The sequence below is a fragment of the Sulfuriferula sp. genome, assembly GCF_054605375.1.
The window spans coordinates 57,672-112,598 of sequence record NZ_JBTSEG010000004.1 but is presented as its reverse complement, the minus strand read 5'-3'; the positions used below and the strand labels follow the sequence as shown (position 1 = coordinate 112,598).

The 54,927-nt window shown below is 55.5% G+C and carries 63 protein-coding genes (2 of these 63 running past the window's edge); 37 read left to right on the top strand and 26 right to left on the bottom strand.

The genetic code is table 11. The annotated features are described in order from the left end of the window. The 5 genes from ACYCZJ_RS04365 to ubiA form a co-directional block, all read left to right on the top strand. Positions 1-346, top strand: the 3' portion of a protein-coding gene (locus tag ACYCZJ_RS04365; protein ID WP_461552995.1) for a RidA family protein. 35 nt of this gene lie to the left of the window's left edge; the window shows 346 of its 381 coding nt (coding positions 36-381); its start codon lies off the left edge, out of view; it ends in the stop codon at positions 344-346. Next, positions 347-2,404, top strand: coding sequence for an ATP-dependent DNA helicase RecG (gene recG, locus ACYCZJ_RS04360; RefSeq protein ID WP_461552994.1), 2,058 nt, complete (start codon positions 347-349; stop codon positions 2,402-2,404). It begins immediately after the preceding gene. A 96-nt stretch (positions 2,405-2,500) separates the two neighbouring features. Beyond that, a complete protein-coding gene (locus ACYCZJ_RS04355) occupies positions 2,501-3,316 on the top strand; it encodes a phosphate/phosphite/phosphonate ABC transporter substrate-binding protein (RefSeq protein ID WP_461552993.1) in 816 nt (271 codons plus the stop codon). Between the two features lie 117 nt (positions 3,317-3,433). After that, a complete protein-coding gene (locus ACYCZJ_RS04350; RefSeq protein WP_461552992.1) occupies positions 3,434-3,976 on the top strand; it encodes a chorismate--pyruvate lyase family protein in 543 nt (180 codons plus the stop codon). Further along, positions 3,973-4,836: a 4-hydroxybenzoate octaprenyltransferase gene (gene ubiA, locus ACYCZJ_RS04345; RefSeq protein ID WP_461552991.1), complete on the top strand. Its 864-nt coding sequence runs from the start codon at positions 3,973-3,975 to the stop codon at positions 4,834-4,836. The genes ACYCZJ_RS04350 and ubiA overlap by 4 nt, the downstream gene beginning before the upstream one ends. On the opposite strand, the gene ACYCZJ_RS04340 is transcribed toward ubiA, so the two are convergent. The 6 genes from ACYCZJ_RS04340 to ACYCZJ_RS04315 are packed head-to-tail and all read right to left on the bottom strand — an operon-like array spanning position 4,837 to position 9,201. Further along, positions 4,837-5,541: a hypothetical protein gene (locus ACYCZJ_RS04340; protein ID WP_461552990.1), complete on the bottom strand. Its 705-nt coding sequence runs from the start codon at positions 5,539-5,541 to the stop codon at positions 4,837-4,839. Continuing rightward, positions 5,538-6,266, bottom strand: coding sequence for a type III pantothenate kinase (locus ACYCZJ_RS04335; protein WP_461552989.1), 729 nt, complete (start codon positions 6,264-6,266; stop codon positions 5,538-5,540). Before ACYCZJ_RS04335 ends, ACYCZJ_RS04340 begins: the two co-directional genes overlap by 4 nt. After that, a complete protein-coding gene (locus ACYCZJ_RS04330) occupies positions 6,263-7,246 on the bottom strand; it encodes a biotin--[acetyl-CoA-carboxylase] ligase (RefSeq protein WP_461552988.1) in 984 nt (327 codons plus the stop codon). Before ACYCZJ_RS04330 ends, ACYCZJ_RS04335 begins: the two co-directional genes overlap by 4 nt. 44 nt (positions 7,247-7,290) lie before the next feature. Next, entirely contained in the window at positions 7,291-7,836 is a 546-nt protein-coding gene (locus ACYCZJ_RS04325) for a pyridoxamine 5'-phosphate oxidase family protein (RefSeq protein ID WP_461552987.1), read from the bottom strand. Positions 7,837-7,876: 40 nt separating this feature from the next. Then, positions 7,877-8,659 (bottom strand): anti-sigma factor family protein, encoded by a 783-nt coding sequence (locus ACYCZJ_RS04320; protein WP_461552986.1) that lies wholly within the window; start codon positions 8,657-8,659, stop codon positions 7,877-7,879. A gap of 11 nt (positions 8,660-8,670) precedes the next feature. Then, positions 8,671-9,201: a sigma-70 family RNA polymerase sigma factor gene (locus ACYCZJ_RS04315; protein WP_461552985.1), complete on the bottom strand. Its 531-nt coding sequence runs from the start codon at positions 9,199-9,201 to the stop codon at positions 8,671-8,673. 200 nt (positions 9,202-9,401) lie between these two features. Here ACYCZJ_RS04315 and ACYCZJ_RS04310 point away from each other — a divergent pair, with 200 nt between their 5' ends. Next, positions 9,402-10,298, top strand: a complete 897-nt coding sequence (locus tag ACYCZJ_RS04310; protein WP_461552984.1) for a metallophosphoesterase family protein — start codon at positions 9,402-9,404, stop codon at positions 10,296-10,298. Between the two features lie 3 nt (positions 10,299-10,301). After that, entirely contained in the window at positions 10,302-10,676 is a 375-nt protein-coding gene (locus tag ACYCZJ_RS04305; protein ID WP_461552983.1) for a cupredoxin domain-containing protein, read from the top strand. Between the two features lie 80 nt (positions 10,677-10,756). Here the strand turns inward: ACYCZJ_RS04305 and ACYCZJ_RS04300 are convergent, their stop codons facing one another. Next, a complete protein-coding gene (locus ACYCZJ_RS04300) occupies positions 10,757-11,254 on the bottom strand; it encodes a DsrE family protein (RefSeq protein WP_461552982.1) in 498 nt (165 codons plus the stop codon). A gap of 248 nt (positions 11,255-11,502) precedes the next feature. On the opposite strand from ACYCZJ_RS04300, the gene ACYCZJ_RS04295 reads away from it, so the two are divergent. Together ACYCZJ_RS04295 and ACYCZJ_RS04290 are read left to right on the top strand one after the other, a co-directional pair. After that, a complete protein-coding gene (locus ACYCZJ_RS04295; protein WP_461552981.1) occupies positions 11,503-11,898 on the top strand; it encodes a hypothetical protein in 396 nt (131 codons plus the stop codon). A 37-nt stretch (positions 11,899-11,935) separates the two neighbouring features. Then, the gene (locus ACYCZJ_RS04290) at positions 11,936-12,460 is read left to right on the top strand and encodes a Crp/Fnr family transcriptional regulator (RefSeq protein ID WP_461552980.1); all 525 of its coding nucleotides are present in this window, start codon (positions 11,936-11,938) and stop codon (positions 12,458-12,460) included. A 129-nt stretch (positions 12,461-12,589) separates the two neighbouring features. Here the strand turns inward: ACYCZJ_RS04290 and ACYCZJ_RS04285 are convergent, their stop codons facing one another. Both ACYCZJ_RS04285 and trmL read right to left on the bottom strand, forming a co-directional pair. Next, on the bottom strand, positions 12,590-13,303 hold the full coding sequence (locus ACYCZJ_RS04285) for a hypothetical protein (RefSeq protein WP_461552979.1): 714 nt from the start codon (positions 13,301-13,303) through the stop codon (positions 12,590-12,592). Positions 13,304-13,509: 206 nt separating this feature from the next. Continuing rightward, positions 13,510-13,974: a tRNA (uridine(34)/cytosine(34)/5-carboxymethylaminomethyluridine(34)-2'-O)-methyltransferase TrmL gene (trmL, locus tag ACYCZJ_RS04280; RefSeq protein WP_461553052.1), complete on the bottom strand. Its 465-nt coding sequence runs from the start codon at positions 13,972-13,974 to the stop codon at positions 13,510-13,512. A 61-nt stretch (positions 13,975-14,035) separates the two neighbouring features. Here trmL and gshA point away from each other — a divergent pair, with 61 nt between their 5' ends. From gshA to ACYCZJ_RS04250, 6 genes are all read left to right on the top strand, one after another. Next, positions 14,036-15,316 (top strand): glutamate--cysteine ligase, encoded by a 1,281-nt coding sequence (gene gshA, locus ACYCZJ_RS04275; protein WP_461552978.1) that lies wholly within the window; start codon positions 14,036-14,038, stop codon positions 15,314-15,316. Then, positions 15,313-16,254 (top strand): glutathione synthase, encoded by a 942-nt coding sequence (gshB, locus tag ACYCZJ_RS04270; protein WP_461552977.1) that lies wholly within the window; start codon positions 15,313-15,315, stop codon positions 16,252-16,254. Before gshA ends, gshB begins: the two co-directional genes overlap by 4 nt. Next, complete coding sequence (locus ACYCZJ_RS04265; protein ID WP_461552976.1) at positions 16,245-17,258, top strand: FAD:protein FMN transferase; 1,014 nt, start codon at positions 16,245-16,247, stop codon at positions 17,256-17,258. Before gshB ends, ACYCZJ_RS04265 begins: the two co-directional genes overlap by 10 nt. A 159-nt stretch (positions 17,259-17,417) precedes the next feature. Then, on the top strand, positions 17,418-18,140 hold the full coding sequence (locus ACYCZJ_RS04260; RefSeq protein WP_461552975.1) for an RNA polymerase sigma factor: 723 nt from the start codon (positions 17,418-17,420) through the stop codon (positions 18,138-18,140). Positions 18,141-18,154: 14 nt separating this feature from the next. After that, on the top strand, positions 18,155-18,727 hold the full coding sequence (locus ACYCZJ_RS04255; protein WP_461552974.1) for a ferritin-like domain-containing protein: 573 nt from the start codon (positions 18,155-18,157) through the stop codon (positions 18,725-18,727). Next, complete coding sequence (locus tag ACYCZJ_RS04250; RefSeq protein WP_461552973.1) at positions 18,724-19,110, top strand: c-type cytochrome; 387 nt, start codon at positions 18,724-18,726, stop codon at positions 19,108-19,110. Before ACYCZJ_RS04255 ends, ACYCZJ_RS04250 begins: the two co-directional genes overlap by 4 nt. Here the strand turns inward: ACYCZJ_RS04250 and ACYCZJ_RS04245 are convergent. Beyond that, positions 19,107-19,232 (bottom strand): hypothetical protein, encoded by a 126-nt coding sequence (locus tag ACYCZJ_RS04245; protein WP_461552972.1) that lies wholly within the window; start codon positions 19,230-19,232, stop codon positions 19,107-19,109. The genes ACYCZJ_RS04250 and ACYCZJ_RS04245 overlap by 4 nt on opposite strands. A gap of 49 nt (positions 19,233-19,281) precedes the next feature. Here ACYCZJ_RS04245 and ACYCZJ_RS04240 point away from each other — a divergent pair, with 49 nt between their 5' ends. Genes ACYCZJ_RS04240 through ACYCZJ_RS04225 form a run of 4 tightly spaced genes read left to right on the top strand, consistent with a single transcriptional unit; the run spans position 19,282 to position 22,280 of the window. Continuing rightward, a complete protein-coding gene (locus ACYCZJ_RS04240; protein WP_124706085.1) occupies positions 19,282-19,695 on the top strand; it encodes a PTS sugar transporter subunit IIA in 414 nt (137 codons plus the stop codon). Further along, a complete protein-coding gene (locus ACYCZJ_RS04235; protein ID WP_461552971.1) occupies positions 19,676-19,945 on the top strand; it encodes an HPr family phosphocarrier protein in 270 nt (89 codons plus the stop codon). Before ACYCZJ_RS04240 ends, ACYCZJ_RS04235 begins: the two co-directional genes overlap by 20 nt. Continuing rightward, entirely contained in the window at positions 19,942-21,666 is a 1,725-nt protein-coding gene (gene ptsP, locus ACYCZJ_RS04230; protein WP_461552970.1) for a phosphoenolpyruvate--protein phosphotransferase, read from the top strand. The genes ACYCZJ_RS04235 and ptsP overlap by 4 nt, the downstream gene beginning before the upstream one ends. After that, positions 21,666-22,280, top strand: coding sequence for a DNA-3-methyladenine glycosylase family protein (locus tag ACYCZJ_RS04225; protein WP_461552969.1), 615 nt, complete (start codon positions 21,666-21,668; stop codon positions 22,278-22,280). Before ptsP ends, ACYCZJ_RS04225 begins: the two co-directional genes overlap by 1 nt. Before the next feature lie 14 nt (positions 22,281-22,294). Here the strand turns inward: ACYCZJ_RS04225 and trxC are convergent, their stop codons facing one another. The 8 genes from trxC to ACYCZJ_RS04185 all read right to left on the bottom strand — a co-directional run bounded on the left by trxC (position 22,295) and on the right by ACYCZJ_RS04185 (position 30,108). Further along, positions 22,295-22,717 carry a thioredoxin TrxC gene (gene trxC, locus ACYCZJ_RS04220; protein ID WP_461552968.1) on the bottom strand — a complete coding sequence of 141 codons (423 nt, stop codon included), beginning with the start codon at positions 22,715-22,717 and terminating at the stop codon, positions 22,295-22,297. A gap of 65 nt (positions 22,718-22,782) precedes the next feature. Beyond that, the gene (gene grxC, locus ACYCZJ_RS04215) at positions 22,783-23,037 is read right to left on the bottom strand and encodes a glutaredoxin 3 (protein ID WP_461552967.1); all 255 of its coding nucleotides are present in this window, start codon (positions 23,035-23,037) and stop codon (positions 22,783-22,785) included. A gap of 1 nt (position 23,038) precedes the next feature. Then, positions 23,039-23,449, bottom strand: a complete 411-nt coding sequence (locus ACYCZJ_RS04210; protein ID WP_461552966.1) for a rhodanese-like domain-containing protein — start codon at positions 23,447-23,449, stop codon at positions 23,039-23,041. Positions 23,450-23,464: 15 nt separating this feature from the next. Next, positions 23,465-23,683 carry a YgaP family membrane protein gene (locus tag ACYCZJ_RS04205; protein WP_461552965.1) on the bottom strand — a complete coding sequence of 73 codons (219 nt, stop codon included), beginning with the start codon at positions 23,681-23,683 and terminating at the stop codon, positions 23,465-23,467. Between the two features lie 20 nt (positions 23,684-23,703). Further along, positions 23,704-26,997: an efflux RND transporter permease subunit gene (locus tag ACYCZJ_RS04200; RefSeq protein ID WP_461552964.1), complete on the bottom strand. Its 3,294-nt coding sequence runs from the start codon at positions 26,995-26,997 to the stop codon at positions 23,704-23,706. Further along, complete coding sequence (locus ACYCZJ_RS04195) at positions 26,990-28,090, bottom strand: efflux RND transporter periplasmic adaptor subunit (protein WP_461552963.1); 1,101 nt, start codon at positions 28,088-28,090, stop codon at positions 26,990-26,992. Before ACYCZJ_RS04195 ends, ACYCZJ_RS04200 begins: the two co-directional genes overlap by 8 nt. Positions 28,091-28,107: 17 nt before the next feature. Next, positions 28,108-29,508, bottom strand: a complete 1,401-nt coding sequence (locus tag ACYCZJ_RS04190; protein ID WP_461552962.1) for a TolC family protein — start codon at positions 29,506-29,508, stop codon at positions 28,108-28,110. A gap of 249 nt (positions 29,509-29,757) precedes the next feature. Next, entirely contained in the window at positions 29,758-30,108 is a 351-nt protein-coding gene (locus ACYCZJ_RS04185) for an ArsR/SmtB family transcription factor (protein ID WP_461552961.1), read from the bottom strand. Between the two features lie 145 nt (positions 30,109-30,253). Here ACYCZJ_RS04185 and gpmI point away from each other — a divergent pair, with 145 nt between their 5' ends. The 5 genes from gpmI (at position 30,254) to ACYCZJ_RS04160 (ending at position 35,742) form a co-directional block, all read left to right on the top strand. Next, on the top strand, positions 30,254-31,795 hold the full coding sequence (gene gpmI / locus ACYCZJ_RS04180) for a 2,3-bisphosphoglycerate-independent phosphoglycerate mutase (protein WP_461552960.1): 1,542 nt from the start codon (positions 30,254-30,256) through the stop codon (positions 31,793-31,795). Continuing rightward, positions 31,792-33,051 carry a murein hydrolase activator EnvC family protein gene (locus ACYCZJ_RS04175; protein WP_461552959.1) on the top strand — a complete coding sequence of 420 codons (1,260 nt, stop codon included), beginning with the start codon at positions 31,792-31,794 and terminating at the stop codon, positions 33,049-33,051. Before gpmI ends, ACYCZJ_RS04175 begins: the two co-directional genes overlap by 4 nt. 11 nt (positions 33,052-33,062) lie before the next feature. After that, positions 33,063-34,484 (top strand): S41 family peptidase, encoded by a 1,422-nt coding sequence (locus ACYCZJ_RS04170; protein ID WP_461553051.1) that lies wholly within the window; start codon positions 33,063-33,065, stop codon positions 34,482-34,484. Between the two features lie 89 nt (positions 34,485-34,573). Continuing rightward, a complete protein-coding gene (locus ACYCZJ_RS04165; RefSeq protein WP_461552958.1) occupies positions 34,574-34,969 on the top strand; it encodes a hypothetical protein in 396 nt (131 codons plus the stop codon). Between the two features lie 20 nt (positions 34,970-34,989). Then, complete coding sequence (locus ACYCZJ_RS04160; RefSeq protein WP_461552957.1) at positions 34,990-35,742, top strand: HesA/MoeB/ThiF family protein; 753 nt, start codon at positions 34,990-34,992, stop codon at positions 35,740-35,742. On the opposite strand, the gene slmA is transcribed toward ACYCZJ_RS04160, so the two are convergent. Further along, positions 35,739-36,329, bottom strand: coding sequence for a nucleoid occlusion factor SlmA (slmA, locus tag ACYCZJ_RS04155; RefSeq protein WP_461552956.1), 591 nt, complete (start codon positions 36,327-36,329; stop codon positions 35,739-35,741). The genes ACYCZJ_RS04160 and slmA overlap by 4 nt on opposite strands. 159 nt (positions 36,330-36,488) lie before the next feature. After that, positions 36,489-36,959: an Rrf2 family transcriptional regulator gene (locus ACYCZJ_RS04150; protein ID WP_461552955.1), complete on the bottom strand. Its 471-nt coding sequence runs from the start codon at positions 36,957-36,959 to the stop codon at positions 36,489-36,491. Positions 36,960-37,389: 430 nt separating this feature from the next. Between ACYCZJ_RS04150 and ACYCZJ_RS04145 the strand changes: the two genes are divergently transcribed. Genes ACYCZJ_RS04145 through ACYCZJ_RS04130 form a run of 4 tightly spaced genes read left to right on the top strand, consistent with a single transcriptional unit; the run spans position 37,390 to position 40,515 of the window. Next, positions 37,390-38,451, top strand: coding sequence for a multicopper oxidase domain-containing protein (locus tag ACYCZJ_RS04145; protein ID WP_461552954.1), 1,062 nt, complete (start codon positions 37,390-37,392; stop codon positions 38,449-38,451). A 13-nt stretch (positions 38,452-38,464) separates the two neighbouring features. Continuing rightward, positions 38,465-39,160: a cytochrome C gene (locus ACYCZJ_RS04140; RefSeq protein WP_461552953.1), complete on the top strand. Its 696-nt coding sequence runs from the start codon at positions 38,465-38,467 to the stop codon at positions 39,158-39,160. A gap of 2 nt (positions 39,161-39,162) precedes the next feature. Continuing rightward, positions 39,163-39,552, top strand: coding sequence for a c-type cytochrome (locus ACYCZJ_RS04135; RefSeq protein WP_461552952.1), 390 nt, complete (start codon positions 39,163-39,165; stop codon positions 39,550-39,552). A gap of 21 nt (positions 39,553-39,573) precedes the next feature. After that, on the top strand, positions 39,574-40,515 hold the full coding sequence (locus ACYCZJ_RS04130; protein ID WP_461552951.1) for a multicopper oxidase domain-containing protein: 942 nt from the start codon (positions 39,574-39,576) through the stop codon (positions 40,513-40,515). A 19-nt stretch (positions 40,516-40,534) separates the two neighbouring features. Here the strand turns inward: ACYCZJ_RS04130 and ACYCZJ_RS04125 are convergent, their stop codons facing one another. Beyond that, positions 40,535-40,933: a hypothetical protein gene (locus ACYCZJ_RS04125; RefSeq protein WP_461552950.1), complete on the bottom strand. Its 399-nt coding sequence runs from the start codon at positions 40,931-40,933 to the stop codon at positions 40,535-40,537. A gap of 87 nt (positions 40,934-41,020) precedes the next feature. On the opposite strand from ACYCZJ_RS04125, the gene ACYCZJ_RS04120 reads away from it, so the two are divergent. Genes ACYCZJ_RS04120 through ACYCZJ_RS04110 form a run of 3 tightly spaced genes read left to right on the top strand, consistent with a single transcriptional unit; the run spans position 41,021 to position 46,471 of the window. Continuing rightward, a complete protein-coding gene (locus tag ACYCZJ_RS04120) occupies positions 41,021-42,007 on the top strand; it encodes a transporter (protein ID WP_461552949.1) in 987 nt (328 codons plus the stop codon). Positions 42,008-42,029: 22 nt separating this feature from the next. Then, positions 42,030-43,343 (top strand): efflux RND transporter periplasmic adaptor subunit, encoded by a 1,314-nt coding sequence (locus ACYCZJ_RS04115; protein WP_461552948.1) that lies wholly within the window; start codon positions 42,030-42,032, stop codon positions 43,341-43,343. A gap of 2 nt (positions 43,344-43,345) precedes the next feature. Further along, positions 43,346-46,471 (top strand): efflux RND transporter permease subunit, encoded by a 3,126-nt coding sequence (locus ACYCZJ_RS04110; RefSeq protein ID WP_461552947.1) that lies wholly within the window; start codon positions 43,346-43,348, stop codon positions 46,469-46,471. A 70-nt stretch (positions 46,472-46,541) separates the two neighbouring features. On the opposite strand, the gene ACYCZJ_RS04105 is transcribed toward ACYCZJ_RS04110, so the two are convergent. Then, positions 46,542-48,278: a putative bifunctional diguanylate cyclase/phosphodiesterase gene (locus ACYCZJ_RS04105; protein WP_461552946.1), complete on the bottom strand. Its 1,737-nt coding sequence runs from the start codon at positions 48,276-48,278 to the stop codon at positions 46,542-46,544. A gap of 33 nt (positions 48,279-48,311) precedes the next feature. Then, complete coding sequence (locus ACYCZJ_RS04100) at positions 48,312-48,701, bottom strand: hypothetical protein (RefSeq protein ID WP_461552945.1); 390 nt, start codon at positions 48,699-48,701, stop codon at positions 48,312-48,314. Between the two features lie 862 nt (positions 48,702-49,563). On the opposite strand from ACYCZJ_RS04100, the gene ACYCZJ_RS04095 reads away from it, so the two are divergent. Further along, a complete protein-coding gene (locus tag ACYCZJ_RS04095; protein ID WP_461552944.1) occupies positions 49,564-50,925 on the top strand; it encodes a heterodisulfide reductase-related iron-sulfur binding cluster in 1,362 nt (453 codons plus the stop codon). 8 nt (positions 50,926-50,933) lie between these two features. Next, entirely contained in the window at positions 50,934-51,350 is a 417-nt protein-coding gene (locus tag ACYCZJ_RS04090) for a group III truncated hemoglobin (RefSeq protein WP_461552943.1), read from the top strand. Here ACYCZJ_RS04090 and ACYCZJ_RS04085 read toward each other — a convergent pair. Next, a complete protein-coding gene (locus ACYCZJ_RS04085; protein ID WP_461552942.1) occupies positions 51,341-51,496 on the bottom strand; it encodes a hypothetical protein in 156 nt (51 codons plus the stop codon). The genes ACYCZJ_RS04090 and ACYCZJ_RS04085 overlap by 10 nt on opposite strands. On the opposite strand from ACYCZJ_RS04085, the gene ACYCZJ_RS04080 reads away from it, so the two are divergent. After that, positions 51,495-51,671 (top strand): DUF2249 domain-containing protein, encoded by a 177-nt coding sequence (locus tag ACYCZJ_RS04080; protein WP_461552941.1) that lies wholly within the window; start codon positions 51,495-51,497, stop codon positions 51,669-51,671. The genes ACYCZJ_RS04085 and ACYCZJ_RS04080 overlap by 2 nt on opposite strands. A gap of 318 nt (positions 51,672-51,989) precedes the next feature. Here the strand turns inward: ACYCZJ_RS04080 and ACYCZJ_RS04075 are convergent, their stop codons facing one another. Both ACYCZJ_RS04075 and ACYCZJ_RS04070 read right to left on the bottom strand, forming a co-directional pair. Then, positions 51,990-52,688, bottom strand: a complete 699-nt coding sequence (locus tag ACYCZJ_RS04075) for a UPF0149 family protein (RefSeq protein ID WP_461552940.1) — start codon at positions 52,686-52,688, stop codon at positions 51,990-51,992. Positions 52,689-52,794: 106 nt separating this feature from the next. Next, entirely contained in the window at positions 52,795-53,697 is a 903-nt protein-coding gene (locus ACYCZJ_RS04070; RefSeq protein ID WP_461552939.1) for a recombination-associated protein RdgC, read from the bottom strand. 6 nt (positions 53,698-53,703) lie between these two features. On the opposite strand from ACYCZJ_RS04070, the gene ACYCZJ_RS04065 reads away from it, so the two are divergent. The 3 genes from ACYCZJ_RS04065 to ACYCZJ_RS04055 all read left to right on the top strand — a co-directional run. Then, the gene (locus tag ACYCZJ_RS04065) at positions 53,704-54,072 is read left to right on the top strand and encodes a replication endonuclease (protein WP_461552938.1); all 369 of its coding nucleotides are present in this window, start codon (positions 53,704-53,706) and stop codon (positions 54,070-54,072) included. 69 nt (positions 54,073-54,141) lie between these two features. Next, positions 54,142-54,639 carry a chemotaxis protein CheW gene (locus tag ACYCZJ_RS04060; protein WP_461552937.1) on the top strand — a complete coding sequence of 166 codons (498 nt, stop codon included), beginning with the start codon at positions 54,142-54,144 and terminating at the stop codon, positions 54,637-54,639. A gap of 36 nt (positions 54,640-54,675) precedes the next feature. Beyond that, a protein-coding gene (locus tag ACYCZJ_RS04055) for a CheR family methyltransferase (RefSeq protein WP_461552936.1) crosses the window boundary here: on the top strand, positions 54,676-54,927 show its start. Its footprint extends 1,170 nt past the window's final position; only the first 252 of its 1,422 coding nucleotides appear in the window; the start codon lies at positions 54,676-54,678; its stop codon lies off the right edge, out of view.

Here is a 54,927-nt window from a genome sequence, read left to right as displayed (position 1 = left end):
CGCCGCAATTGGCACCTATTCGCAAGCTGTGAAAGCAGGCAACACTGTTTATCTATCCGGTCAGATCGGGCTTGATCCAGCCACCATGCAGATGGTTGCGGGTACGGAGGCGCAGATTCACCGCGTCTTTCAGAACCTCAAGGCAGTTGCCGAAGCTGCCGGCGGCAGTCTGGCGGATGTGGTCAAGCTCAACGTGTTTCTGACTGACCTGAGCCATTTTTCCAGGGTCAACCAGATCATGGCGGAATATTTCAGCGAACCCTATCCGGCGCGCGCCGCCGTGGGCGTGGCTGCGTTGCCTCGCGATGCCGAGGTCGAGGCCGACGGGGTAATGGTGCTGGACTGATTGGCTGAATCCGCCAAACCGGCGCGCCGTGTCAAGCCTGGTTTGGCAGCAGGCGGGTTACCCGCGACGTTCGTCAAACTGGGATTGCATACTGCTGCGGATCTGATCCTGCATTTGCCGTTACGCTACGAAGATGAAACCCGGCTAACCGCCATCGCCGATGCGCTGCCGGGCCGAGCGGTCCAGGTACAGGGCACGGTGACCCATTGCGAGACCCAGTACAAACCGCGGCGAGCGCTGATTGCCCGCATTTGCGACGCGAGCGGTAGCGAGATCAACCTGCGCTTCATCAATTTTTACGGTAGCCAGGTGAAGCAGTTTTCAGAGGGTAATTTGATCCGCGCATTGGGTGAGGTGCGTGGCGGTTTTTTTGGGCTGGAGATGGTGCACCCCCGTTACCGCGCAGTCAGTGTAGAAGCACCGTTGCCGGACAGCCTCACGCCGATTTACCCGACGACTGCAGGGGTGGCGCAAACGTTGCTCCGCAAACACATCGGTGCCGCGCTGGCGCAGTCGGATTTGACTGACACGTTGCCGGATAGCCTGCGCAGTCGTTTTGATTTGCCGGATTTCGCCAGCAGTGTGCACACCCTGCATAATCCGCTTCCCGATATCCCGCCTGTTCAACTCGAATACCGTACCCATCCGGCGTGGCGGCGCATCAAGTTCGACGAACTGCTGGCGCAGCAATTGTCGCTGCGCCTGGCGCGCAATGCCCGGCGTGCGCAGGACGCGCCCAAATTGGCGGGAGCGGTGGCGCTGGTGGAACAGCTTCAGCATGCCTTGCCGTTTCGGCTCACCGCTGCGCAGTTGCGCGTATGGGCGGAAATCCGAACCGACCTGGCCGCCTGTCACCCGATGCAGCGCCTGCTGCAAGGCGATGTGGGCAGCGGCAAGACGGTGGTTGCAGCGCTCGCTGCTACGCAAGCCATCGGACATGGGTATCAGGCCGTATTCATGGCGCCGACGGAAATTCTGGCCGAGCAGCATTATCACAAGCTCAGGCAGTGGTTTGCGCCCTTGGGTATCGAGGTGGCGTGGCTGGCAGGAAGCTTGTCCAAAAAAGACAAACAGGCCGCGGTGGCGCGGCTGGTATCGGGCGAGGCACAGCTTGCAGCGGGAACGCATGCGCTGTTTCAGGAACAGGTGGAGTTTGCCAATCTCGGGCTTGCCATCATCGACGAGCAGCATCGTTTCGGCGTCGCTCAGCGTCTGGCGTTGCGCCAGAAGGGTCGCCAGCCCCATCAGCTGATGATGAGCGCCACGCCGATTCCGCGTACGCTGTCGATGAGTTATTACGCCGATCTCGATGTGTCGGTGATTGATGAATTGCCTCCCGGACGCAGCCCGGTAGTGACCAAGTTGCTTGCCGATAGTCGGCGCGAGCAAGTGATCGAGCTGGTGCGCGAACGCTGCTGTGCGGGCGAGCAAGCCTACTGGGTGTGCCCGTTGATCGAAGAATCGGAGAAGTTGCAGTTGCAGACCGCGCTGGATACTCACGCGGTGCTCGCGGCTGCGCTGCCCGAGCTCAATATCGGCCTGGTGCACGGACGTATGAGCGGGCGCGACAAGGCAAAGGTCATGGCCGATTTCAAATGCGGCGCTCTGCATTTGCTGGTCGCGACGACGGTAATCGAGGTCGGAGTGGATGTGCCGCGCGCGTCGCTGATGGTGATTGAGCACGCCGAACGCATGGGGCTGGCGCAACTGCACCAGCTACGCGGCCGGGTTGGACGCGGTAGTACGCAAAGTGCATGTATCCTGCTTTATCAGCAGCCTTTGTCGGAAACTGCGCGCGCTCGACTCAAGGTCATTTTCGAAAATACCGATGGTTTTGTCATCGCGCGCGAAGACTTGCGCCTGCGCGGGCCGGGCGAATTTCTTGGCGCGCGTCAGTCGGGTGCACCGATGCTGCGCTTTGCCGATATCGAAGCGGATGCCGACATACTCGAACAGGCCCGCGCCGCCGCCGAATGGCTGCTGGTTCATGATGGGCAGGCGGCGCAGCATCATGTCTCGCGCTGGCTGGGCGGACGCCAGGATTATATTAAAACCTGACATGGTATTAATGTACCAGATATATTTTTGGGTAAATGTCGTTAATCCTTCATACGGCGCAACCATAAGCTCCGCCAATAAAACAGGAGATTGCAGATGAACATGCGGCTATGGCAGGGGTTGATATTGCTGGGTATGCTGGTTGCACAACCAGTCCGGGCGGTGGAAACGCTGTTTCTGGGGATACAGGACTACAATCGCAGCCCCATCATCGTGGCGGAAGAATTCCATGGGCTGACCAGCTACCTCTCCCGGGTACTGAAACGCCCGGTCAAAGTCGAGACGGTGCGCGATACCGACAAATATCTGGCGGAAGCCAAGCAAAAAAAATTCGCCTTCATGTTTGCGCCGCCTTCGATGATCATGCAAGCCAACAAGCTCGCGGGTTATGAGCCGGTCGCCAAGATTCCGGGGCAGATCTCTGCCGGTTTCATGGCGCTGTCGTCCAGCGGCATTGCCTTTCCGGAAGACATGAAAGGCAAGCGTATCGGTTTTACCGACGAAGATTCCATGGTCACTCAGTTGGCTCTGGCGGACCTGCGCAGCAAGCATATTGATCCGGCCAAATATTTCAAGAGTGTGGCTTATTACCATGACGTCGATGGAATTGCGACCGCCTTCAAGTACAAGCTGATCGACGTTGGCGTGGCCAATACCGGGGTATTGACCTTGTGGAACAACAACGGCATGGATCTTAACCTCATCATGCAGAGCAAGGGGGTACCGCACCTCACTTTCGCCGTGCGCGGAGACCTGCCGGGCGATATCAAGAAAGCAGTTGCGCAGGCGCTGATAGGTGCTGACAAGGACAAGGAGGCACAAAGTTACTTCAGGAATACCGGCTTCTCCAGTTTCGAGCCGGCCAGCCTGGCTGATTACAAGGGCATGGTGAAGCTGTTGAACATCCGCTGAATTGCGCTGGACGCGCCAGGCAATAGCCCCACGTTACTTGTTGTTCACCGTTTTCAAGGTTCAATCGGGTGTATGCAGCGTGGCATAATGACAGGGTTTGCTTAACTCCTGCCGATCATGTCCAACTTGTGCAATTCTTCTTCCTGGCGTGCCCAACTGATCGGCGTTCACGGCGCCGCGCGCGACTGGCTTACCGATCAGGGGTCGCTTACGCGACGCATCATCGGGCATTGCCCGCAGTTCAGTGTGCGTCATGTCAGTCAGCGATCCGGCCGGGCGGCTCTGGACGAAGCTGTAATGTCCGGTCTGAGTGCGAAACCCACCGCATTGCTGCGCGAAGTCTTTCTGTATTGTCACGAAACTCCGGTGGTATTCGCCCATAGCGTACTGCCACACAGCAGCCTGCGCGGCGCATGGACGAAACTCGGCAAGCTGGGCAACCGGCCGCTGGGTGCAGCACTGTTCGCTAACCCCTGCGTGCGTCGTGTAGCGCTTGAATTCAAACGGCTTGACCCGCGACATCCATTGTATCGACGGGCCTGCGCACGGTTCGATCGGCGGCCGCCGTATCTATGGGCGCGGCGCTCATTGTTCAAGTTGCAGGGTCGACGCATTCTGGTCACCGAGGTTTTTTTACCCACGCTTCTGGAGCTGGCATGACGCTCGCACAACGCTTGAGTCTGTATGAAAAATTGATGCGCCTGGATAAGCCGATCGGCATTCTGCTGCTGCTGTGGCCGACCCTGTGGGGACTGTGGTTTGCTTCTGCGGGGCATCCGCAATGGATGGTAGTGTGGATTTTCGTGCTGGGTACGGTACTGATGCGCTCAGCGGGTTGCGTCATCAATGACTATGCAGACCGCGATTTCGACGCCCATGTGGCGCGCACCAAGGATCGCCCGCTGGCGGCTGGGAGAGTGAGCGGCAAGGAAGCCCTGCTGCTGGCTGCGGCCCTGTCCGCACTGGCTTTTTTACTGATCCTGCCGCTCAACCGGCTGGTGATGATGTTGTCCGTGCCGGCGCTGTTTCTGGCCGCCAGCTATCCCTACACCAAGCGTTTTCTTGCCATTCCGCAAGCCTATCTTGGCGTCGCTTTCGGCTTTGGCATTCCCATGGCCTATGCGGCGCAGCTCGGCAGCGTGCCGACGGATGCCTGGCTGTTGCTGATAGCGAATATCTTCTGGGCGATTGCCTACGACACCGAGTACGCCATGGTGGATCGTGATGACGACATAAAAATCGGTATCAGGACTTCTGCGCTGACGTTTGGGCGTTTCGATGTGGCGGCGGTGATGCTGTGCTATGCCGCGACTTTGCTATTGCTTGCCTATGTGGGCTGGCGCCAGGGCAGGGGACTCTGGTTCGATGCGGGATTAGGTGTGGCGGCATCAATTGCCGTTTACCATTACACCCTGATCCGGGGCCGCGACCGCGCACGCTGCTTCAAGGCTTTTTTGCACAACAACTGGCTGGGTGCAGCGGTGTTCGCCGGGCTGGTGCTGGACTACTGGTTACGTTAATCAGTGAGAGCTGGGCGCGCAATCCACCCGCTTGAGTTGGGTGTCTGCATAAGTCTGCTGAAGTTGTGTCAACTTTGCCTGTTCGGCAGCATCCAGGTCACGCAAGGTAAATAGGCTGGGAGTTTTACCACGTGTCTCGATGCTCACCGTCTGTACGCCTTTCTTGTGCAGTTCGGCCACGCGCGCTTCGGCAATTGACTGCTTGGCATATAACCCGAGTGAAATTGCGTTTTGCCACGGACCGGCCGGACGCACCACAGCAAGGTCGCGCACCCCCAGATTAGTCAGCTCCGTGAGCTTGTTATCCGCTGCGGCTTTGGATGCCAGCGGTGGGTAATACACCCAGTAGGGGCCGCCGGGTGTACCCAGTGACTGACGGCTGAGACGCTCACCCAGCTTGAGCTGATCCAGCGCGGCGATGACGTCGTCATATTGCGCCGGGGCTACCGGCCCCCAGGTCATGCAAATTTTATCGTTGGCATCGGGCTTGGGTGCAGAAGTCTGAGCGGGCTGAGGCGCAGGCAAGGGTGCATTGACGGGCGAAATTTTCGGAGATGGCGTGGCACGCGGTTCGCCAACCAGCGCGATACGCTCAGGGTGTAGTGAAGAATGCGCGCGATGCGCCGAGCTCATGTCGCCACCCCATTGCAGCATGGCGAAAACGACCAGATTGGCAAGCAACAGCAATAAAAAAAGCAATCTCACAAACACTCCCCGGATGCGATGATACGCAATCCTTCCAGTACCAGATTTTCCACCAGCCGCAGTGGTTGCGACAGGTGGATGGCGAGGTGCGCCCCATTTCCTCCGCTGAGTACCAATTCTGGCATATCCCCGCTCTGTCGTGCCAGTTGCTCACGCAACAATGCCACCGCACCGGTAATCGCCAGGATGCGGCCGCTCTCCAGCGCATCCGCAGTGTTGTCCGGCCACGCACTGAATTGGCCCGGGTCGTTGGCCAGCCCTGCGGTCCCTTGCTGCAGCATGCTGCCCATCATGTGGTAGCCGGGCAGAATGACGCCACCCAGAAAATTGCCCAGATGCAGCGCATCGACGGTGATCGCCGTACCGGCATTCACCACCAGCCCGGAGCGAACGCCGAGGTGATGTGCGCCGATCAACGCAGCCCAGCGGTCTGCACCCAGTTGTCCGGGACTGGCGTAAGCATTGTGTACGCCACACTGGCTGGCTTGCGCATGGACCTGTTGCAGCACGACGGCATAACGTCGTAAACAGTGTTCGATCTGGCCCTGCAATTGGGCACCGGCCACATTGCTGAGCACGATTTTTTGAGGGGTAACCAGCTTGTCCAGTGTCTGCTCGAATTTGTCGATTTCATGATGCGCGTATTGGCCTTGGGAGAGCCAGGCTTGCCCATCATGCAGGCCCCATTTAATGCGGGTATTGCCCGCGTCGATCGCCAGTATCATGAAAGACAGCGCGTCAGGTGGACTTCACCACCGTTGAGCGTCAACTGCTGGCCGCTGGTGGTTTGCAGTAATAGTGCGCCATCCGCAGACACGCCGATGGCTGTACCAAGCTGGTCGTTGCCATTGGCAAGTAATACGCGCACCGGTTTGTCCTGGTAGGCGTGTGCTGCGAGCCATTCTGTACGTAGTCGAGTGAGCCCGGATTGCTCAAAATCCTGCATGACGTCGTCCAGGTGAATCAGGAGTGCCGCCAGCAACAGGTTGCGATCAATTTGGGTGCCGCATATTTCGCTCAAGTCGGTCACGGACTGATCGATTTCGGCACGTACCGCCCCCGATAACTGCAAATTGATGCCGATGCCGATGACTGCGAACGAGGGACCCATCACGTCGCCCTGTACTTCGATCAGAATCCCGCCCAGTTTGCGATAGTGCCAGAGCAGGTCGTTCGGCCATTTGAGTTGCACCGTATCCGCGCCGAATTGGCGCAAGGTGCGTAACAGCGCTACGCCTACTGCCAGACTCAAGCCGGAAAGGGCAGCAACACCTGCATCAAAACGCCACAGTACCGAGCAGGCGAGACTGCCGCCAAGCACAGTTTGCCAGACACGTCCGCGCCGTCCACGTCCGGCCAACTGCATTTCGGCCACCAGACAGCTGCGGTGCGGTGCGCCATTTGCGGCTGCATGCATCAGTTTGGTATTGGTTGAGTCGAGGTACTCAACCACTTGTATATTAAAACGCTTTGCATGAGTCTCCAGCGCATGTTCGATCGCGGCGGCGTCGAGCCAGCCGGGCGCATTCGGCAGGCGATAGCCGCGCCCGCGTACCTTGTTGAGCACGATGCCCTGATCCTGTGCGGCCTGGAGTGCATTCCACACGCTGGCGCGCGACACACCAAAGCGTTGGGCGAGTACTTCCCCGGAGTGAAATTCACCGTCGGACAAAACGTGCAGCAGCGGGAGCAATAATGGATTCAAAGCAGAAAGCCGGATTGGATTGCCGCCGATTTTAACATGTCGGCTCAGTCCTCCAGCAGCGCGCTGGGCAAGCCGTCGATGCTTGTCTGATTCTTTGCGCGCCAGTATTCGAGAATTCCATCCGGGCCTTTTTTCTCTACCCAGCGCGCCAGCGTCTCACGCTCACCCGTATAAATATATTGCGGGACTGCATAGCCGCAGGATGTTTGCACCGAGTCGATATCCAGTTCGATGATCTGGCGTTCTCCCGGCAATGCCGGAAAATGAGAGCGCAACAGTGACCAGCAGGCATCGCGTGGCTGTACTGCACGGCCTTGTCCATACAGTCGCAGAATCAATGGATCGGCGTCGAAGCTGCAAAACATCAACGTCATGCGCCCGTTTTCCAGTACATGCGCGGCAGTTTCGTTTCCGCTGCCGGTGAGATCAAGATAGGCCACCCGGTTTGGACCAAGTATGCGCAGGCTGTCCATGCCTTTGGGAGAAAGATTGATGCGTCCGGCGACCGGTGCCGTGGCCGTAAAAAAGATATGCTGACGGCGTATGAAATGCAGATGTTGTTCAGTGATCGCCGGATAAAACTTAGCCATGAATGTTCCCTGTTCTCTCTTGTGAGCTTTTAAACATAACCTAACTTTTCGTGTGCTGTGCCTGAAGAATATGAGCCAGCGTCATCAGGTCGCGTGGATCCAGATCGGAAATCATCCAGTACACCATGCCCGCTTCATGCCAGTGAATCAGATGATAGCCCTGGATCGACAGGCTACGGACAGGCGTTTGACGTTGGCTGGCGGCGGGCCAGATGTATACGTTGATCAGGTGCAGGCGATGGCGGTATATCAGTGCCGCAACCGAACGGTGATCAAGATAATCGAGCCGGCCGCCAATCAGCGGAAAGCCCTGGTCAGCCAAATCCATGACCGTGGGCGAGAAATCGAGCTTGCCGTCGAACCATGGCTTGACCGTGTGCTGATCGGAAGAAGCGACGTCGGCAATATGATTGACCATCAGCGAACGCACATGGCTGGATAGCACTTCTTCGGCAAGCAACTCGCTGGGTGAAGGTGTGGCCAGATAAAGCCCCGCGCTCCATACCAGCACGACCAGCGAAGCCAGCAAGCTGCCGGCGCTAAACCAGTTCCATGATCCCCAGCGCCATGAGTGCCGTTTCGCTGGTACGTCAGCTTCTTCATATTCCGGTAACGCCGCGTTGATGCGGCTACCCAGATCGGCCGGAGCCTGATAATAAGTCACGCGCTGTTTGACTGCATCACGCAGTGCCGACTGGCTGACAAAGGCGTTATGGCAGGCTGCACAGATTTGCAGGTGCTGATCGATTTCGCTGGATTCGGACAAGCCAAGTTCCTGATCCAGATGTGCGGGGAGTAACTCAAGAGTTCGTTTGCAATTCATCACGTGACTCCTTAATTCATTCGCTCAAGGCAGGCTTGCAGTAATCTGCGGCCGCGAGCCAGTCGTGACATGACCGTACCGATGGGAATGCCGGCGATATGGGAGATTTCCTTGTAGGACAAATCCTCCAGTTCTCTCAGTACCAATACTTCACGAAACTCCACGGGCAGTTGCTCCAAGGCCTGATCCAGCAAGCGTTTGTCATCGTTGCGTGCCAGTATGGCGGCAGGATTGTTGTCCTGCTGATCGCATAAGGTGGCCGAACCTGCCTGGTTGAGATCGTGGAAATCCTCATCGAGAAACGCGTTCTGTACATGATTGCGATTCTGCTGCAACCAGGTGTAGGCGGTATTCCTGACGATGGCAAGCAGCCATGCACGCGCATCCTGACCATGAAAACCATCAAAGAACCGGAAGGCGCGCAGATAGGCCTCCTGCACAATGTCTTGCGCGTCCTGGTCGCTGTGAGTCAGCCAGCGTGCCAGGTTGTATGCGGCGTTCAGATGCGGCAAAGCCACTTCTCTGAAGCGCAGGGTTTTCATCGCATCTGTCACCGTCATCCCATCAAGTGGTTATACCGATTAGCGCGCCATTGTATTCCAGCACCCCTGTTAAATCCATTTGGTAGCCAGCGCGTTCATTGCCGGCAAGAACTATTTTTATCGCAAGGGAATAAGTTGACGGAGTGAACGGTATTACACGTTGCAGGTGTTCGATCTCGATAACGACATAGGAGGAAGTAATGGAAAAGTCCCTGGATAGACGCGAATTCCTGAAATTGAGCGGGATGGCCGGCGTGGTATTTGTTTCCAGTCTGGCTGGTTGTTCCAGCATGGCTGAACATGGTGATGGAAAGGAGTTTTATTTCGTGCAGCTTTCGGATACGCATTGGGGTTTCAAGGGGCCGAAAGTCAACCCGGACGCCGAAGGCACCTTGAAAAAGGCGGTCGCCGCAGTGAATGATCTGTCGCAACAGCCGGATTTTATCGTATTCACCGGCGACTTGACCCACACCACCGACGACCCGCAGGAGCGCAGAAAGCGTCTGGCGGAATTCCGCGCAATCGTGAGCGAACTCAAGGTAAAAAACGTGCACTTCATGCCGGGTGAACATGATGCCTCGCTGGATCATGGCGAGGCTTATCAGGAATTTTTTGGCAAAACCCATTACACCTTCGATCACAAAGGCGTGCATTTCATCGTGCTGGACAATGTCTCCGACCCGACGGCGAGTATCGGCGAGGCGCAGTTGCAGTGGCTCGCCGCAGATTTGAATACTCAGCCCAAAGACGCAAAAATCGTGGTCTTCACTCATCGCCCGCTGTTCGATCTTTATCCACAGTGGGACTGGGCTACCCGTGATGGTGACAAGGCGATCGCGCTGCTGATGCCGCACCCCAACGTCACCGTGTTCTACGGACATATCCACCAGGAAAACCACCACATGACCGGGCATATCGCACACCATTCGGTAAAGTCGCTGATCTTTCCGCTGCCGGCACCCGGTTCGCAACCTAAGCGCACTCCGCTGCCGTGGGATGCGGCCCAGCCATATAAAGGGCTGGGCTATCGCGACGTCGAGGCGGATGTGCAGACAGCCCAATACCGCATTACAGAACTGCCTGTGGTGAAAGGATAAGGCATGAGACTCAAGTCACGCGGAATCAAGCGCATCGTTTTAGCCGCTGTTCTCGGTGCCGGCCTGGTGAGTGCCGGCGATTATGCGAGCGTGCAAACGGAAGATCCGGTCATCAAAATCGTCGCAAAGAAATTCGATTACACGCCGAATGAAATCAAGCTGAAAAAAGGCGTGCCGGTGGTGCTGGAGTTCACAACGCTGGATGTTTTCATGGGTTTCAAGGTGCCTGATCTGGGCGTTCGTGCTGACATTATTCCTGGCAAGGTTTCGCGTTTGCGACTGGTGCCTGACAAGGTGGGAACTTTCCCGTTTGTGTGCGATGTTTTTTGCGGCAGCGGTCACGAGGACATGACGGGCACCATTGTCGTAACTGAATGACTCTCATCATTTAAACAGAGAGAAGCGCAGTTTGAATGCGGGAGATAATTTTCCCGCATTCTTCTTTATCTGCGGAAACGTCAGGGTTTGATGTAATCGAAGCCATGCTGTTGCAGCTGCATAATACGGACGATCCCGCCCGGTACGATAGCTGATGCATCGACCAGTTTGGGTCGATGCCCGAGTGCCTTCGTCATGCCGGTGATGGTTACATTGCAGGCATCGAATTCCGCACCTTGCGCATCCAGCGCCTTGATGCGCTCGGCTACCGGGCTGTCGGCGAACAACATTTTCAGCCCCGGGCCATAGGCTACCATCACGATTTGCACATCGTCCGGCCCGAAATAGGCCATCAGGTTCGTGATGTTATTGAGTGTAAGCCCCCACAGCTGCGGGTTGTCTTCGCTTACCTGCAGCACAACGTGGGCCTTGGCAAAAGGATGGGGATGCAGGAATTCCGGTGTCTCGAACTTGTAGGACTGCAGCATCGAAGTTTCGGCCCAGGCCGGGCTGACGCCCCCTCCGAGACAAACCATCAGCGCTGCGATCATTGATACGGTACGTGTTCTCTCCATCATGTTGCTCTCCTGATTGATATTAAGGTTGTGCGGAGCAGGCGTCGCACCGGATGAATTTGTCCTGCAGTTGCCGGACCATCGCACCGGTTTCGTACCCGCTTCCATGCTTGCTCCGATCATGTGACCGGTAAATGCAATACCAGGCCAGCCCGGTATTTATTCCCATCGTTCAGGCAGTGGCGTCATGCTGAGATGCGTTAAACTTGGCAATCAAAAATTACAGCGTAGCGCTTTCAGCATAAGGAACCATGGCCTATAAACGCAAAGCCCGTATCCTGTTTCTCGGTGGCCTGCATCCGGTACCGCCCAATCTGGCGGCGCATTATGCCAATCGCCAGGGCGCCGACTGGATGGAAGCGCGTGCGGCGGTATTGCCCGGCGTGACCGGTGATGTGCCCGTGCTGGGTGACGATGCGCTGGAATGGGCGGATTTGCTGGTCACGCTGGATGCCGCTGCGCTGGCAGCCTGCCCGCCGCTGCGCCCCGGTCTCCAGCATCGCCATTACCCGTTCGAACCACTACCCGGCGTGGCTGATAAATCCGCCTGGACAGTTTTGGCGGGCCGTATTCGCGAACGCGTGGAAGGCATGGCCGGGGGGATGCAAATGATGCAGCGCGCCAGTTCGGGTAATGACGGTTTATAATCCAGCCAACATTGAACAATAACCAACGGAGATCGACATGGCCGAAACCGCCATTACCAACAACGACGCCGAACACGCCCAGCTGACCCACTTTCTGACCCAGCAATACTTGTGCGAATCGCTTACTGTGGCCGAGGTGAATACCCTGCTCAATTACCTGACCGTGCTGCACTTCAGCACGGATGCGATAATTTCGGATGTGGGCGACGTCGGCGACGAGTTGTATTTCGTGGTCAAGGGTGAAGTGGCCCTGGTGATTCCGGATGGCAGCATCGAATATGAAGTGGTGCGCTCAGGCGCGGGTGAAATGCTCGGCATGATGTCGTTTTTCGACAAGCGCGCCCGCTCGGTCAGACTGGTTGCCAAGGCCGCGGATACGCAGGTGCTGAAGTTGCCGCGCGCCATGTACAAACGCATGAAAGTCGAACATCCCTATATCGCGATCAATATCGTCGAGCAGGCGGTGCTCAGCATGGATCATCTGTTCCGCGCTGTCAGCAGCGATCATGCGCAATTCTCGCATTACCTGTACGGCCCGGGTGTCAAAGCTTCGGCAGACTAAGTGCTGGCAGGGTTATCCAGATGGGGTGTTTAGCTGAATAATGTGTCGGGCCTGATCATTGGGCGTCATGATAATGTCGCAATACAAGTTGTTTCCCCTTGCTTACTTGTTAACAGCAGAAGCTATCGATCAATCAGTTTCCCTGATTTGGGAGTGGTCCGTAGAAATAGGTTGGAGCGCATTTTGCAGTACCGAGTGGGCTTGAGCTTTAACATGCGCAACTTTCTTGGATATCACTCGACTCCAATCGGGATGTACCAAGTCTGGAGGCTCGGGCAGGAGGCCGAGAAAATCCCTGTACTTGAGGGTCTCAGTACGTGTGGCGACGCCTGCGTGAGCAACAAGACTTCGTAACAACTTGGCTTCTGTCCTTGGATCTAGAGAGTCCCCAGTGTATTTTGGATAGGCTTGCTCGTCGGCGGTCTCAGGATACGACAATTCGATGATCTGGAAGAAAAGAAGGATGCTGAGACAGGAATCAGTCGAATCCACAGCCATCGCCCAAAGCCTGAGCTGGAGGGCGAGGCGAGGCGTCCATTGCTGGGGGCGGGTTCCGGGAGGAATGTCGCCGAGTACCCGAATCACAAGATTTAATTGAATGGTGCCTATGGCTGGATACGCCACTGCGCGTAGCCGCATAGTAGTCAAAAAGTATATTCTGTCGAGCTCGCGATCAATCAGTTGCTGCGCATTGGGGTCATCTGGCCCTGTAGATTCAACGGTTGCGTAGTAGCCATCTGACTGCAATTTTAGGTCAATGTTTGATGGCAACGCTGCCCTGAATTGATCGTATTCGAGATCAATCCCCTGATCTTCCGAGACTAGATGGTAAACAGTAAGCATGCTGTGCGTTTTAACTTAAAGCCGAGGTCTAAAGGACAGAAAATAATACGTCAATACTTGCGTGTAACGTGGGCTAATTTAAATTAGCCTATCCGGACAGATAGGGAATTTCGCAAGATCAATCCGGCATCACCAAAACAAACTCCAATGGATTTATTTGAAATTTTGACAAGCATTGGCGAGGTGAAGGCGACCCTTATTTTTCATTAGCCCCCGCCGCCAAACCCATTCTGCCGCCAGGCTTCAAACACCGTCACCGCGACCGAATTCGACAAATTCAGGCTGCGGCTTCCTGCCACCATCGGCAGGCGGATGCGTTGCTCGCTGCTGAATTCATCCAATATGTCTCCCGGTAGTCCGCGTGTTTCCGGACCGAATACAAACACGTCCCCCGCTGCGAATTGGCAGGCGCCGATACTGGCCGAGCCTTTGGTGGTGAGCGCAAACATGCGCCGGACATTTAACTGGCTGCGGCACGCCGCCCAGTCTTCATGCACCACAATACTGGCATACTCGTGATAATCCAGCCCGGCGCGGCGCAACTGTTTGTCTTCCAGTTCAAACCCCAGTGGTTTGACCAGATGCAGGGTGCAGCCGGTGTTGGCCGCAAGGCGAATAATATTGCCGGTATTGGGCGGAATTTCGGGCTGATAGAGAACGATGTTGAACATGGCAGGAAAGACCGGGTCTACGGGATATAATCCACTCATAACGACTACACGAGGCTTACGCATGGTACCGCATTTAACGACTGCCCTCACCGGACCGCTACTGGACATGGAGCGGATGATTCTGGGCGCCACCCCGCAGATTGAACGCTGGTTTCGCAATCAGTGGCAGGAGCACGCCGCACCGTTTTATACCTCGGTGGATCTGCGCAACAGTGGTTTCAAGCTGGCCCCGGTCGATACCAACCTGTACCCGGGCGGATTCAACAATCTTAATTCCGATTTCATTCCGCTGGCGGTGCAGGCGGCAATGAGTGCGGTAGAAAAAATCTGTCCGGACGCGCAGCGCCTGTTGTTGATTCCGGAGAATCACACGCGCAATCTGTTCTATCTGCAAAGCGTGGCGCAATTGGCCAATATTTTGCGGCAAACCGGTATGGAGGTGCGCCTGGGCAGCCTGATCCCCGATCTCGCGGAGCCGCTCAAAGTGGATTTGCCGGATGGCGGATCGCTATTGCTTGAACCGGTCGTGCGTAGTGGCAACCGTGTGGGCGTGGCAGGCTACAACCCATGCGCGATTCTGCTGAACAACGATCTTTCCGGCGGCATCCCGGCGTTGTTGCAAAACCTCGAACAGTCGATGCTGCCACCTTTGCATGCCGGCTGGCATGTGCGCCGCAAGTCGCGCCATTTTGCCGCCTATAACCAGGTGGCGACAGAATTTGCCGAGCTGATCGGGCTTGATCCATGGTTCATCAATCCGTATTTTTCCACTTGCGGGCGCGTTAATTTTCAGGAACGCCAGGGTGAAGAATGCCTGGAAAAGAATGCCACCATCGTGCTGGATAAAATCCGCAAAAAATACGATGAATACAAGATCGACGCCGAGCCTTTTGTGATTGCCAAGGCTGATGCCGGCACCTACGGCATGGGCATCATGACGGTCAAGGATCCGTCCCAGGTGCGTGAGCTGAACCGCAAGCAGCGCAACAAGATGGCGGTGGGCAAGGAAGGCCAGCAAATCTCCGAGGTCATCATCCAGGAAGGCGTGCATACCTTCGAGAGCATCAATGATGCGGTGGCGGAACCGGTGGTCTATATGATTGACCATTTCGTCGTCGGCGGTTTCTACCGCGTGCATACCGGACGCGGACCGGATGAAAACCTGAATGCACCGGGGATGCACTTCGTGCCGTTGGCGTTCGCCACCCCATGCTGCACGCCCAACCAGTTGGCAAATCCGGATTCCACACCCAACCGCTTCTATACTTATGGCGTCGTGGCGCGGCTGGCGATGCTGGCGGCATCCATGGAACTGGAACAAACCGACCCGGAAAATCAATGAACCTTGCCTTCATACTCGATCCGTTAAGCACGCTCAAGGCTTACAAGGACAGTTCGGTGGCCATGCTGCGTGAGGCGGCAGGACGCGGCCACGCGCTGTTTGCGCTGCGCCAGGCGGATATTATCCTGCGCGACAATCAGGTCATTGGTTACGCCAAACCGTTGTGCGTTACGGCCGACAACGCCAACTGGTTTGAGTTGGGAGCCGCCGAGGCGATGCCATTGAGCCACTTCGATGCGGTGGTGATGCGCAAGGACCCGCCGTTCGATACCGAATACCTGTACACCACGCACTTGCTGGAGCTGGCGCAAAATCAAGGTGCACGGGTATTCAACCGGCCTAATACCCTGCGCGATTTCAATGAGAAGCTCGCCATCGCGCGCTTCCCGCAATTTACTGTACCCACGCTGGTAACGCGGCGTGCCTCTCATATCAAGGAATTCCTGACGGAGCATGGCGACGTGATTCTCAAGCCGCTGGATGGCATGGGCGGAGCAGGGATTTTCCGGGTGCGTGGCGGTGACGCGAATCTCAATGTCATCGTGGAAACACTGACCCAGCTGGAAACCCGCACGGTGATGGCGCAACGATATATCCCGGAAATTACCCAGGGCGACAAGCGCATCCTGCTGATCGACGGCGAGGTGGTGCCGTTCGCGCTGGCGCGGATTCCCGCCGAAGGAGAAACGCGCGGCAACCTGGCTGCGGGCGGGCGCGGTGTCGCTCAGCCCCTGTCCGAACGCGACCGCGAAATTGCGCAGATCATTGCGCCGGCGGTGCGCGATCTGGGATTGTTCCTGGTCGGGCTGGACGTGATCGGCGACTATCTTACCGAAATCAACGTCACCAGCCCCACCGGGTTTCAGGAAATCACCCGGCAGACCGGTTTTAACGTGGCCGGGATGTTCATCGACGCACTGGAGCGGCGATGCGCTTGATCGGCGTTATGGCGCTATTTCTGCTGGCTTTGGCAGGTTGTGCCAAACCGCCCCTTTACACCCAGGAAAGCTACGTATTCGGTACCCGCGTGGAGGTGAGCATTTACGGCGAGCCGGAAGCCAAGGCGCGTCGTGTCACTGCGCAAGTATTGCGTGATTTCGACGAGATGCACCACAGCCTGCATGCCTGGGAGCCGGGCACGCTGGAGCGCATGAATGGCATCTTCGAGCTGAGTCCGAGTCAGGCCGCGATTGCGCCCGGCATGATCCCGATTATTCGCGACGCCACGCGTTATTCGGAACAATCGCAAGGCTTGTTCAACCCGGCCATCGGCAACCTGATCCGCTTGTGGGGGTTTCAGTCCGATACTTTCAAGGCGAAATTGCCCGACCCGGCAAAAATTGCCGAACTGGTGCGCGCCAATCCGCAAATGCGCGACATCGTGATTGACGGCATCATGTTTCATAGCACGAATCCCGCTGTGCGGCTGGATCTGGGCGGCTACGCCAAGGGCTATGCACTGGACGTGGCTGCACGCTACCTGCGCAGCCAGGGGGTAAAAAACGCGCTGATCAATATTGGCGGCAATATCCTGGCGCTGGGGCAGCACGGTGACCGGCCGTGGCGCGTGGGCATCCAGAATCCGCGCGGCCCCGGCCCTATTGCCACGCTGGAGTTGCGCGACGGTGAAGCCATCGGCACTTCGGGCGACTATCAGCGCTACTTCGAAGTGGGCGGCAAGCGCTATTGCCACATCATCGATCCGCGCACTGGCTGGCCCGCGCAAGGGGTACGCGCGGTCACCGTCCTGATTCCGCCGTCAGACCATGCCGGTACCTTGTCGGATGTCGCCAGCAAGCCCATTTTCATTTCGGGTAGTGCTGGCTGGCGTGCCGCAGCGCAACGCATGGGGGTGGCCGATGTGATGTTTATCGACGGGCAAGGGCATGTCGAACTCACCGGCGGCATGAAACAACGTCTGCATTTCGAAACGGGATCTTAGCTCCGCAGATTCTGCACACCAGCTTTGCCGTTCAGGCAACCGTTTTCAATTCATTTTCGGATGGACGAATCCACCTCACCCACAGAATTCGATCCAGCGGGAACGGGATGCTACACGCCTGCATCTAATGGGCAATAGTGAATTTTTCCAGGGGGTACCATGAAAGCTTTGGACACGGAGCTGAGTGGCTTTTCGGCTTTGCACGATTTGACTGACGTCGAGTTGGTGACGCGTGCACTGCAGGGCGATCCACACGCTTTCGAACGCATCATGCGACGTAATAACCGGCTGCTATTCCGCACCGCGCGCAGCATTTTGAAAAATGACGTTGAGACTGAAGATGCCCTGCAAACCGCCTATATGAGCGCCTGGCGTGCACTGGGTAGTTTTCATGCGGATGCAAAGCTGTCCACCTGGCTGGTACGTATTGTGGTGAACGAGAGTCTGGGACGGCTGCGCCGACACAGCGCACAGATTATCCCGCTCGATAGCGCGCTGGATGTGGATGCAGCGAATACGGAGGCGTCGATGGAACAGAACCCCGATGAGCAACCCGAGCGCATGGCCATGCGGGCACAAGTGCGGCAATTGATAGAAGCCGGGATCGACGGCCTGCCCGATGTGTTTCGCACTGTGTTCATGCTGCGTGCAGTGGAGGAGTTGAGCGTGGAAGAAGTCGCTGCCGCATTGGATATTCCCGAAGCTACGGTGCGGAGCCGGTTTTTTCGCGCGCGCGGTTTGCTGCGCGAGCGTTTGTCGCGCGACATCGATACGTCGATGGCTGACGCTTTTTCTTTTGCCGGGGCACGCTGCGACAGGATAGTCGCGCATGTGCTGGCAGATATTTCCGGGCAGGTACCACCCGCCCATAACAGTAACTGACTTTGGAGACCACCATGTCATTCTTTCTTATGCCTGCACCCGTCGCATCGCGCCGCCAATTTCTTGCCCATTCTGGCCTGGTACTTTCGGGGGCTGCCGTAGCCTTACTGGCGGGTAAAGATGCGCTTGCCGCCACGTCTGGGCACGCCCGCAGCGGCGATGTGGTAATTCTCAATACGGCGCTCAGCGCCGAGCTGGAAGCCATTGCCGCGTATCAGCTGGGCGCCGAGAGCAATTTATTGCAAAAACCCGTGCTGGAACTGGCTTTGACATTTCAAGGGCACCACAAGCAGCACGCCGAGGTGCTCGCCAGCACGATTAAAAAGCTCGGCGGCAAACCGGCGTTGGCGAAAGAAAAATACAATTTCCCGGTGGCTCAGCTCAAGTCGCAAACCGATGTGCTCAAGTTTGCCGCCCAGCTCGAGCAAGGGGCTGTCAGCGCTTATCTCGGCGCGGTGCCGCTGTTTGGCAACCGCGATCTGGCCAAGGCCGCCGCCAGCATCCTGGGCGATGAGGCCATGCACTGGGCAGTGCTGCGTCAGGCGCTGGGCGAGAGCCCGGTCGTGCCGTCTGCCTTTATGGCATGAAGCTGCGGCAATGCATATTGATTGGTGCGCTCGCCCTGAGCGTCGCCGCGCCCGCCGGTGCGGCCGCTGATGCGCGCCGTGGCAAGCAGATTTATAACCGCTGCCTCGCCTGCCATGCGCTGGCGTACGACCGTGTTGGGCCCAGACACTGCGGGCTATTTGGCCGTCGGGCGGCTAGTGTCTCTGGATTCGGTTATTCGGCGGCAATGCGGCACTCGAAGATTGTCTGGAATGCCCGCACGCTCGATCAGTTTTTGACCGATCCGAAAAAAATGGTGCCTGGCACGACGATGACCTACGACGGGGTGCGGGATCGGACAGAACGTGCTGACCTGATTGCCTATCTCAAACAGGCAGGCCAGTCTGCCGAGTGCCGGCGCTAGTTCACATTCGTCGAGAGCACCGGGCGTGGCAGCGATTCATTTGCTGCGCCAAAGCAGTGATGTTTCAGATCGAGCTGCGCATCATGCGGCGCAATCACGTCGATGCTAATCTCTCCGGCCATGCTTCCCTGCGGTAGAATACCCGCTTCGGTTTACTGAAGTGGATTCACCATGATTGGCATACTTATCGTCGCCCACGGTAGCCTGGGCGAAAGTCTGATTCAATGCGCCACCCACGTTATGGGTGAGCGCCCGCCTTATCTCACACCGTTGAACGTGATGGATTGCCCGGACATCATGGCGATGACGGCGAAAGCCCAGCAGATGATTGACGAGCTTGACCAGGGCGACGGCGTATTGATGCTATCGGATATTTACGGCGCCACGCCGTGCAATACTGCCTGCCGCCTGCTTTACCCTGGACGGGTGGAAGGCATCGCCGGGGTCAACCTGCCCATGCTGATCCGCGCACTGACTTATCGCCATGAACCGCTCGACAAGCTGGTAATCAAGGCGCTCTCCGGTGGCCACGAAGGCATCCTGCATATTTCACCGGAGTTGTGCGATGCTGCAACAGGACGTTGAAATCATCAATAAGCTCGGGCTGCATGCGCGCGCATCAGCCAAGCTCACGCAGACCGCCGGACAGTTCCAGAGCGCAATCTGGCTGACCCGCAATAACCGCCGGGTCAACGCCAAAAGCATCATGGGCGTCATGATGCTGGCGGCAGCCAAAGGCAGCACCATCAACCTGGAAACCGAAGGCGAGGATGAATCGGCGGCCATGGACGCCCTGCTGGCTTTGATCAACGACAAGTTCGGAGAAGGCGAGTGAGCGCCACGCTGCACGGCATCGGCGTGTCCAGCGGGATCGCCATTGGACCTGCGCGGCTGGCCTCGCATACCCGTATTGAAGTTGCGCATTATGTGCTGCAAAAGGCGCACATTGCGGAGGAATTGGAGCGCTTCGACGAAGCCGTGCAGACGGTGCGCGCCGAGATGAGTGCCTTGCATGGCCAGATCCCCGCCAATGCGCCGGCCGAGTTGCCGGCATTCCTCGACATGCATTTAATGATTTTGAATGACTCGATGCTGTCCCAGGCACCGAAGCAACTCATTGAAACTCAACAGTGCAACGCGGAGTGGGCGCTCACCCAGCAGATGGAGCAACTGGTAGCGCAGTTCGAAGAAATTGACGATCCCTATCTGCGCGAACGCAAGACTGACGTGGTCCAGGTCGTTGAACGTGTGATCAAGGAATTGCTCGGGCATCCCGGACATCTGCCGCTGGCCGAAGATGAGCGCCATGACGGCATCCTGGTCGCACACGACCTGTCTCCGGCCGACATGATCGGATTCAAGCGCCAGCAGTTTGCGGCCTTCATTACCGACGTGGGCGGCGCCACTTCCCATACTGCCATTCTCGCTCGTAGCCTGAATATCCCCTCGGTGATGGCGCTGCACAACGGACGCAGCCTGATCCGTGAAAATGAAATCATCATCGTGGATGGTGACAATGGTGTGGTGATTCTCGACCCGGATGAAACGGTGCTGGAAGAGTACCGGCTGCGCCAGAACGAATGGAAGATCGAACACCAGAAGCTCAAGCGCCTGAAAGGCAACCGTGCTGCCACGCTGGACGGTGTGGTGGTCGAGCTGCATGGCAACATCGAATTGCCACAGGACGTAGAGGCGGTACTGGAATCAGGCGCCACCGGCATTGGTCTGTTCCGCAGTGAATTCCTGTTCATGAATCGTGCAGACCTGCCCAGCGAGGATGAGCAGTTCGAAGCATATCGTGAAGTGGCGCAGGCGATGAATGGATTGCCGGTAACGATCCGTACCCTTGATCTGGGCGCAGACAAGCCACTGGCCGGACTTACCACCCACACCCTCAATCCGGCGCTGGGTTTGCGCGCAATTCGATTGTGCCTGGCTGAACCGATCCTGTTCCGTACCCAATTGCGCGCTATTTTGCGGGCTTCGAAATTCGGGCAGGTACGTATCCTGATTCCGATGTTGTCCAATCTGCCGGAGTTGCGTCAGACCCAGTATGCGATTGAGGCTGCCAAAGCCAGTCTGGCTGCTGATGGGGTCTATTTCGATCCAGCCATCAAAGTGGGCGGGATGATAGAAATCCCTGCCGCCGCACTGGCTGCGCAGACGTTTGCCGAGCGTATGGATTTTCTGTCGATAGGCACCAACGATTTGATCCAGTACACGCTGGCGATTGATCGTGCCGACGACAGCGTATCGCACTTGTACGATCCACTGCATCCTGCCGTGCTGCAGCTGATCGCGATGACCATCCGTGCCGGTGAAAAAGCCGGCAAGCCGGTATCGGTGTGCGGCGAAATGGCGGGCGATCCGCTGCTCACACGTTTGTTATTGGGACTGGGATTGCGCAGCTATTCCATGCATCCGGCCAGTCTGCTCTCGGTCAAACAGCGGGTGCTCAAAAGCAATAGCGTGGAGGCCGCGACGCAGGCAAACAAAATCATGCGCGGCCACGAGCCGGACAAGCTGCAAACGTTGCTTACCCGGTTGAACGCCTGATGTATCCGCAATATTGGCAGCAAGCCACCGAGGAATTATCCGCCGCTGATGCCGTATTGAAATCGCTGATTGCCAGTTATCCGCAAATCAGCCTGCGCAGCCGTGGCGATGCGTTTGCCACGCTGGCGCGTTCCATCGCCGGGCAGCAGATTTCTGTAAAAGCTTCCGAAGCGGTGTGGCAGCGTTTACTGGCGTGTGTTGCGGTCACCCCGGAAGTCATCGCCGATACCGCCCCGGAGGTTTTACGGGCATGCGGTTTTTCCCTGCGAAAAGTTGAATATCTGCGCGATCTCGCGGCCAAATTTGTTGACGGCTCATTGCATCCCGGCTTGTGGGATGATATGGACGATGAGGCAGTGATCGTTGAGTTGTGCCGGGTACGCGGGATTGGCCGCTGGACGGCGGAAATGTTTCTGATGTTCTATTTATTGCGGCCGGATGTTTTTCCCCTCGACGACATCGGTCTGCAAAAAGCCATGGCCATGCATTACCAGGGCGGTGAACCATTCAACAAAATCAGCATGCGCGGCCTGGCTGAAACCTGGCGCCCGTGGCGTTCAGTGGCAACCTGGTATATGTGGCGCAGCCTGGATCCGCAGGTCGTCGCTTACTAGCCACGCTCCGACACTTACACCTGTTGTGCCAGCCAGCGTTTGAGTCCGCTGGCATCCAGCGCACCCGACATGCGTGCCGCCTCGGTACCGTTCCTGAATAAAATCAGAGTAGGGATGCTGCGGATATTGTAGCGCGCAGCCACTGCCTGCTCGGCTTCCGTCTCCAGCTTGGCAAAACGCACCTGGGTCGCGAGCTCCGTAGCCACTTGTTTGAATGCGGGCGCCATCATTTTGCATGGACCGCACCAACTCGCCCAGAAATCCACCAGCACCGGTAAATCGTTGCGGGTGATGAAGCGGTCGAAATTATTGGTGTTGAGGTCGAGAGGCAAGCCGGCGTGCATGGGCGCGCCACACTTGCCGCATTTGGGTGCTTGATCGACGCGTTCCGCGGGGATGCGGTTAACTGCCTGACAGGAAGGGCAAACCAGATTCATATTCAGCACCTCTGCAAAAAGATACTTGATAGATGCGGTGTTTCAGGCGCTTTTCAAGCAGAAAGTCAGCTTTTCAACAAAGCATCCAGTTTGCCGGCCCGGTCCAATGCGGAGAGGTCGTCGAAACCGCCAACGTGCGTATCGCCCACATAGATTTGCGGGACGGTGCGGCGACCGCTGCGTGTCATCATCTCCGTGCGACGCTCATGATCGAGATCGACGCGGATTTTCTCAACGCTGACGCCTTTGCCCTGCAACAGGCGTTCGGCCATGACGCAGTACGGGCAAACAGCGGTGCAATACATGGTGACGGTGGTCATGTTATTTCACCATCGGCAGACCGGCCTGTTCCCAAGCCTTGATGCCGCCTTTGAGGTTATAAACCTGGCTGAAGCCGTTTTTGCGCAGGACGCCGCAAGCCATGGCCGAACGCGTGCCGCTTTGGCAGTTCACCACGATGGTCTTGTCTTTGTGCTTTTCCAGCGGTTTGAGGCTGGTTGCCAGCTGTCCAAGTGGAATGTGGCGCGCATTGGCAATGTGCCCGCTGGCAAATTCGTTGGCTTCACGCACATCAAGGATCAGCGCGTCCTGATGATTGATCAGTTGTACCGTCTGGTTGGTATCCGCACTGAGTGCACCGCTCAGCTTGCCGCGTATGAGGGGCAGAATCAGCATGATGCCTGAAAATGCCGCAATTAAAACCAGCCAGATGTTTTGTTGAATAAATTCCAAAATAGGCTCCCGGGTTTAAAGACCACAGCCTGGTTTAACACCTGCTTTTTTGAGCATGATATCCATCGGGCAGAAACGTGTAATGCCGCTCTGGAACAGGTTAAAGCCGACAAAGGCGGTCAGCCATAGCCAGCTGATGTGGCTCATGTCGACGGTGCCGGCCAGATGTGCCAGCAACAGGGAGATCATGATGAACAGGCCGGCGATAATACGTACTGTGCGTTCTACGGTCATGCTATTTTCCTTCGGTTGGGTTAAATGGTTCTGTTTTGGCGCGCCAGCAGACGGCGCTCCCATAAATAATACATTAGCGGAATCACGATCAGCGTTAGTACTGTAGAAGCAAAGGTACCGAAAATCAATGACACCGCCAAGCCTCCGAATACCGGATCGGTAACCATGATGGCCGAACCCAGGATGATGGCGAGTGCGGTCAGCATGATAGGGCGGAAGCGTACCGCGCCGGCTTCGATGACCGCTTCCTCGAGGCCATAGCCGCGTGCCCGGTAATCGATGATGAAGTCGATCAGCAGCAGCGAGTTACGCACCACCACGCCGGCCAGCGCGATCACGCCGATCATCGAGGTGGCGGTGAAGGCCTGCTGGGTGATCCAGTGGCCGGGGAATACGCCCACCAGCGTGAGCGGAATCGCGCCCATCACGATCAGCGGCATCATGAACGACTTGTAGTAGCCCACCAGCATCAGATAGATGAATACCAACGCCACGATGAAGGCGGAACCGAGGTCGCGGAACACGTCCAGGGTGAGGCGCATCTCGCCGCCCCACAACAGATGGTAGCTCATCACGTCATCAGGCTGAGCCTCGACGAAGCCGAGGTTGCCGGTCTTGAATGTCACCCCTGACGGCAGGAGTTTGCCGTCGAGCATCTTGTCCAGCGCCAATACGGCATATACCGGACTGGATTTCAGCAATTCGCCGCCAACCATGACCACGGGATGCTGGTCGCGGTCGTAGATCGGCTTGTCCTGGGTGGCACGCTCCACGGTGGCGATGGCTGACAGCGGTATTTGCTGGCCGGACATGCTGGTGATGCGGATGGACAGGATCTGCTCCGGCGTCTGACGTTCGCTGCGCGGCAGGCGCACGGTAATGTCTACCGGTTCGCGCGCATCGTCCACGTGCACGGTGCCGATGGAAAACCCCGATACATAGTCATGCAGCAGCTTGCCCACCTGCCCCACCGCCACACCCGAGAGCGCGGCTTTTTCGCGGTCCACTTTCACATGGAATGCATCCACGCTGGCGGTCACTGAATCATCCACGTTGACGATGCCGTAGATCTTGCTGAAATCCTTATCCACGTCTGCCGCCGCGGCGCGCAGCTTGTTGTAGTCCGGTCCGTACAGTTCGGCCAGAATCTGCGACTGCACCGGCGGACCGGGGGGCGTTTCATAGAGTTTCAGTTTGGCTTGCGGAAAGGCTTTGCGTACCGGCGCGAGTGCCGCGTTGAAGTCGTTGACGATTTCGTGCGACGACACGGAGCGGTCGTGTTTACTGGTAAGGTTGACACGCAACTGGGCGATATTGTCGCCGCGTTTCAACATGTCGCCGCGTACCAGCGCAGCGAAATCCACCGGGGCAGTCATGCCGAGGAAGGTTTGATAATCGGTCACGTATTTTGTTTTTGCCAGCACGTCGCCAACCGCCCGCGTCACTTGGTCGGTTTCTGCCAGGGCGGTCCCGGCCGGTGTATCTACCTGTACCAGGAAAGTATTGGTATTGTCGTTGGGCAGCATTTTCAGCTCCACGCCCAGCGCCGACAACGGACCATTCAGGCCGGAAGGCCGGATGAATTGCCAGGCGGGCTGGAGCATCGCTGCCAGCAGCAGGCCCAGCACCACCAGAAACAGCAGGTTACGGCGGCCGGCATGTTTGATGAATGGTGTAATCACCGCCACGTAGGCGCGGTGCAGCCGGTCTTGCGGTTCGGTGGCCATGTCCTCCAGTGCGGGCCGCTCCGCGAGCGACTTGGCGGCCTTGCCGGCGAGCCAGCGGTTGGCAGCCCAGGGCACTACCATGTAGGCGATCACCAGCGAGGCAATCATTGCGATCGGCACGTTGAAAGGGATGGGACGCATGAACGGTCCCATCATGCCGGTGACGAAAGCCATCGGGATAAACGCCAGGATGACCGCGATGGTGGCGATATTGGTGGGGTTGCCGATCTCGTTGGTGGCGGTGACCAGCGCTTCCTTGAAGTTCTTGCCGCCGCCATGATGCATGTGCCGGTGGATGTTTTCCACTACCACTATGGCCGCGTCCACCAGCAGACCCAGGGACAGAATCAGCGCGAACAGGGTGATGCGGTTGATGGTCTGGCCGGCGATGAGGCCGACAGTCAGCACCACAAACAGGATCAGCGGCACGGTGAGGGTCACGATGGCAGCTTCGCGCCAGCCCAGGAACAGCACCAGAATCACCACCACCGAGCCGATGGCGATGCCCAGATGTTCCATCAGGGTATTTACTGCATCGTCGGCCTTGGCACCGTCGTCACGAGTGACGGCGACGTCAATGCCTTCAGGAATGGCCTGGCGTTTGAGATTGTCCAGTTTCTTGATGACCGCGTCAGCGACGACGACTGCATTGGTGCCGGCTTTCTTGGCGATGGCGATGGTGACCGCCGGCGCTTCGCCGCGATAGGCTGGGTCATGAGCGGCGGGGCCGTAGGCAAAACGGGTCTGTTCATCGGTTTCCGCCGCGCCGTCCTGGATGGTGGCAACGTCCTTCAGGAATACCGGTTTGCCATTGGGTGCGCCCACGATGATCCGGCCTACTTCGCGCGCGTTGCCGATAAAGCCGGACAGGCGCATCGGCTGGTCGCGATTGGCATCTACCAGCGTGCCGATCGGCATGGAAACATTGGCGCCCTGTAGCATCTTGTCTACCTGATCCAGGCTCAGCCCGGCTGCCGCCAGTTTGGCGGGGGATATCCAGACGTTGATTGCCCGGCGTGCACCGCCCACGAGTTGGGTGAAGGACACACCCGGCACATTGCGCAGTTGTTCGAGTACACGGGAGGAAACCTCGCGCAGCTGATAATCATTCATTTTGGTGGAACTCAGCGTGAGCGTCATGATTGGCACGTCGTCCACGTTGATCGGTTTGACGATCGGCTGCATGGCACCTGGCGGAATGCTGTCCAGGTTTTGCATCAACTGGTTGTAGAGTTTGACCAGACTTTTTTCCTGGTCTTCGCCAACGTCGAACTGAACGGTGACAACGCCAAAGTCAGGCGCGGCATAACCGAAGGTGTGTTTCACTCCGGACTGGGCGTTCATGATCGCTTCCAGCGGTTTTACCACCAGGTTCTGGATTTCTGTGGCGGAAGCACCCGGTTTGGCCACAATGATATTGGCGGCGGGCACCACGATCTGCGGATTGTATTCACGCGCCGTGACGAACAGTGCCATTACACCGGCAAGCGTGATCGCCACCATCAGCATGGCGGTGATTTTCGATTCCAGGAAAGTTCGGGCAATTTTGCCCGCGATGTTCAGTGAGGCCGGCGTTGGATCAGACATTGCCGCTCCCCGCGTTGACTATCTTGTCACCGGATTGCAGTTGTGCGGTCGCCGAAGTTATCACCCGCTCGCCGGGGCTAAGGCCGGCCTGGATTTCCACCAGGCCATTGCTGCTGTCGCCGACACGTACCATGCGGTAGTGGGCGATTCCCTGACTATCCACCACGAACACCCCGGTGATGCCGGCGCGATCAAGTACGGCTGATTGTGGAACGCGCACACCCTCGCGCTGGCCTGTCGGGAAAGAGGCCAGCACGTACATGCCGCTCTTGAGCTGGGTGCCTTGGGGCAAATCAATCTTGACCAGATAAGTACGCGTGGCCGGATCTGCAGCAGATACCAGGCGCGTAATTTTTCCGGTGACACTGGTGCTGCTGTCGTTGGTCTGCATACTGACGCTGTCACCCAGCTTCAGGTGGGTAAATACGTCAGACGATACGTTGGTCTGTACTTGCAGTCTGGATTGATTTTCCAGCATCAGGACGGGTTTGCCGGGCGTGGCAAGATCACCTACGTTGGCCAGTTTTTGAGTAATGATTCCAGAAAATGGAGCTGTCAGGGTAGCGTAACGCATTTGTCCGGCAGCGGTACCGAGACCCGCACGGGCAGCAACAGCCTGTTGCTGAGCCACCTGGTATTGCAAGCGTATCTTGTCCCACTGCTGTTTGGGAATGGCTTCCTCCTTGTATAAGGTCCCGAAGCGCTGGTAATCGTTTCTGGCATCGGCGAGTGCCGCCTCGGCCTGAGCCAGCCCGGCCCTGGCCTGGCTTACCTGACCTTGAATATCGCTCGGATCGACGGTGAACAGACGTTGGCCTTTAACAACGCTTTGCCCTTCCTGTACGTTGATTTCGCGGATAAAACCCATCAGGCGAGAAGCGATCTGGGCTTGTTGTTCGGCAATGATGCTGCCGGGGGCAGTCGCGATAACAGGCAATACGGTTTTTTGCACAACCGCTATATGAGCTGAGACAGTGGTGACTGCTGCGGTCGCTTGCTGTTGCTTGTCTTTGTCGCTGCATGCGCTCAATGTCAGTACAAGCGCCAGTGTAATCACGGCGGGTTTAATGATTTTTATAGTTCGACGATTCACAATCAACTCCCTGGTTTTTATAACTGGTCTGGTTCGAGCTTGCCGATAGCCAGCTTGAGGCTGGCGCGTTGTACTGCAAGATCATACTGGGCAGACACGACATCTGCATGCGCCTTGTCCTGCTGGGCTTGTGCGGCGAGTAGCTCGGCGATGGTAGCGACACCATTGGCATACCGTTTATTGACCAGATCAGCGGCCGCATCGGCACTTTTCACTGCGAGCTGGCGTGCGGAGAGACGGAACGTGGCCTCTTCGGCCTTTCGACGCGCGTCATCCACCTGCAAGCTGATGCCGTTTTCTGCCTGTTGCAGACGCGCCTGCTGTTCGGCCTGGCTGGCAGACGCGCGATCAACTGCGCCGCGCGTGACATTGCCGTCAAACACGGTCCAGCTCAACTGGCCGCCCAAAGTGTATGAGCTGGCAGAAAAACCGACTTTGCTGTCATTCCAGTCCTGCCGTGCCATCAAGCCTATTTGCGGATAAAGGCTGGCTTTGGCAATTTTGACCCCTGCCTGCGACGCGCCCAGTTGATTGCGCATGGCTTTCAACTTCGGGTTATCGGCGAGTGCCAGTGCGCGTAAATCAGCGGGGCTACCCGCGACCGCAGCTGGCATAACGGGTGCGCCGACATCCAGTGGATCCGCCAGCGGTATGCCGAGCAGGATATGCAGCTGATCCAGTGCAGCGGCTTCGGCATTTTGGGCTTGCAATAGCTGGATGCGTACATCTTCAAGCCGCACCTGGGCCGAAAGCAGGTCGCTCTTCACTACCACGCCGCCCTTGACCATGTTTTCAATGTTTTTGACCTGGGTCGCCGTGGCTGCTTCAGCCTGCTTTGCCACGTTCACGAAGGCGCGTGCTGAGTGCACGCCCTGGTAGGCTTGCAGTACGTTGAATATAACCTGCTGACGCGCGGCAACATCACCTTGCCGGGCAGCTTTAATATAAGCCTGTGCCTGTTCAATGTTGCCCTCAATCAAACCGCCGGTATACAGCGGTAATTGGATTTCCAGGCGGGTATTGTAGTTGTTGACGTTGCCGGGATAGTTAAGGTTGTCCGGCGCAATGCCCAATGCGGCCGGCCCGGTGAACTGATTGGCGCCGAAATCATTGAAAGTGGCATTGCGCTGGGATAGTTTGAGTCCAAATGCATTCAGCGCGTCGTTGGTGCGTGTGGCATTGACTGAGGCCGTCAGTTTGGGGAGCCGGCTGCCTTGTGCTTGGCGTAACCCCGCCAGAGCCTGATCAAGTTGGGCGCGGCTGATGGATAAATCGGGGTTCTGGCGTAGCGCGGTTGCCACGCACTGATCAAAGCCCAGGGTTTGTGCGGCTGCTACGGAAAGGTAGGTCAGTCCAAATGCCGTCAATAGCACGGTAGCGAGCTGTTTTAGGTTGAGGCGTGATTGACGCGGATGCATGCTTTAACTCGCTCCCTGATTCGTAGGTTGACCGATTGACGCCGGGTTGTTGCATTACCGGCACACCGTTTCCCATCTCGGCTTGCTTGTATATTAGAAGATAATTATATTCTAATCATAAAAACCAGGCAAACGATATGACAAATTATAGATAATGGGCACTTAATCCGGCTTGTGCTGGATACGATTAAGAAAACCGCGACGCCGCCCACAGGGTGGGCAGCGTCCCGAAGTATCAGCAAGGGATGATTATTTTGAGAAACCGCAAAAAACGTCGCGCATCATGCTGATCAGCCGCAGGGTGCGTGTATCGCCGACGCGGTAGTAAACGCGGTTGGCATCCTTGCGGGTACGCAGAACGCCTTTGTCGCGAAGAATGGCGAGGTGTTGCGAAATATTGCTCTGGGATGTGCCGACACTGTCTACGATGTCCTGCACGCTGACTTCGCGATCACCCAGTACGCATAATATTTTCAAGCGTAATGGATGCGACATCGCTTTCATTGCGCGAGAGGCTTGCTCGATGTGTTCGTCTTTGTCGATCAGATCTATGTGTTCCAGGTTCAAAATGGTAGCAGTGCCTGTATTAACAGTACTCATTGGTAAGTACCCTTTAAAAATCAATCGATTTAACGAATATTATAATGCAATAAGTATTAAAATATACTAAAATTAGCCATTAAAAAAATAGTTCCAAATATAGAAAAGGTTGCGACTGAATTGCGCACCGAAAGCAAATATAAACATGAAGGTAAAACCTGTTCTACTGATTATTCTGGACGGCTTTGGGTGTCGTCACTGCCGCACCGATAACGCCATCGCGCAAGCCCGTAAGCCCAATTGGGATCAACTCTGGCAAACCTATCCCCATACACTGATCCAGGCATCGGAATCGGCGGTCGGCTTGCCTTCCGGGCAGATGGGCAACTCGGAGGTGGGTCATCTCAATATGGGCGCAGGCCGGGTTGTCTATCAGGAATTCACGCGTATTGACCAGTCCATCAGCAGCGGCTCGTTCTATACCAACCCGGCATTGCTGGCCGCAATCGCGGTTGCAAAAAATAATAACAAGGCATTGCATATTCTGGGATTGCTTTCCGACGGTGGGGTGCATAGCCACGAATTGCATATCCATGCCATGCTGGAAATGGCTGCACGCGAGGGGCTGGAAAAGGTGTATGTGCATGCCTTTCTTGATGGTCGGGATACACCGCCAAAAAGCGCGCAAGTTAATCTGCAACGCCTGCAGGACAAAATAGCGCAATTGCAAGTTGGGCGTGTAGCCTCGATAATCGGGCGCTATTTTGCGATGGACCGTGACCGGCGCTGGCAGCGCGTCAAGGCTGCCTACGACTTGATCACGCAGGGACGCGGCGAATACACCGCACCCGATGCGTTGACAGGTTTGGCGCAAGCCTATGCACGCGGTGAAAGCGATGAATTTATCAAGGCGACAGCTATTGTGCTCCCGGATGGGCAGCCAGTGCGTATCGAGGATGGCGATGCCGTAGTGTTCATGAATTTTCGCTCGGATCGTGCTCGACAGATTTCGCGGACTTTTATCGAACCTGATTTCGATGAATTTGAACGTGAATATCAACCCAAGCTGGGCGCGTTTTGTACGCTGACGGGCTATAGTGACGAATTCAATGTGTCTGTGGCATTCCCGCCGGAACGCATCAGGAATGGGTTTGGAGAGTACATCGCTAAAACCGGCTTGACGCAATTGCGCATTGCCGAGACCGAGAAATATCCGCATGTAACGTTCTTTTTCAATGGTGGCGAGGAGACAATCTACCCGGGTGAAGAGCGCATACTGATACCTTCGCCGGATGTGGCAACCTATGACATGAAACCGGAAATGAGTGCGTATGAGCTGACCGACAAACTGGTCGGCGCAATCGAGTCAGGCAGGTTCAACGCCATCGTGTGTAATTATGCCAACGCAGATATGGTCGGACATACAGGTAATTTGCCAGCGGCTGTGCGTGCGATCGAAGTGCTGGACGAATGCCTTGGGCGTGTCATTCCGGTTATGCTGAAAGCCGGTGGCGAGGTCATTATTACGGCGGATCATGGTAATGCGGAGATGATGCTGGATGAACAAACCACCCAGGCGCATACGGCACACACGACCAATCTGGTGCCGCTGCTGTATGTCGGCAAGCGCCGTATTCATCTGGCTGAAAACGGTGCGCTGGAAGACGTCAGCCCAACGCTCCTTAAATTGATGGGTTTGCCACAACCATCAGAAATGTCCGGAAGATCGCTGATCGAGTTCGAGTGAAATACGCCCCCGGATTGCTCGTGTTGCTGGTTATGCTGTGTGCTGTAAACAACACGGTTGCCGCTTCCAAGGAAGATCTGGTCAAGCTGCGTCAACGTATTGAAACGCTGCGTCACGATAATAAAAATGCGCAGGCTGATCGCAGTGAGGCAGCGGATGCTCTGAAACAATCAGAACAGGCCATCAGTGATACGAACCGACGGGTTTATCAGCTTGACCAGGAAAAAGAGAGCATAGCGCAGAGTCTGACACAGCTACGTGCGGAGAGTGAAACTACAAGGCTGTCGGTTACACATCAGCAACAACAATTGGCGCAATTGCTAAAACAGCAATATATGAATGGTCAGGATGACACCGCCAAGCTATTGATGAATGGTCAGGACCCCAACCAGCTGGCACGCAACCTGCATTACTATACCTACCTCGCCCAGGCGCGTGCTACGCTGATTGCGGACCTGCAGGCAGGTTTGACGCGTCTCGATCAGCTTGCTCAGGAACAGCAGGAAAAACAGAGCCGATTAGATAATATTCGTCAGCAGCGTCTTGTCGAGCGCCAGCAACTTGAATCTCAGCGTGAACAGAAACGTCTCGTAATCGACAAGCTGGGGGCGCAAATAAAAAGCCAGCGCAAGGAAATTGCAACGCTGGAACGCAACGAGAAACATCTTACCCGGGTGATTGAAGCGCTTGCCAAAGCAGCCGCGCGAAGGGCTGCAAAAAAGGAAGCACAAGAAAAGGCAGCAGAAGCGCGTAGAAAACATCGTCAATCTACCCGGAAAAGTGGCCGGGAAACCCAGCCGGAAGCCACTCGAACCAAGCCAGAAACGCCGCTGCCGGAGAGGGCCATAAGCGGAACGCCATTCGGACGATTGAAAGGCCATCTCGAATTGCCGGTTCAAGGGGAACTTGTTCATCGTTTTGGCACTCCACGTGAACGAGGTGCCTCATCCTGGAAGGGTTTGTTTTTCAAAGCGCGAACTGGACAGCCGGTGCATGTGGTTGCGGCGGGCCGGGTGGTGTTTGCTGAATGGATGCGCGGATTCGGTAACCTGATTATTGTTGACCACGGCAGTGGTTATATGAGTCTGTACAGTAATAATGAAACATTGTATAAGCAGGTAGGCGATGTGGTGAGTACTGGTGAAACCATCGCCGCTGTTGGTAATAGTGGAGGCGACCCCGAGGCGGGGTTGTATTTTGAGTTACGCTATCAGAGCCGGGCTTTTGACCCGATGAGCTGGATGGCAGATAAATGAGGGAACTGGCAATGCGCAGCAAACTGCAAAAAATCGGTCTGATCAGTGCGGGAGTCCTGCTGGGTGTGGCACTCACCCTCAATTATTCTGCTGTGGCAGATCGGGAATCGACGCAGGCGCTGCCGCTGGATGAGTTGCGCACCTTCGCTGAAGTGTATGGCAAGATCAAAAGCGATTATGTTGAACCGGTGGATGACAAGACCCTCATTGACTCCGCGATCAACGGGATGTTGTCTGGATTGGATCCGCATTCAGCCTATATGAATGCGGAAGAATTCAAGGACTTGCAGGTAGGTACCCAGGGTGAATTCGGCGGTTTGGGTATAGAAGTCGGTATGGAAGACGGCTTTGTCAAAGTTGTATCACCGATCGATGATACGCCTGCCTTCAAGGCCGGCCTGAAGCCGGGTGATCTGATCATCAAGCTGGACGACACGCCAGTCAAGGGTATGACTATCAATGATGCGGTCAAACGCATGCGTGGCAAGCCCGGCACACCGATTGTGCTGACCATATTGCGTAAAGGTGTGGCCAAGCCGTTTACCGTTACTGTAATACGCGCGGTCATTAAAGTGAAGAGCGTGAAATACAAGCTGGCCGAATCTGGTTACGGCTACGTCCGTATTACTCAGTTCCAGGAGCGTACCGGAGAGGATCTGGCGCAGGCGCTGGAAACGCTGCAAAAAGACAACAAGGGCGCGCCTTTGAAAGGTCTGGTACTGGATTTGCGTAATGATCCGGGCGGCTTGCTCAATAGCGCGGTGGGTGTTGCAGGCGCTTTTGTTAAGCCTAACTCTATGGTGGTTTATACCGATGGGCGTACGCCGGATTCCAAGATGAAGCTCTATGCCAGCCCGGAATACTACTTGCGCGGCAATCAGGCTGATTATTTGAAGGGTTTGCCGGCCTGGACCAAGACAGTCCCTATGGTCGTGCTGGTGAATGGCGGTTCGGCATCGGCATCCGAGATCGTGTCAGGGGCATTGCAGGACGACAAGCGCGCTATCATCATGGGCACGCAAACTTTCGGCAAAGCCTCAGTACAGACAGTTTTGCCATTGGGAAATGGTACGGGCATCAAACTGACAACTGCGCGTTACTACACTCCTACGGGGCGCTCGATTCAGAACAAGGGCATTACCCCGGATATCGTGGTGGAAGAAGGAAAAGTGACGGGTGCAGATGGTGACCCGAACCTGAATATTCGCGAAGTCGATCTGGACCGGCATCTGAATAACCCGCAGACCACGACCAGCAAACCTGCGGCGGCGCCAGCTGTCATTATTACGCCGGAAAAACCTGCCAGCCCCGTTAAACCCGAAAAACTGGAGCCGGGTGAAGTGGTCTCCAAAACTGATTTCCAGTTTAATCAGGCTTTAAGTTTGCTGAAGGGGCTGAATATTATTCAGTCACATGAGAAACAGGGGAAATAGCCGGCAATAACGGCTGACTTGCAAGGGCTGCCCGGTTGCGCGTATTCTGAATGCGCGTGCCGGGCAGTCGGCGTTTTCAAGTACTTGTGATGAATGCTAGTGACCAGCAAAAAAACCGTGAAATCATGTTCAGTGCCGTACCTGTGCAACAAGCTAAAGCAGCACTGGCTTTGCTGGAGGGTATGCAGGACTTGAGCGTCGAAATGGGGCACCACGCCTATAGTATCGTGGTGCATTACGACGTATGTAACTACACCTTGGAAAAACTCGAGTCGGCATTGCAGACACAAGGGTTTCATCTGGATAATTCACTATTGCAGAAACTGCGCCGTGCGCTGATCTATTTTTGCGAACGTAACCAGCGGGACAATCTGAGTGTGCCGCCACCGCAACAAAAATTCGCCAAACCCTTTGTAGAAGCCTTTCAGCATCATCCTCACGGTGATCAGGACGATACACCGGAAGAATGGCGCAGCTACAAGTAAGCAGAATCCCGGTTCTACGTATGAACGATGACCAACTCCTACGCTATAGTCGCCATATCCTGCTGCGTGAAATAGATGTGCCCGGACAACAACGTATTCTGGACGCGCGCGTGTTGGTGATCGGTGCCGGTGGCCTGGGGTCACCCGTATTGCTGTATCTGGCAGCGAGCGGGGTAGGGCACATCACGGTGTGTGATGACGATCATGTTGATATCAGTAACCTGCAACGTCAGATCGTCCATCATGCTGATGCTATCGGCTGCAACAAGGCCGAGTCAGCCGCCGCAACGATGCGCGCAATCAACCCCGGTATCACCGTGCAAGTGCTGGCGCAGCGCCTGTCGGGTAGCGTATTGGCAAACCAGGTTGCCGCTGCCAGTGTCGTGATCGATGCAAGCGATAACTTTGCTACCCGTCATGCTGTGAATCGCGCCTGTATGGCGTACAGGAAGCCTTTGGTTTCGGGGGCCGCGATTGGATTCGATGGTCAAGTCACCGTATTCGACTTGCGTAGCCCGGACAGCCCTTGTTATCACTGCCTTTATCCTGATACAGGCAGCAGCGAAGAAATGCGTTGTGCAGAAAATGGTGTATTTTCACCGTTGGTAGGGATGATTGGTACAGTACAGGCAGCCGAGGCGCTCAAATTGATATGCGGCGTAGGTGAATCGCTCAATGGCAGGTTGTTACTGCTGGATGCGCTTAATATGCAGTGGCGCAGTGTCCGTTTGCAAAAAGATGCCGCCTGCGTTGTGTGCGGGCGGCAGGGTTAGGATATTACTGTAAATCCGGCACTTAATAATGCCCACTGTTGGGTAAATGTTTCAGCGGGAAGACGTTTGAACCCGCTTTTGGCGAATTGATGCCAACGCCCAATGACATGGCAAAGCAGCAGGTTAGCCGTCGCGATCGAATCAATGTCTGTGCGGATATCCCCATCCGCAGCGCCCATACGCAAGCATTGACGTAATGTTGCTTCGAGACGATCGTGCAATTGATTGATCCGCGCTTGCAAACGATCATTTTCGTTAATCAGGGCATCCCCAATCAGCACGCGCGTCATGCCGGGATTCTTTTGCGCGAACCCAAGCAGCAGCGAGACGATGGCTTCGGACTGATCCAGTCCGTTTTGCTGGCTACTCGTGATTTTATTGATCAAGCCAAATACAGATTGTTCAATGAATTCGATCAATCCCTCGAACATTTGCGCTTTGCTGGCAAAGTGACGATATAACGCAGCTTCGGATACATCAAGCCGGGCCGCTAATGCCGCAGTGGTGATTTTTTCTCCACCAGGCGTTTCCAGCATGGCAGCTAAAGTTTGCAAAATCTGAAATTTTCGTTCCCCGGGTACTGCCACGCCATTCCCCTTGCAGTCAAAATTGCCGATTGCTTGTATCGACCGATAGAGTAGGTTGAGCATCGGACGACTGTAGGGCGAAATGCTCTCAAGCGAACGCCACGCATTATCCCATTTTTCAACGGATTTGAGTTACTGCTTTGGTAGGCAATGCAGCCATTAAGTGACATTTTTTGTGCGTGGTTTGCCTGACATTTTCTGCAAGGGCACAAAGACGGGCAACGCAGGCTGTTTTACCAAAAAATCAGACAAGTGGTAAAAATCCAGCGTTGTCATAAAGCTTTGGCATGCCTCGATGAGGGCGGTTTTGAGTATGCAGGACGGGAGCAAAGAACAGCTTTGCTTGCCGGGATCAAAGCATTCCGCAATATCCATGTTTTCCTCGGTATCGCGCACAACTTTACCAATGATGATCAATTCCGGTCGGCGTGCCAGCCGCATTCCGCCGCCTTTGCCGCGGACGGTTTCAATGTAGTCATGGATGCCCAGTTTATGCACCACCTTCACCAGATGATTCTGCGAAATGCCGTAGTTTTGAGCAATCTCGCTGATTGTCACCAATCTGTCCTGGTGCAGGCCAATATAAATCAGTACCCGCAATGAATAATCGGTAAAGCGCGTCAGTTGCATTCGGCATGCCCTCAGAAAACATTAATCTCTGCGGATTCAATTCCCGGCTCCTTGGGGCGAAGGCTGGTGGAAAACCAGCGGAGAGCGCAGTTAATACCCCGTAGCTTGCTGCGGGGTGCTTTATTAATTAAACGAGACAGTAGCTATCCGCGTTTGTTCCGCGCTATCTGCAGGCCAAGGATGTGCAGCATGCCCTGATATCCAGAGTGGATGGCCAGTCGATGTATTGGTTGCTTGAAAATTGAGGCACAAAAAAATACTCCTCTTTCCAGCGTTCATGCGGCATTAGGCGGTATGCAAGTTGGCACCTTTGCCACAATGTAGCCCGATACTCCTTGCGATATTCTTTCACGATGCTGACGAAAATATTGTTGACAATCGTTTTCTACAGAAGGTATATTCTGTGCACATCTTTAAAGGGGGCCATGTCATGACAAGTAAGGATTCGTTGCAGCAGCGTCACATTACGCATCACATCCGTGATTTCTTTTTATTGTGCCTGTTGATAATAATTCCAACAGCAAGCTGGGCGGAAAAGCGCACCTTTGACATGACCATTGAAGACACCAAGATAACACTGGTGGATAAACAGCAGTTTCACACTTTTGCGTTTAACGGCCAGGTTCCGGGTCCGTTAATCCACGTCAAGGAAGGCGACGAGGTCACGGTCAACGTCAACAACCTCACCACCCTGCCACACACTATCCATTGGCATGGATTGTTGCAAAAGAATAACTGGCGGATGGACGGCGTACCGGATATCACGCAAGCGGCAATCAAACCCGGCGACACTTTCACTTACAAATGGGTGGCCGAACCCTCCGGCACCATGTGGTATCACTGCCATGTCAACGTGAATGAGCACGCGGCGATGCGCGGCATGTTCGGGCCGTTGATCATCGACCCCAAGAAGCCCGTACCGATCGAAAAAAAGGTAACCAAGGATTACATCCTGATGCTGTCAGATTGGGCATCGAAATGGGCGTTCAAACCGGGTTACGGGGGCGTTCCAGGCGACGTGTGGGATTACTTCACCATCAACGGCAAGGCTTTTCCAGACACCCAGCCGATACGCATTTCGAAAGGAGACATTGTTCGCATTCGCCTGATCGGTGCCGGTGAATTAACCCATTCGATCCATATCCATGGACATGTTTTCCTGGTGGCATTCAAGGACGGACGGCCTTTGAGCAGCCCTTATTACGCCGACACTATTGCGGTCAATCCGGGCGAGCGCTACGACGTCATTCTTACGGCGGACAACCCCGGACGCTGGATGGTGCACGATCATGTCGACTCCCACACGATGAATGGCGACAAACCCATGGGCGGCATGATGACGGTCATCGAATACAACGAGATCAGCCGCAACGACCCGTTCTATACCTGGAAAGACAAACAGTTCATTCCCGATTTCTACTATGAAGAATCCTTGAAAAAGCCATACGGCGGGCACAATTCTGCCGTGTTCAAGGGCCAGGCCATTCAATAACAGGAAAGGATCAATGATGAAATTGCATATATTTGCAGCCCTGAGTTTTGGCCTCATCGCTGCACCAGTCGTCGCCTTGGCCGGCAACGGCGCTGACATCCTGAAATCACAATGCATCAGCTGCCATGCGACCGTCAAACCGGAAAAACCAGGCCTGGATCATATCTGGGAGCGCAAGGGACCGGATCTCTACTATGCCGGCAGCAAATTCAACAAGCCCTGGCTGGTGAAATGGTTGCAAGACCCGGTTCGCATCCGGCCGGCCGGCGAGCTTTACAGAAAGCATGTCAAGCCAGGCGACAAGGAAGACGTGGTGGATGAATCCACGCTGACGCCACACATGAAATTGGCAAAAGCCGATGCCGAAGCAGTTGCCGATGCCCTGATGGCGTTGACCGGCCCGGCCGGGCTGGTCAACAAGGGTGCGTTCAAGGGCGGCAAAGTCAGCATGACGATGGGGAGCATGTTCTTTAACAAGCTGCGCGGCTGCGGCGCCTGCCATATGGCCAAGGCTGGAACAGGTGGTTTATCAGGTCCGGAGCTTTACACGGGTGGTGAGCGCCTGCAGGCAGATTATATCTACAGCTATATCAAAGACCCGCAGAAATTCGACCCGGGTGTCTGGATGCCTACACTCAATCTCGCCGAACCGGATCTGCAGCGGCTCACTGGCTATATCCTTCAACTCAGCGCACCGGAGGGCAAATAAAAATGAATGCAAGACAACTCGTTTCCGCCTTTTTTGTAATGGGTTTCGCCAGTGCTTCCTGTTTTTCGTATGCAGATAAAGCGGCCGCTGCCGACGATCAATACGCCAAGGCTGCGCACGTTTACGACACCTACTGCGTCCAGTGCCATGGCATCAACCGGAATGGCAAAGGCTTGAACACCCGGGACATGTCAGTGCAGCCCCGCGACCATTCCGACGCTAAAGGCATGGCTGACATTCCGGACGATGAGCTCCACAAGGCCATTAAGGAGGGCGGTTTGGCGGTGAACAAATCAGTTCTTATGCCCGCATGGGGCAATGTTTTAACCGATGAAGAAATTCAAGAGATGGTGGTGTATTTGCGCCATGTTTGCCAGTGTGGTCCCAAGTAGGTAAATCAAGGAGAAAAAGCAATGAAAATGAAATACAGGGCGCTATCAAGTGCGCTACTCGCAGCGTTGGCCGCAATATCGATACAGTCAACGCCGGTCTGGGCGAAGACGGTCAAGGTAACGCTGCACGCTGAAGAAGTCGATCAGCCGATTGACAACAAGGGGACCATGTACAAGACCTGGACTTTCGATGGCAAAGTCCCGGGGCCATTGGTCCGCGTCACGGAAGGGGATACCGTGGATTTTACGCTGATCAATGATAAAACCAACAAAAACTCCCACGCCATGGATTTTCATGCAGCCAGCGTTGACGTCGTCAAGGATTATGGTTCGATTAAACCCGGCGAAACCAAGCACTACACATTCCAGGCAAAATATCCGGGAGTGTTTTTCTATCATTGCGGTGCGGATCCAATGATCCAGCACATTGCGCGCGGCATGTTCGGCGCCATCATTGTTGACCCCAAGGATACGAAAGCCTGGCCAAAGGCCGATCGGGAGTATGTTCTCATTCAGTCCGAACTCTATCCGAACCCGGATGACAAGGATGCCATGATGCAGAACAAGTGGAGCAACGTCATGTTCAACGGCGGCATCTTTAAATACGACCCGGTGCACGATCCAGCGGCGACCCGCTGGCTGCAGGCCAAGCCGGGCGAGCGCGTGCGGATTTACTTTGTGAATGCCGGTCCAAACGAGTTTTCTTCCTTCCACCCCATTGCCGGTATCTGGGATGCTGTGTACCACAGCGGCAACCCAAAAAATGTGGAGCATGGGCTGCAAACCTTTGTAGTCGGCCCGGGCGATGCATCAACATTCGATCTGATTTCTCCGGTAGAGGGTGCCAATGCGATTGTGACGCACTCCTTGAAAGCCGCGCTGACTGGGGCTATCGCAGTAATCATGTTCAGCAATGACGCTGATCCGAAAATGGGTCATGGAGAGCAGATTCTCATTCGGTAAACGAAGAAAGAGGAAAAGGTCACCTTTTCCTCTTTTCAGATGAAGTAACCTTATTTGCCATGCAACTTTTGGTAATCAACATTATTCCACTCTGGAAATCTGGAGAGTTCAATTGGATACCCGATTCACATTCAGACCCATCCTGGATGCGGCGGTCACCGTCTTGATTTTGACCAGCGCAGCTTACATCAACGTCGCATTCGCAGCGCAAGGCGCCACTACTCACGCTGCGACGGCCATCTCCAATAGTTACCGGTTGCATGTGGCCGACAACGGAAATTTGAATGAGATTACGAAACAGCACACAAAAGATATTTGGGTCTGCCCGATGCACCCGGAAATACACAAGCATGGCCCTGGGAAATGCCCGATTTGCAAAATGAATCTCGTCAAGCAAAAGCCAGAGAAAACGTAGCATTAGTTAGTCATGCTAATAAGCATACATACATTACACATGCAGAAATCAAGGGTTTGAATCATGCATGAATTATTAGCGGAATAGAAAATGAAACCTCAGAACCTAAATTCCGGACAACATTTTTTCCTGGCTACCCTCGGCGCGGTTGTTTGTCAATTTGCAATCTTCGCACCCGTTTACGCTAGCTGTGGCGCAGCGTTCTGTTCGGTCAATTCAGATTGGGGTACACAAGGCACCGCCTACGATCCTGGTGCGCGCGTGGGACTACGCTATGAATACATCAAGCAGGATCAGTTGCGTGCCGGCAGTAACAGAACCTCCGCCCAGGGCCTACCCGATACCCACGATGAAATCAGCACCTACAACCGCAACATGCTGGCCAGTTTTGACTATGTTTCCGATACTGGTTTGGGTTTGGCTGTACAACTGCCGGTATTGAACCGGGCTCATTCTCATATCCACAACGACCCGGCAAATGGGCCGGAAACCGAAACATGGCATTACACTGAAATGGGCGATATCAGTTTCATCGGCCATTATCAGTTTCCTCGCAAAGCCTTTCAGACGGCCAGCGGTGGGATCAAATTTGGTATCAAACTTCCAACTGGCCGCATCGATCAGGCGAATGCCGACAATCAGCGCGCAGAGCGCAGTCTGCAGCCTGGTAGCGGCAGCACTGACCTGATTGCCGGTGCGGATTATCGCGGCCAGTTTCCCGGAAGCGCAGCCAACTGGTTTATCCAGGGTTTATGGCAGCATGCGGTTACGACACGCGATAATTATCGTCCGGGAGATCACGTTGCTTTTGACCTGGGTGTCAGTTATTACGTTAATCAACACTTGAGTCTGCTGCTGCAGTTGAATACGCTGATCAAGAGCCGCGACGGTGGCGCCAACGCAGAACCGGAAAGCTCTGGTGGGAGATCCGTCAATATTAGTCCCGGCTTGAGCTATGCGGTATCAAAAAACGTACAGATGTATGGCTTCATCCAAACCCCCATATATCAATATGTAAACGGTGTGCAACTGACGTCAGACTGGTCGGTAGTCACTGGCATTGGCTACCATCTGTGATCCGCTGGATATCGCATTCGTCATGAAACTGCTTCCGCGAATTCTTTATTTCAGCATGTTGCTACTCGGCATTGCCGCCATGGCCGGCATCGGCTATTACTCCGCACAATACTTGCATAATGACGACAATCGCATCACGCGATTACCCCATGCTGACAGCCATCTTGAGCAATTGGGCGAGGGGCATCACAGGAAAAAACTTTGGGTCTGCCCAATGCACCCGCAAATTCTGCAGGACCACCCAGGTATCTGTCCTATTTGCGGCATGGATCTGGTAGAAGCGAAGGGTGCCCATGAGCATGGTGGCGCCGGTGTGCAAGTCGATGCTGCCTCGCTACAGCGCATGGGTGTGCGGCTGGCAAGCGCGGAACAGCGCACGCTAAGCCGTGAAGTGCAAACCTACGGTACGGTGGCAATCGACGAAAGTTCGATACTCAATATCAGCCCGAAGATCGAAGGTTGGATTCGCAAACTGCACGTTAATGCGGTGGGGCAGCAAGTCCGTGCGGGGCAGGTTCTTTATGAAATCTATTCTCCGGAAATGGTGCAGCGCCAGCGCGAATATATCGAATTACTGCAGCGGCGTGATCAGCTGTTGCAAAGCCTGACGGAACTATCCGGACAAAACGCCCAGGCAGTGGTCAGCCTGGCACGGGAACGGCTCCGCAGCCGGGAAAAATTTGTCTATGCGGATGTGAGCGACAGCATTTTGAACGAAATCGAGAAAACTCGACGCACCGTGGACATCGTGCCGGTGCGCGCGCCAAAATCCGGCTTCGTCACCCAGATCGGCGTGCGGGAAGGCAGCTATGTCACCCCGCTGGTCAACCTGCTGTCTATGGCGGATACCTCCAGGGTCTGGATCGATATCGAGCTGTACCCCGATCAACTGGCCTGGGTCAAGGAAGGCGACGAAGTATCGGTGAAGCTGCCGCACTCCGATCAACCGCAGATCAGGGGACGCCTGCAATTCATCAATCCCACGGTGGACAGCGCAACCCGCACGGTGCGGGCACGCCTTGTCGTGAATAATGTGCATCTATTACTCCGCCCCGGCGCATTTGTGGATGTGATCATCGCCACCCAGCCACACAAAACGCTGGCGATACCGCGCTCTGCGGTGATGCATACCGGCAATGGCAACAAGGTCATGCTGTCTCGCGGCGACGGCCACTTCATTCCTGTTTCTGTCGAAACCGGCATTGAAAGTGGCGACTTCATCGAAATCACGGATGGCTTGCAGGAAGGTGCACAGGTCGCAGTGAACGGTCAGTTTCTGCTGGATGCCGCCGCTTCCCTGAGCGATTCTGCGCAACGCATGCAAGGCGATCACTGAACATGGTGAAGCGAATTATCGAGTGGTCGTTGCGCAATCGGTGGTTAGTGCTGCTGGCTACCTTGTTACTTGCGGTGTGGGGTATTTATTCTGCGCAACACATGGCGCTCGACGCCATCCCGGATCTTTCCGACACGCAGGTTATCGTCAAGACCGGCTACCCCGGTCAGTCGCCGCAAGCCGTGGAAGACCAGGTGACCTACCCGCTGGCTTCGGCACTGCTGTCGGTGCCGGGTTCCACTGCGGTGCGCGGCTTTTCCATGTTCGGCGAATCCTATATCTATGTTATTTTCAAGGATGGCACCGACCCCTACTGGGCTCGCTCCCGGGTACTGGAATACCTGAACCAGATAGCGTCGCGCCTGCCGCCGGGCGTCTCCCCCACGCTTGGGCCCGATGCTTCCGGGGTGGGCTGGATATTCGAATACGCGCTGGTGGATCGGCATCATCGCTATGATGCGGACCAACTGCGTGCTGTTCAGGATTTCTTTCTGAAATATGAATTGCAAAGCCTGCCCGGCGTGGCTGAAGTGGCGAGTGTGGGCGGCATGGCACGCCAGTTCCAGATCGAAGTAAATCCGAATCGCCTGGCGGCCTACAAGCTCTCTCTGGAAAAAATAAGCCAGGCGGTGCGCGACAGCAACCTGTCTGGCGGCGGCTCCGTGGTGGAGATGGGGCATGCCGAGTATATGGTCAGAACCCGCGGCTATCTCAAGACGCTGGATGATTTCCGACAGATTCCCGTAGGTTCGGATGCCCAGGGCATTCCGATCCGCCTGCAGGACGTGGCGCATATCCAGACCGGGCCGGAACTGCGCCGGGGGGTGGTTGACCTCGACGGAGAGGGGGAGGTCACTGGCGGTATCGTCATCATGCGCTACGGCTACAACGCATTGGAAACAGTGAAGCGCGTCAAGATGCGCCTCAAGGAACTTCAGGCGGGCCTGCCTCCCGGTATCGAACTGGTGGTGACTTACGACCGCTCCGGCCTGATCACCCGCGCCATCGATAATCTGCGCAGCAAACTGGTGGAAGAATCCCTGGTGGTGGCGCTGATCTGCCTGCTGTTCCTGTTCCACCTGCGGTCATCTCTGGTGGCGGTCATTACTCTGCCGATCGGCATTCTGACCGCGTTCATCATCATGAAGGAACAAGGCGTCACCGCCAACATCATGTCGCTGGGCGGCATCGCTATCGCCATCGGCGCCATGGTGGACGCGGCCATCGTCATGATCGAGAACATGCACAAGCATCTCGAGCGCGCCGGTCCCGGCTGCGACTATTGGGAAGTGGCGCGGGCAAGCGCAGTGGAAGTCGGCCCTGCGCTATTCTTCTCCCTGCTGGTCATCACGGTTTCCTTTCTGCCGGTGTTCACACTGATTGGCCAGGAAGGCAAACTGTTCGCACCCCTCGCCTATACCAAAACCTATGCCATGGCAGCCAGTGCTGCATTGGCTGTGACACTAACGCCGGTATTGATGGGGTACTTCATCCGCGGCCGCATTACCCCGGAACATAAAAATCCGCTCAACCGCGTGCTGCAGGCGCTGTACCGGCCGGCGCTGCTCGCCTCTCTCAACAAACCCAAAATCGTGCTGCTGCTCGCCGTGCTGCTGCTCGCCAGCGTGGCCTGGCCTGTTTCCCGACTGGGCAGCGAGTTCATGCCGCCGCTGTACGAAGGCGATCTGCTGTACATGCCTACCACGCTGCCCGGCGTGTCGATCGACGAAGCGGCAAATATTCTTCAGGTCACCGACCGCCTGATCCGCCAGATGCCGGAAGTGCAGCGCGTGTTCGGCAAGGCCGGACGCGCCGATAGCGCCACCGACCCGGCCCCGCTGTCCATGCTGGAAACCACTATCCGGCTCAAGCCCCGCAGCGAATGGCCGGATGGCGAAACGATAGAGCAACTGATTCAAAAACTCGACCGGACGGTGCGCCTGCCGGGGCTGACCAATTCCTGGGGCTATCCGATCCGCACCCGCATCGACATGCTGTCCACCGGCATCCGCACGGCAGCCGGCATCAAAATCACCGGGCCGGATCTCAATGGCATTGCGGCCCTGGCGGAAAAAATAGAATCCGTGCTGAAAAGAGTGCCGGGAACGCGTACGGTGTTCGGCGAACGCGTGAGTGGCGGACGCTATGTGGACATCGATATTGATCGCATCCAGGCCGCACGCTACGGCGTCACCGTGGCCGATGTGCAGCGTCTGGTACAAAGTGCCATCGGCGGGGAAATCATCGGTACCGTGGTGGACGGACGCGAGCGCTTCACCATCAACTTGCGCTATCCCCGCGCCTTGCGTGACTCCCTGGAAGCAATGGCGGCCAGCCGGATCACTACCCCTGCGGGCGTTCAGGTGCCACTCGGCACACTGGCGAAGTTGAGTATCGCCGACGGCCCGGCCGAGATCAAAAGCGAAAACGGGCGCCTAACCGGCTATGTCTATATCGACCTGGAAAGCCGCGATCTGGGCGGCTATGTCGAGGCGGCTCAGCAAGCCATCGATGCACAGGTCAAGCTGCAACCCGGCTATGCCATCGCCTGGTCTGGCCAATATGTGAATTTGCAGCACGCCAGGGAGAGACTGCAATGGGTCATCCCGTTCACGTTGATGCTGGTGCTATTGCTGCTTTATCTGCATTTCCGCCATCCGGGCAAGGTGCTGCTGGTGGCCATTTGCTTGCCGTTTTCCATGGTAGGCGGGTTCTGGCTCACCTACTGGCTGGGCTATAACCTGTCCGTAGCGGTGGGGGTTGGGTTTATCGCGCTGGCCGGGGTAGCGGCGGAATTCGGTGTAGTGATGCTGCTATATCTCGACAATGCCATCGAGGAATTCCGGCAATCCGGGCGTCTCCTCGATCACGCAGCCCTGCGGCAGGCGATCATTCAGGGGGCGCTGATGCGCGTGCGGCCCAAGATGATGACGGTAGCGGTAATCGTGGCGGGCCTGTTGCCCGTCATGTTCAGCAATGGTGCCGGTTCCGATGTCATGAAACGCATTGCGGCTCCGCTGGTGGGCGGCATGTTGACGGCGCCGCTGTTATCGCTCTTCGTCATTCCGGCGCTGTATTTGTTGTGGCAGGGACGAGCCTTGTTGCAAACAACATCCAAGCCATCTTAGGCGCATAAACTGAAATCGTTAGATGGCCGTCCGTTTTCGATACATCTGTTGATTTTTCTGCGTTTAGCGATTATGAGACTGCATGTGGATAGGGTCTAGGGCCTTCATGCAGGAAGGCTGCCAGCCCGTCAGCCGGCAGGGGATGGCTGACATAATAACCTTGCATTGCGTCACAGCGATTTTCCGCAAGAAAGGCGATCTGGCTGGCCGTTTCAACCCCCTCAGCAATTACCCGCAATTTCATGGTATGCGCCAAGGCGATTACCGCCTGGGTAATCACCGCACTGGCCTGATTTGTTGCAATGTCGTATACGAAAGATTGATCAATCTTGAGCGTGTCAATGGGGAAACGCTGAAGATAACTCAAGCTGGAATAACCCGTGCCAAAATCATCGATCGAAAGATGAACGCCCATTGCCTTTAACTTGCCCAGGGTTACAACCGCATCTTCAGATTTCTGCATAAGGCTGCTTTCGGTAATTTCCAATTCCAGATAGCGTGCTTCAAGTCCTGTTTCATCAAGTGCTCGCTCGACAATTTGTACCAGATCCTGGTGCATGAATTGTTTTGCGGACAGATTAACGGCTACGCGCATGCCGGGCAGGCCGGCATCTTGCCATGCCTTATTTTGCAGACAGGCAGTGCGCAGCACCCATTTACCGATTGGCCCAATAAGCCCGGTTTCTTCAGCTAATGGAATAAGCTGTGCGGGAAGCGTCATGTCTCCCGCAGGCCGGCGCCAACGCAGCAATGCTTCCACGCCTATAACGCGGCCTGATTTCAGATCGACCTGGGGCTGATAATGCAATACGAGTTCCTCGCGTTCCAGGGCCAAACGCAGATTGATCTCCAGATTGAGATGTTCCAGCGCGTCGCTGGCGATTCCCTGGGAATAAAACTGAAAATTATTCTTGCCGCGCGCCTTGGCGAGATACATGGCGGCATCTGCGTTCTTCAGCAGAGCTTGCGCCGTGTCGCCATCTTCCGGAAAAAAACTGATGCCGATGCTGCTGGTAGTTGAGAGATTGAGTGTTGTAATGGCCAGCGGACGTGCCAGCGTGTAGAGGATTTTTTGAGCAATACCCGAGACAGCATCCTCGGTGGCAAAATCATCCAGGATAATGGCGAATTCATCGCCCCCCAGCCGGGCAACGGTATCCGACTCGCGCACGCTGCCAAGCAGCCGGCCCGCAACGGTCTGGAGCAATTGATCGCCGACATCGTGCCCCAAGCTGTCGTTGATGCGTTTGAAACGATCCAGGTCGCAAAACAACACGGCCACCTTGAGGCCATTCCGACGCGCCTTCATCAATGCCTGCTGCAGACGATCCTGGAACAGGCTGCGATTGGGTAAACCCGTTAATGAATCATGATTGGCCAGATGGACAAGCTGGGTTTCGTGTTGCTTGCGCTCGGAAATGTTGCGTGCGATGCCCTGAATCCGGCCGTCGGACAGTATTTTTGCGCTCACCTCCACCGGGATTAACGAGCCATCGCTGCATTTCATATGCCACTCGTTCAAAAGTGTCTCGCCAGCCTTTAACCGATGTCGAATCTGGGTGAATTTGACATATTCCTCTTCCGGCATCACATCCTGAATGTGTCTGGCTAGCATGTATTTCCGGGATAATCCAAGCATGTCGCAGGCGCTATTGTTTACGTCCAGAAATCTCTCACGGTTATCAGTAATGAAGATGCCATCAGAGGCCTGCTCAACCAATGCGCGGTAGCGCTCTTCACTTTCCTGAATCGCGTGCCCACTTCTGTGAAAGATAATCTTTAACCAGCGACTGACAGGGTGGTTCATGGAGAGCCAGGTATTTCCATTGTGACTATAGCGTCATACCACTGAAGGTGCAGTTCCAATCCGCATCTCCAACCATTCTTCTTTGCCTGCTTTTATTACTGACCAGATGCCCCATGGAACTACAACGATAAACATGATTATCCAAAGAGCAAGCAGTCCATGCCAATTGCCGAATACATGATAGATTGGGCTGCCAAATACCATCATCGATCCGGCCGAACCATAAAATCGATAACCAGCCCAACGATTATATGTAGCTACTTTAACGTTTGGATGATGGGCAATTAACGCATAGACGAAGATAGAAACTGCAATCCACAGCAGTAACAATGGCGCAACCAGTACTGCGGTTATACTCAAAAGGTTGAACGTCTGAGCCGCACGGCAGGAATCCTTAGCCGCAATAGTTGATTTGCCATCCACTCAATATCTCCTGTTTAAGTTAAATGGGCTGTGTTGCGTCGTTCTCAACCCGCCTCATTTTTTCTATTTAACGTGCATAAATCTGCCATGAGCTGAATCGGCTTTACAATTTTGCTCGTTCTAGCGAAGCGCGGTTTTACGCTAGTGCGGCGAGTGGATGAGCCAGTACCATAATCCCGGTGAGTCAAGGCTAGCCATCGACGAAAAAATCGCTGTAACATCATGGTTCAAATTGATAATTGCGTAACTGCCCTGACCCGAAACCAACCTGGGTCACTATACAAGTAAATTATTAAATAGTATATTACAAATATACCTTAACGTATGTCAATCTAAATTTCTTGACTTCGAGCCCGTTCATCGATTACCAATAATTTTGATGATTAAATTTTGCGTGTAATGGCTTTACTTCGATGACAAGTTGACCCCGTTCAAAGAAGACTCAGATCGCCTTCCAAGGAATGGTGCGCAGCCATGCTGATGATTTTACAGACAGATTTCTATAGAGCCGAGGATCCAGGTAACTGTAAAGAACTTGTTGCTGTAATGCATTTCATGTGCTGAAATCAGCTCACAAAATAAAGGCATCTGGCGTTAGAACAAAGAGAGATCAGTGCTGTCCAATTTTGGTCACGTGCTTACCTTACAATTGAATTTTATTTTTACAGGTATTGCTATCTTGACTGATGTTATAGATGTATCTATATTACATGTTATGTTTTCGACATGAGTACGCTCCGGGATCGATAGTGCGGTCGGATTCGGTGGGCGATATCAGGAATGCATCCCGATAGGGGATGGAACAGGTCAAATCGCAGACCGTGCATGAGCGGCGTGGCCTTTATCTCAAGGAGATTAATCGATGGAAACAGGTAAAGAGATCACTGACGTAAACCAAGGGATAGCAGGACACGGCTCATTCTTCCAGCAAACCAACCTCACCGGCACCGAAGCCGTGCAGGCCACCGAATGGGTGCGCAAGCACGTCGACAAGCGCACCGTAGATCTCGGAGAGCGCATGGACGACATTCGCGATCACATGTGGGAACTGGAGAAGGATGGACAGATCATCGTGCATCGCATTACCGATGCGCACAAACCGGTCGAGGTACAGACCTTGTTCGGCTGGACCAAACGCATCCCCACCAATCAACTGTGGCACCACAAATCGTGCGGGCAGTGCGGCAATATTCCCGGCTACCCCACCTCCCTGATGTGGCTCATGAACAAGTTCAGTTTTGAGCCCGGCAAAGACTACCTCGACGAAACCGACCAGACTTCCTGCACCGCCTGGAATTACCACGGCTCCGGCATCGGCAACGTCGAATCGCTGGCCGCGGTGTTCCTGCGCAACTTCCACCAGGCCTACATTTCCGGCAAACAGCATGGCTTTGAGGCGGGTCACTTCTTCCCGCTGGTGCATTGCGGAACTTCGTTTGGCAACTATAAGGAAATCCGCAAATACCTGGTTGAATCCGCTGAACTGCGCGGGCGCGTCACCAAGATCCTCGGCAAGCTGGGGCGTCTGGTGGACGGCAAGCTGGTGATTCCGGAGGAGGTTGTCCACTACTCCGAGTGGCTGCACGTGATGCGCAATCGCATCGCCTCCGAGCTGCAAACCATCGACGTATCCAACATCCGCGTGACCTTCCACCCGGCTTGCCATTACTACAAGATGGTACAGGAAGACGCGATTTACGACCCCAGCGTGCTGGGCGGCAACCGCACTGCCGTGGGCAGTTCCATCGCGCTGGCGCTGGGCGCCCAGCTGATCGACTATTCCACCTGGTACGACTGCTGCGGCTTCGGCTTCCGTCACATCATCTCCGAGCGGGAATTCGTCCGCTCCTTCACCATGGATCGCAAGATCCGCGTGGTGAGGGAGGAGGCCAATGCGGACGTGCTGCTGGGCAACGATACGGGCTGCATCACCACCATGGACAAGAATCAGTGGATTGGTAAAGCCCACGACCAGAACTTTTCGGTGCCGGTCATGGCTGATGTTCAGTTCGCGGCGCTGGCTTGCGGTGCGGACCCATTAAAGATTGTACAGTTGCAATGGCATGCTTCTCCCTGCGAAGAACTGGTGGAGAAAATGGGCATCTCCTGGACCGAAGCCAAGAAGACATTCGAGGCCTACCTCAAGGAAGTCGAGGCGGGCAACATCGAGTATCTCTACAACCCGGAACTTGCGCTGGGTTCGGCGCCGCAGATGAAAAGCTGAGCGAAAGAGTGACCGATAATGCGCCAAGTACCGATCGCAAGGCGCCCCCGAGACTGCGAGATACCTATGCGCTGATCGGTCGTATCAAGATCGCCGCAGTGGTAGATGATTTTTATGACCGTGTGCAGCGCCACCCGACGCTGGTCGGGCCTTTCACCAGAGTCAGTGACTGGACCGAACATAAGGCGCGGCTTACCCATTTCTGGTGGCTTAGCCTGGGCGGGCCGGCTTATCGCCAGGACAGATATCGAGTCGCAGAGAAGCACATTCCAGTCGGCGTAACGCCTGAACTCATTGCGGACTGGTTGAAGTTGTTTCAGGAGACGCTGAATGATCATTTGCCTGAGGAGGTGGGCGCACTCTGGTTCGCACGGGCAAGCAATATTGGCGCTTCGCTGCGCCTCATGGCCGATTATTACGACTGAAAGGACGCACTTTTTTGCATAATTCTTCCCTGATCAAACCACTCGATCAGGAAATAAGGAGATTGATCATGCTGCAGAACCTGAAGATTTTCGATGGGTAATCCTGTCTTTTCGATGCCCGCGGCGTCGCCAGGCGTTTCCGCCATGCGGCCATATCGGCGCTCTGGATGTCTTGCAGTCAGGGGAGGTCATGCATTCGTCAACGATCATGATCCGTTGCCGTTGATCGATCAAATGCACCAGCGCTATGGGGGGACGATCGAAGTGGAATATGTCGAACGCCAACCCGGGAACATCGTCATCCGTTTTGCACGCCATTAGAGGGCGGTGCTCGATAGGCTGCCATCCTTTGGCAGGATGGGCCGTGTGCGGATTTGCGTATGCTCGCCACCAAGGCTGGCATGCAAGCGTAAGGAGAAGTTAAATGAGATTTTCAATACAGTGGGTATTGATTGCACTGTTGGCTGTGACCGCGCTGACGGAGCTGCCTGCCGTGCTGGTGCGCTTGGTATTCAGCCTGTCGCGGATAATGTAGACATCTCTAACGCCAAATTTCGTCGTGACAGGACGTTCTCGAGTAATTTTAACGCTTATCTCCGGGCAGAGCTCATGTTTGTACGGAGTATTCACGCGAAAATATCAGTGAACGATCCGGTTGGCACCGCAGCACTGCTTGAATTTCTTACCGCTGCCGCATGGGCATGATTCATTGCGCCCCACCTTGGGTGTTTCGCGTCGGGCAGGGGAAGGGGTCAGACTACGCTTCGTCCGCCAGAAATTGTATATGCCAGTCACGGCTTGCGGCAGCATCGCGACACAATCCTGTTGTACTTTCAGGTCGTCAGCGTCAGGGATATATTTCAGCTCGCTGAATTCGGCGGCTTCGCGGAATGCGCCGGACAGAAACAGAATGGGAAAGGTCAGCTTTTTGAGCGGTTCGTTGCCAGGACGCAGCCATTCTTCTTTCGACAGCGACCACCCGGAAATATAGCCCTCGCACCAGGATTGATAGTCCATATCCGGTTCCCCGGATACCTTCGGCTTCAGGATCAGCCTGAGCGGTTGCTTATCCGGGAGTGTACTGGCTACTTCGTTATAAAACCGCATCAGCAGATCCATGAACGCCTGCGCCTGCTCCATCGAATCATACGCTGGCGCGCAACCCAGCACTTCCGGCATCCAGACACTTGGCAGGATGATGTCAGGTGAACTCACCGCGGCAGCCAGAAAGCCTTGTAGACGGTCCAGCGGCATGGCCTTGCCCCTGAACAGTGGTGATGCAAGCCAGGTTTCCAGCTGCTGAATTTCCTGGTGGGTCATTGGGGCGGATGGTTGCATGGCGAGAAGGCTTTTCTGACGAAATGTAATGAAGTGCTGATCCGCACAATTCTATAGGTTAAGGGGAGGAAATAGAGAGGTTGAGTGATTTTACTTGCAAATCAAGTCATGCCTGCTGGAGATTTTCACCACCGAGCGCATCGACCAGATCGGCCAGCATCCTGGCCAGTTCCCCGGTCATCAGGGCAAAGTCGAGATCGAACATCTCGTCTGCTGACTCTGCCTGTGTCCCGGCCTGTTCCTTGATGATGTCCAGAAAGTCGAGCCGCTTGATCTGGAGTTGTTCGGTCAGCACGAAGGAAATCCGGTCATTCCAGGTCATTCCCAGCCGGGTGGCCGTCTTGCCGGCGGCAATGTGCGCTCGGATTTCATCGCCCTCCAGATCATGCCGGACATAGCGGATTGTTGCCTTGCCTGCATCGCTGGAGCGGAGTTCCAGTTCCCTGTCGATGGTGAAGCCAGCCGGTGATTCACCGCCGGCGAGCCAGTCCGTCATTGCCGCGACGGGAGAGCGCTGGGTGTGCAACAGTTTGAGCGGCAGGTCATCCAGCGTTTTGCCCAGCAATTCCAGCACTTCATCCGCCTTGGCCGGGGAGGCGGCATCCACGACCAGCCAACCATTGACCGGATCGATCCACACATAGGTCATGCGCCGATGCGCAAACGCGCGCGGGAGAAGCTCTTCGGTGACGCGTTCCTTGATCTCTTTCTTCTCCTTGCGCCCAATGCGGTGGCCCTGCTGCGCTTCCAGATCGGCGACGCGATCCTTGGCAAACTGGTTGACGATGGAGGCAGGCAGCAATTTCTGCTCTACGCCAAGCGTAATCAACATCTGCCGATTTGATGCGTGGACCAGGCGATCATCTCCATGGCAGGGAACCCATCCCCGGCTTTGCTTGTCCAGGCCAGCACATGCCAGCGGATGAAGGGAGAGTTTCTCTTCCAGAGTCGTGGCGCTCATGGCCCAATCAGTGGCAAGGCGATAAACGAAAATGTTTTTAAACCACATGGCGGGATGCTCGAAAAAAGTGGCGATTATACAGCCCGCCCGGACGACAAATGGATGCACTTGCTGCGTAACGTCATGGGTTATGTGTCAAACCTGGACACTGAGCAGAGTAAGTTGCTATTAGATGTTGCGGAGCCTCACCATGACGCCACCCCACATTGGCACATGTTGTTGTTCGTAGCTCCGGAACAGCGAGACAGGTTTCGGGAAATCATTCGCCATTACGCTTTACAAGATAGTCCCGATGAAGAAGGTGACGAGCCGGGCATGAGCGAGAGATACATCAAGATTTTTTACAATTCTGTTTTATATAATATACATTGCATCAAATGTTTACCGCGTTATTCTCCTTTTGTTTTGCAAAATTCAGGCTAATATCATCAAAGAGATAGGGGGACATGCCATGACTGTTTTGCCCGCATCACTTTATTTTTTTGCAACGAGATGGCCGCTTCATTATCCATGAACGCCGGGCCGGCGATTATGGAGAAACCGGATCAACTCCTGGTTTTTGCTTTGGGCGATCAGCGCTGCGCCCTGTATCTGCCGGTGGTGGACAGGGTGGTGCGCGTGGTGGAGATTACCCCGTTGCCGAAGGCGCCGGATATCGTGCTTGGCATGGTCAATGTGCAGGGTAGCGTGATCCCGGTCATCAACGTGCGCAAGCGTTTTGGCCTGCCGCAACGGGACATTGTCCTCACCGACCAGCTTGTCATCACCCACACGGTGCGGCGGCCGGTAGCGCTGGTGGTGGATACAGTGACCGGTGTCGTCGAATGCACCGCGCGGGAACTGGCCGCGGCGGAGGGTATCCTGCCCGGGCTTGAGTATGTTCAAGGTGTAGCGAAGCTCAAGGATGGCCTGATCCTGATCTACAATCTGGAACAATTTCTCTCACTGGAAGAAGAAGAATCTCTGGATCAGGCCATGGTCCATCTTTAGATGCAGAACATACGGCCTCCTCTTCCCGATTCACTTTTGTCCAGCCTGAGCGATTTCCTCGCCGCGCAGACCGGACTGCATTTCCCGAAAAAGCGCTGGGGCGACCTGGAGCGGGGAATCGTTGCGGCTGCCCGCCAGTTCGGCCTGGCGGATGCGCAAGCATGCGCGCACTGGCTGTTGTCCGCACCCCTGACGCGCAGCCAGATCGAGACCCTCGCCAGCCATTTGACCGTGGGCGAAACCTATTTCTTCCGCGAGAAGCGGAGCTTCGAGGCGCTCGAACAGCAC

Excerpts from the sequence above, each read along its gene's own strand:
- ACYCZJ_RS04145 (WP_461552954.1), top strand. The coding sequence starts at position 37,390 with ATGACAAGTAAGGATTCGTTGCAGCAGCGTCACATTACGCATCACATC.
- ACYCZJ_RS04315 (WP_461552985.1), bottom strand. The coding sequence starts at position 9,201 with ATGAAAACCCTGCGCTTCAGAGAAGTGGCTTTGCCGCATCTGAACGCC.
- trxC (WP_461552968.1), bottom strand. The coding sequence starts at position 22,717 with ATGAATCTGGTTTGCCCTTCCTGTCAGGCAGTTAACCGCATCCCCGCG.
- ACYCZJ_RS04320 (WP_461552986.1), bottom strand. The coding sequence starts at position 8,659 with ATGAATTGCAAACGAACTCTTGAGTTACTCCCCGCACATCTGGATCAG.
- ACYCZJ_RS04240 (WP_124706085.1), top strand. The coding sequence starts at position 19,282 with ATGATTGGCATACTTATCGTCGCCCACGGTAGCCTGGGCGAAAGTCTG.
- gpmI (WP_461552960.1), top strand. The coding sequence starts at position 30,254 with ATGAAGGTAAAACCTGTTCTACTGATTATTCTGGACGGCTTTGGGTGT.
- ACYCZJ_RS04165 (WP_461552958.1), top strand. The coding sequence starts at position 34,574 with ATGAATGCTAGTGACCAGCAAAAAAACCGTGAAATCATGTTCAGTGCC.
- ACYCZJ_RS04185 (WP_461552961.1), bottom strand. The coding sequence starts at position 30,108 with ATGAGTACTGTTAATACAGGCACTGCTACCATTTTGAACCTGGAACAC.
- ACYCZJ_RS04085 (WP_461552942.1), bottom strand. The coding sequence starts at position 51,496 with ATGGCGGAAACGCCTGGCGACGCCGCGGGCATCGAAAAGACAGGATTA.
- ACYCZJ_RS04250 (WP_461552973.1), top strand. The coding sequence starts at position 18,724 with ATGAAGCTGCGGCAATGCATATTGATTGGTGCGCTCGCCCTGAGCGTC.
- ubiA (WP_461552991.1), top strand. The coding sequence starts at position 3,973 with ATGACGCTCGCACAACGCTTGAGTCTGTATGAAAAATTGATGCGCCTG.
- ACYCZJ_RS04205 (WP_461552965.1), bottom strand. The coding sequence starts at position 23,683 with ATGACCGTAGAACGCACAGTACGTATTATCGCCGGCCTGTTCATCATG.
- ACYCZJ_RS04200 (WP_461552964.1), bottom strand. The coding sequence starts at position 26,997 with ATGTCTGATCCAACGCCGGCCTCACTGAACATCGCGGGCAAAATTGCC.
- ACYCZJ_RS04135 (WP_461552952.1), top strand. The coding sequence starts at position 39,163 with ATGAATGCAAGACAACTCGTTTCCGCCTTTTTTGTAATGGGTTTCGCC.
- ACYCZJ_RS04140 (WP_461552953.1), top strand. The coding sequence starts at position 38,465 with ATGATGAAATTGCATATATTTGCAGCCCTGAGTTTTGGCCTCATCGCT.
- ACYCZJ_RS04065 (WP_461552938.1), top strand. The coding sequence starts at position 53,704 with ATGCTCGAAAAAAGTGGCGATTATACAGCCCGCCCGGACGACAAATGG.
- ACYCZJ_RS04285 (WP_461552979.1), bottom strand. The coding sequence starts at position 13,303 with ATGCTTACTGTTTACCATCTAGTCTCGGAAGATCAGGGGATTGATCTC.
- ACYCZJ_RS04075 (WP_461552940.1), bottom strand. The coding sequence starts at position 52,688 with ATGCAACCATCCGCCCCAATGACCCACCAGGAAATTCAGCAGCTGGAA.
- ACYCZJ_RS04130 (WP_461552951.1), top strand. The coding sequence starts at position 39,574 with ATGAAAATGAAATACAGGGCGCTATCAAGTGCGCTACTCGCAGCGTTG.
- ACYCZJ_RS04350 (WP_461552992.1), top strand. The coding sequence starts at position 3,434 with ATGTCCAACTTGTGCAATTCTTCTTCCTGGCGTGCCCAACTGATCGGC.
- ACYCZJ_RS04120 (WP_461552949.1), top strand. The coding sequence starts at position 41,021 with ATGAAACCTCAGAACCTAAATTCCGGACAACATTTTTTCCTGGCTACC.
- ACYCZJ_RS04095 (WP_461552944.1), top strand. The coding sequence starts at position 49,564 with ATGGAAACAGGTAAAGAGATCACTGACGTAAACCAAGGGATAGCAGGA.
- ACYCZJ_RS04235 (WP_461552971.1), top strand. The coding sequence starts at position 19,676 with ATGCTGCAACAGGACGTTGAAATCATCAATAAGCTCGGGCTGCATGCG.
- ACYCZJ_RS04290 (WP_461552980.1), top strand. The coding sequence starts at position 11,936 with ATGGCCGAAACCGCCATTACCAACAACGACGCCGAACACGCCCAGCTG.
- ACYCZJ_RS04255 (WP_461552974.1), top strand. The coding sequence starts at position 18,155 with ATGTCATTCTTTCTTATGCCTGCACCCGTCGCATCGCGCCGCCAATTT.
- ACYCZJ_RS04080 (WP_461552941.1), top strand. The coding sequence starts at position 51,495 with ATGCGGCCATATCGGCGCTCTGGATGTCTTGCAGTCAGGGGAGGTCAT.
- gshA (WP_461552978.1), top strand. The coding sequence starts at position 14,036 with ATGGTACCGCATTTAACGACTGCCCTCACCGGACCGCTACTGGACATG.
- ACYCZJ_RS04060 (WP_461552937.1), top strand. The coding sequence starts at position 54,142 with ATGGCCGCTTCATTATCCATGAACGCCGGGCCGGCGATTATGGAGAAA.
- grxC (WP_461552967.1), bottom strand. The coding sequence starts at position 23,037 with ATGACCACCGTCACCATGTATTGCACCGCTGTTTGCCCGTACTGCGTC.
- ACYCZJ_RS04115 (WP_461552948.1), top strand. The coding sequence starts at position 42,030 with ATGAAACTGCTTCCGCGAATTCTTTATTTCAGCATGTTGCTACTCGGC.
- ACYCZJ_RS04265 (WP_461552976.1), top strand. The coding sequence starts at position 16,245 with ATGCGCTTGATCGGCGTTATGGCGCTATTTCTGCTGGCTTTGGCAGGT.
- ACYCZJ_RS04335 (WP_461552989.1), bottom strand. The coding sequence starts at position 6,266 with ATGATACTGGCGATCGACGCGGGCAATACCCGCATTAAATGGGGCCTG.
- ACYCZJ_RS04110 (WP_461552947.1), top strand. The coding sequence starts at position 43,346 with ATGGTGAAGCGAATTATCGAGTGGTCGTTGCGCAATCGGTGGTTAGTG.
- ACYCZJ_RS04245 (WP_461552972.1), bottom strand. The coding sequence starts at position 19,232 with ATGGCCGGAGAGATTAGCATCGACGTGATTGCGCCGCATGATGCGCAG.
- ACYCZJ_RS04190 (WP_461552962.1), bottom strand. The coding sequence starts at position 29,508 with ATGCATCCGCGTCAATCACGCCTCAACCTAAAACAGCTCGCTACCGTG.
- ACYCZJ_RS04260 (WP_461552975.1), top strand. The coding sequence starts at position 17,418 with ATGAAAGCTTTGGACACGGAGCTGAGTGGCTTTTCGGCTTTGCACGAT.
- ACYCZJ_RS04355 (WP_461552993.1), top strand. The coding sequence starts at position 2,501 with ATGAACATGCGGCTATGGCAGGGGTTGATATTGCTGGGTATGCTGGTT.
- ACYCZJ_RS04295 (WP_461552981.1), top strand. The coding sequence starts at position 11,503 with ATGGCCTATAAACGCAAAGCCCGTATCCTGTTTCTCGGTGGCCTGCAT.
- ACYCZJ_RS04125 (WP_461552950.1), bottom strand. The coding sequence starts at position 40,933 with ATGCTACGTTTTCTCTGGCTTTTGCTTGACGAGATTCATTTTGCAAAT.
- ACYCZJ_RS04300 (WP_461552982.1), bottom strand. The coding sequence starts at position 11,254 with ATGATGGAGAGAACACGTACCGTATCAATGATCGCAGCGCTGATGGTT.
- ACYCZJ_RS04325 (WP_461552987.1), bottom strand. The coding sequence starts at position 7,836 with ATGGCTAAGTTTTATCCGGCGATCACTGAACAACATCTGCATTTCATA.
- gshB (WP_461552977.1), top strand. The coding sequence starts at position 15,313 with ATGAACCTTGCCTTCATACTCGATCCGTTAAGCACGCTCAAGGCTTAC.
- ACYCZJ_RS04105 (WP_461552946.1), bottom strand. The coding sequence starts at position 48,278 with ATGAACCACCCTGTCAGTCGCTGGTTAAAGATTATCTTTCACAGAAGT.
- ACYCZJ_RS04305 (WP_461552983.1), top strand. The coding sequence starts at position 10,302 with ATGAGACTCAAGTCACGCGGAATCAAGCGCATCGTTTTAGCCGCTGTT.
- ACYCZJ_RS04225 (WP_461552969.1), top strand. The coding sequence starts at position 21,666 with ATGTATCCGCAATATTGGCAGCAAGCCACCGAGGAATTATCCGCCGCT.
- ACYCZJ_RS04070 (WP_461552939.1), bottom strand. The coding sequence starts at position 53,697 with ATGTGGTTTAAAAACATTTTCGTTTATCGCCTTGCCACTGATTGGGCC.
- trmL (WP_461553052.1), bottom strand. The coding sequence starts at position 13,974 with ATGTTCAACATCGTTCTCTATCAGCCCGAAATTCCGCCCAATACCGGC.
- ACYCZJ_RS04150 (WP_461552955.1), bottom strand. The coding sequence starts at position 36,959 with ATGCAACTGACGCGCTTTACCGATTATTCATTGCGGGTACTGATTTAT.
- ACYCZJ_RS04160 (WP_461552957.1), top strand. The coding sequence starts at position 34,990 with ATGAACGATGACCAACTCCTACGCTATAGTCGCCATATCCTGCTGCGT.
- ACYCZJ_RS04170 (WP_461553051.1), top strand. The coding sequence starts at position 33,063 with ATGCGCAGCAAACTGCAAAAAATCGGTCTGATCAGTGCGGGAGTCCTG.
- ACYCZJ_RS04310 (WP_461552984.1), top strand. The coding sequence starts at position 9,402 with ATGGAAAAGTCCCTGGATAGACGCGAATTCCTGAAATTGAGCGGGATG.